This is a genomic window from Pectobacterium sp. S5, assembly GCF_051707265.1.
Taxonomy (GTDB): domain Bacteria; phylum Pseudomonadota; class Gammaproteobacteria; order Enterobacterales; family Enterobacteriaceae; genus Pectobacterium; species Pectobacterium polare.
In genome coordinates, this window is the sequence record NZ_JAULSZ010000001.1 from 230,686 (window position 1) to 288,356 (window position 57,671).

The 57,671-nt window shown below is 50.6% G+C and carries 54 protein-coding genes and 2 pseudogenes (2 of these 56 only partly in view); 33 read left to right on the forward strand and 23 right to left on the reverse strand.

All coding sequences use genetic code 11. The annotated features are described in order from the left end of the window. From QWJ20_RS01105 to QWJ20_RS01115, 3 genes are all read left to right on the forward strand, one after another. Positions 1-666, forward strand: the 3' portion of a protein-coding gene (locus QWJ20_RS01105; RefSeq protein ID WP_039531333.1) for an XRE family transcriptional regulator. The gene continues 69 nt to the left of window position 1, outside the view; only the last 666 of its 735 coding nucleotides appear in the window; the start codon falls outside the window, past its left edge; its stop codon occupies positions 664-666. A 501-nt stretch (positions 667-1,167) separates the two neighbouring features. Further along, positions 1,168-1,518 carry a Mor transcription activator family protein gene (locus QWJ20_RS01110; RefSeq protein ID WP_039531329.1) on the forward strand — a complete coding sequence of 117 codons (351 nt, stop codon included), beginning with the start codon at positions 1,168-1,170 and terminating at the stop codon, positions 1,516-1,518. A gap of 461 nt (positions 1,519-1,979) precedes the next feature. Next, positions 1,980-3,089: a 4Fe-4S binding protein gene (locus tag QWJ20_RS01115; protein ID WP_433991659.1), complete on the forward strand. Its 1,110-nt coding sequence runs from the start codon at positions 1,980-1,982 to the stop codon at positions 3,087-3,089. Positions 3,090-3,140: 51 nt separating this feature from the next. Here QWJ20_RS01115 and icd read toward each other — a convergent pair whose 3' ends face one another. Further along, on the reverse strand, positions 3,141-4,394 hold the full coding sequence (icd, locus tag QWJ20_RS01120) for an NADP-dependent isocitrate dehydrogenase (RefSeq protein ID WP_039286734.1): 1,254 nt from the start codon (positions 4,392-4,394) through the stop codon (positions 3,141-3,143). A 130-nt stretch (positions 4,395-4,524) separates the two neighbouring features. Between icd and rluE the strand changes: the two genes are divergently transcribed. From rluE to QWJ20_RS01160, 8 genes are all read left to right on the forward strand, one after another. Next, positions 4,525-5,151, forward strand: coding sequence for a 23S rRNA pseudouridine(2457) synthase RluE (gene rluE, locus QWJ20_RS01125; protein ID WP_240820191.1), 627 nt, complete (start codon positions 4,525-4,527; stop codon positions 5,149-5,151). Beyond that, positions 5,144-5,590 carry an NUDIX hydrolase gene (locus tag QWJ20_RS01130; protein WP_039505401.1) on the forward strand — a complete coding sequence of 149 codons (447 nt, stop codon included), beginning with the start codon at positions 5,144-5,146 and terminating at the stop codon, positions 5,588-5,590. The genes rluE and QWJ20_RS01130 overlap by 8 nt, the downstream gene beginning before the upstream one ends. 139 nt (positions 5,591-5,729) lie before the next feature. Continuing rightward, positions 5,730-6,836 (forward strand): tRNA 2-thiouridine(34) synthase MnmA, encoded by a 1,107-nt coding sequence (gene mnmA / locus QWJ20_RS01135; RefSeq protein WP_010275749.1) that lies wholly within the window; start codon positions 5,730-5,732, stop codon positions 6,834-6,836. Between the two features lie 2 nt (positions 6,837-6,838). Continuing rightward, the gene (gene hflD / locus QWJ20_RS01140; protein WP_039505398.1) at positions 6,839-7,477 is read left to right on the forward strand and encodes a high frequency lysogenization protein HflD; all 639 of its coding nucleotides are present in this window, start codon (positions 6,839-6,841) and stop codon (positions 7,475-7,477) included. Between the two features lie 129 nt (positions 7,478-7,606). Further along, the gene (purB, locus tag QWJ20_RS01145) at positions 7,607-8,977 is read left to right on the forward strand and encodes an adenylosuccinate lyase (protein WP_138255225.1); all 1,371 of its coding nucleotides are present in this window, start codon (positions 7,607-7,609) and stop codon (positions 8,975-8,977) included. Positions 8,978-9,219: 242 nt separating this feature from the next. Continuing rightward, entirely contained in the window at positions 9,220-9,909 is a 690-nt protein-coding gene (gene phoP / locus QWJ20_RS01150; protein WP_010297914.1) for a two-component system response regulator PhoP, read from the forward strand. Next, on the forward strand, positions 9,906-11,360 hold the full coding sequence (gene phoQ, locus QWJ20_RS01155) for a two-component system sensor histidine kinase PhoQ (RefSeq protein WP_138255226.1): 1,455 nt from the start codon (positions 9,906-9,908) through the stop codon (positions 11,358-11,360). Before phoP ends, phoQ begins: the two co-directional genes overlap by 4 nt. A gap of 137 nt (positions 11,361-11,497) precedes the next feature. Then, entirely contained in the window at positions 11,498-12,619 is a 1,122-nt protein-coding gene (locus QWJ20_RS01160; RefSeq protein ID WP_010297919.1) for a ribosomal protein uL16 3-hydroxylase, read from the forward strand. Between the two features lie 78 nt (positions 12,620-12,697). Here QWJ20_RS01160 and pepT read toward each other — a convergent pair whose 3' ends face one another. Further along, complete coding sequence (pepT, locus tag QWJ20_RS01165; protein ID WP_039535244.1) at positions 12,698-13,930, reverse strand: peptidase T; 1,233 nt, start codon at positions 13,928-13,930, stop codon at positions 12,698-12,700. Between the two features lie 359 nt (positions 13,931-14,289). Between pepT and potA the strand changes: the two genes are divergently transcribed. The 6 genes from potA (at position 14,290) to QWJ20_RS01195 (ending at position 20,201) form a co-directional block, all read left to right on the forward strand. Further along, positions 14,290-15,405 carry a spermidine/putrescine ABC transporter ATP-binding protein PotA gene (gene potA / locus QWJ20_RS01170; protein WP_010309752.1) on the forward strand — a complete coding sequence of 372 codons (1,116 nt, stop codon included), beginning with the start codon at positions 14,290-14,292 and terminating at the stop codon, positions 15,403-15,405. Further along, complete coding sequence (gene potB, locus QWJ20_RS01175) at positions 15,389-16,249, forward strand: spermidine/putrescine ABC transporter permease PotB (protein ID WP_138255227.1); 861 nt, start codon at positions 15,389-15,391, stop codon at positions 16,247-16,249. The genes potA and potB overlap by 17 nt, the downstream gene beginning before the upstream one ends. Continuing rightward, entirely contained in the window at positions 16,246-17,022 is a 777-nt protein-coding gene (gene potC / locus QWJ20_RS01180) for a spermidine/putrescine ABC transporter permease PotC (protein ID WP_039472861.1), read from the forward strand. Before potB ends, potC begins: the two co-directional genes overlap by 4 nt. Positions 17,023-17,256: 234 nt before the next feature. Then, positions 17,257-18,300, forward strand: a complete 1,044-nt coding sequence (potD, locus tag QWJ20_RS01185; RefSeq protein WP_433991660.1) for a spermidine/putrescine ABC transporter substrate-binding protein PotD — start codon at positions 17,257-17,259, stop codon at positions 18,298-18,300. Between the two features lie 379 nt (positions 18,301-18,679). Beyond that, positions 18,680-19,312: a YbhB/YbcL family Raf kinase inhibitor-like protein gene (locus QWJ20_RS01190; RefSeq protein WP_433991661.1), complete on the forward strand. Its 633-nt coding sequence runs from the start codon at positions 18,680-18,682 to the stop codon at positions 19,310-19,312. A gap of 22 nt (positions 19,313-19,334) precedes the next feature. Continuing rightward, on the forward strand, positions 19,335-20,201 hold the full coding sequence (locus QWJ20_RS01195; RefSeq protein WP_433991662.1) for a helix-turn-helix domain-containing protein: 867 nt from the start codon (positions 19,335-19,337) through the stop codon (positions 20,199-20,201). A gap of 145 nt (positions 20,202-20,346) precedes the next feature. Here QWJ20_RS01195 and prc read toward each other — a convergent pair whose 3' ends face one another. From prc to QWJ20_RS01210, 3 genes are all read right to left on the reverse strand, one after another. Further along, positions 20,347-22,362, reverse strand: a complete 2,016-nt coding sequence (gene prc, locus QWJ20_RS01200; protein ID WP_119888792.1) for a carboxy terminal-processing peptidase — start codon at positions 22,360-22,362, stop codon at positions 20,347-20,349. Positions 22,363-22,381: 19 nt separating this feature from the next. After that, positions 22,382-23,125, reverse strand: coding sequence for an RNA chaperone ProQ (gene proQ, locus QWJ20_RS01205; protein ID WP_095994425.1), 744 nt, complete (start codon positions 23,123-23,125; stop codon positions 22,382-22,384). An 84-nt stretch (positions 23,126-23,209) separates the two neighbouring features. Beyond that, complete coding sequence (locus tag QWJ20_RS01210) at positions 23,210-23,716, reverse strand: GAF domain-containing protein (protein ID WP_095994424.1); 507 nt, start codon at positions 23,714-23,716, stop codon at positions 23,210-23,212. Between the two features lie 297 nt (positions 23,717-24,013). Between QWJ20_RS01210 and yebS the strand changes: the two genes are divergently transcribed. The 4 genes from yebS (at position 24,014) to QWJ20_RS01230 (ending at position 29,853) form a co-directional block, all read left to right on the forward strand. Next, a complete protein-coding gene (gene yebS, locus QWJ20_RS01215) occupies positions 24,014-25,294 on the forward strand; it encodes a membrane integrity lipid transport subunit YebS (protein ID WP_433991663.1) in 1,281 nt (426 codons plus the stop codon). A 2-nt stretch (positions 25,295-25,296) separates the two neighbouring features. Then, a complete protein-coding gene (locus QWJ20_RS01220) occupies positions 25,297-27,936 on the forward strand; it encodes an MlaD family protein (protein ID WP_433991664.1) in 2,640 nt (879 codons plus the stop codon). 145 nt (positions 27,937-28,081) lie between these two features. Beyond that, a complete protein-coding gene (rsmF, locus tag QWJ20_RS01225) occupies positions 28,082-29,536 on the forward strand; it encodes a 16S rRNA (cytosine(1407)-C(5))-methyltransferase RsmF (protein ID WP_433991665.1) in 1,455 nt (484 codons plus the stop codon). 125 nt (positions 29,537-29,661) lie between these two features. Next, a complete protein-coding gene (locus tag QWJ20_RS01230) occupies positions 29,662-29,853 on the forward strand; it encodes a YebW family protein (RefSeq protein ID WP_433991666.1) in 192 nt (63 codons plus the stop codon). A gap of 19 nt (positions 29,854-29,872) precedes the next feature. Here the strand turns inward: QWJ20_RS01230 and QWJ20_RS01235 are convergent, their stop codons facing one another. Continuing rightward, positions 29,873-30,568, reverse strand: coding sequence for an extensin-like domain-containing protein (locus tag QWJ20_RS01235; RefSeq protein ID WP_433991667.1), 696 nt, complete (start codon positions 30,566-30,568; stop codon positions 29,873-29,875). A 39-nt stretch (positions 30,569-30,607) separates the two neighbouring features. Beyond that, on the reverse strand, positions 30,608-31,675 hold the full coding sequence (locus QWJ20_RS01240; RefSeq protein WP_275243258.1) for a malate/lactate/ureidoglycolate dehydrogenase: 1,068 nt from the start codon (positions 31,673-31,675) through the stop codon (positions 30,608-30,610). A 235-nt stretch (positions 31,676-31,910) separates the two neighbouring features. Here QWJ20_RS01240 and QWJ20_RS01245 point away from each other — a divergent pair, with 235 nt between their 5' ends. Beyond that, on the forward strand, positions 31,911-32,393 hold the full coding sequence (locus tag QWJ20_RS01245; protein ID WP_433991668.1) for a hypothetical protein: 483 nt from the start codon (positions 31,911-31,913) through the stop codon (positions 32,391-32,393). A gap of 42 nt (positions 32,394-32,435) precedes the next feature. Here the strand turns inward: QWJ20_RS01245 and QWJ20_RS01250 are convergent, their stop codons facing one another. From QWJ20_RS01250 to QWJ20_RS01260, 3 genes and pseudogenes are all read right to left on the reverse strand, one after another. After that, complete coding sequence (locus QWJ20_RS01250) at positions 32,436-32,582, reverse strand: hypothetical protein (protein ID WP_174868278.1); 147 nt, start codon at positions 32,580-32,582, stop codon at positions 32,436-32,438. 341 nt (positions 32,583-32,923) lie between these two features. Further along, positions 32,924-33,136 (reverse strand): transcription antiterminator/RNA stability regulator CspE, encoded by a 213-nt coding sequence (gene cspE, locus QWJ20_RS01255; RefSeq protein WP_005967874.1) that lies wholly within the window; start codon positions 33,134-33,136, stop codon positions 32,924-32,926. A gap of 630 nt (positions 33,137-33,766) precedes the next feature. After that, positions 33,767-34,153 (reverse strand): annotated as a pseudogene (locus QWJ20_RS01260) (terminase small subunit); the annotation flags it as partial. Positions 34,154-34,273: 120 nt separating this feature from the next. Here QWJ20_RS01260 and QWJ20_RS01265 point away from each other — a divergent pair. Continuing rightward, the gene (locus tag QWJ20_RS01265; RefSeq protein ID WP_433991669.1) at positions 34,274-34,591 is read left to right on the forward strand and encodes a hypothetical protein; all 318 of its coding nucleotides are present in this window, start codon (positions 34,274-34,276) and stop codon (positions 34,589-34,591) included. 84 nt (positions 34,592-34,675) lie between these two features. Here QWJ20_RS01265 and QWJ20_RS01270 read toward each other — a convergent pair whose 3' ends face one another. The 4 genes from QWJ20_RS01270 to QWJ20_RS01285 all read right to left on the reverse strand — a co-directional run bounded on the left by QWJ20_RS01270 (position 34,676) and on the right by QWJ20_RS01285 (position 36,781). Next, positions 34,676-34,864, reverse strand: coding sequence for a hypothetical protein (locus QWJ20_RS01270; protein WP_433991670.1), 189 nt, complete (start codon positions 34,862-34,864; stop codon positions 34,676-34,678). A 184-nt stretch (positions 34,865-35,048) separates the two neighbouring features. Beyond that, entirely contained in the window at positions 35,049-35,456 is a 408-nt protein-coding gene (locus QWJ20_RS01275) for a DUF2513 domain-containing protein (RefSeq protein WP_433991671.1), read from the reverse strand. 361 nt (positions 35,457-35,817) lie between these two features. Then, positions 35,818-36,135, reverse strand: a complete 318-nt coding sequence (locus tag QWJ20_RS01280) for a GrlR family regulatory protein (protein ID WP_433991672.1) — start codon at positions 36,133-36,135, stop codon at positions 35,818-35,820. Positions 36,136-36,358: 223 nt separating this feature from the next. Next, positions 36,359-36,781, reverse strand: a complete 423-nt coding sequence (locus QWJ20_RS01285) for a phage holin family protein (RefSeq protein ID WP_433991673.1) — start codon at positions 36,779-36,781, stop codon at positions 36,359-36,361. 313 nt (positions 36,782-37,094) lie between these two features. Here QWJ20_RS01285 and QWJ20_RS01290 point away from each other — a divergent pair. After that, a pseudogene (locus QWJ20_RS01290) lies at positions 37,095-37,208 on the forward strand (tyrosine-type recombinase/integrase); the annotation flags it as partial. A 305-nt stretch (positions 37,209-37,513) separates the two neighbouring features. On the opposite strand, the gene QWJ20_RS01295 reads toward QWJ20_RS01290, so the two are convergent. Together QWJ20_RS01295 and ftnA are read right to left on the reverse strand one after the other, a co-directional pair. Then, positions 37,514-37,870: a YebY family protein gene (locus QWJ20_RS01295; RefSeq protein WP_103860827.1), complete on the reverse strand. Its 357-nt coding sequence runs from the start codon at positions 37,868-37,870 to the stop codon at positions 37,514-37,516. A gap of 284 nt (positions 37,871-38,154) precedes the next feature. Then, positions 38,155-38,661, reverse strand: a complete 507-nt coding sequence (gene ftnA / locus QWJ20_RS01300; protein WP_039480733.1) for a non-heme ferritin — start codon at positions 38,659-38,661, stop codon at positions 38,155-38,157. Between the two features lie 372 nt (positions 38,662-39,033). Between ftnA and QWJ20_RS01305 the strand changes: the two genes are divergently transcribed. Then, positions 39,034-39,264, forward strand: a complete 231-nt coding sequence (locus QWJ20_RS01305) for a DNA polymerase III subunit theta (protein ID WP_109412437.1) — start codon at positions 39,034-39,036, stop codon at positions 39,262-39,264. A gap of 345 nt (positions 39,265-39,609) precedes the next feature. On the opposite strand, the gene QWJ20_RS01310 is transcribed toward QWJ20_RS01305, so the two are convergent. Continuing rightward, positions 39,610-41,661 (reverse strand): S9 family peptidase, encoded by a 2,052-nt coding sequence (locus QWJ20_RS01310; RefSeq protein ID WP_433991674.1) that lies wholly within the window; start codon positions 41,659-41,661, stop codon positions 39,610-39,612. 200 nt (positions 41,662-41,861) lie between these two features. On the opposite strand from QWJ20_RS01310, the gene purT reads away from it, so the two are divergent. Further along, on the forward strand, positions 41,862-43,040 hold the full coding sequence (purT, locus tag QWJ20_RS01315) for a formate-dependent phosphoribosylglycinamide formyltransferase (RefSeq protein ID WP_433991675.1): 1,179 nt from the start codon (positions 41,862-41,864) through the stop codon (positions 43,038-43,040). 95 nt (positions 43,041-43,135) lie between these two features. Here purT and QWJ20_RS01320 read toward each other — a convergent pair whose 3' ends face one another. Both QWJ20_RS01320 and zwf read right to left on the reverse strand, forming a co-directional pair. Then, a complete protein-coding gene (locus QWJ20_RS01320) occupies positions 43,136-43,777 on the reverse strand; it encodes a bifunctional 4-hydroxy-2-oxoglutarate aldolase/2-dehydro-3-deoxy-phosphogluconate aldolase (RefSeq protein WP_039480467.1) in 642 nt (213 codons plus the stop codon). A 172-nt stretch (positions 43,778-43,949) separates the two neighbouring features. Beyond that, on the reverse strand, positions 43,950-45,425 hold the full coding sequence (gene zwf, locus QWJ20_RS01325; RefSeq protein ID WP_039480464.1) for a glucose-6-phosphate dehydrogenase: 1,476 nt from the start codon (positions 45,423-45,425) through the stop codon (positions 43,950-43,952). Positions 45,426-45,808: 383 nt separating this feature from the next. Between zwf and QWJ20_RS01330 the strand changes: the two genes are divergently transcribed. Next, positions 45,809-46,678 carry a MurR/RpiR family transcriptional regulator gene (locus tag QWJ20_RS01330; protein WP_010275858.1) on the forward strand — a complete coding sequence of 290 codons (870 nt, stop codon included), beginning with the start codon at positions 45,809-45,811 and terminating at the stop codon, positions 46,676-46,678. Between the two features lie 383 nt (positions 46,679-47,061). Next, the gene (pyk, locus tag QWJ20_RS01335; protein ID WP_011094029.1) at positions 47,062-48,504 is read left to right on the forward strand and encodes a pyruvate kinase; all 1,443 of its coding nucleotides are present in this window, start codon (positions 47,062-47,064) and stop codon (positions 48,502-48,504) included. Between the two features lie 153 nt (positions 48,505-48,657). On the opposite strand, the gene lpxM is transcribed toward pyk, so the two are convergent. From lpxM to znuA, 3 genes are all read right to left on the reverse strand, one after another. After that, positions 48,658-49,629, reverse strand: coding sequence for a lauroyl-Kdo(2)-lipid IV(A) myristoyltransferase (lpxM, locus tag QWJ20_RS01340; RefSeq protein ID WP_174870478.1), 972 nt, complete (start codon positions 49,627-49,629; stop codon positions 48,658-48,660). Between the two features lie 187 nt (positions 49,630-49,816). After that, positions 49,817-51,139, reverse strand: a complete 1,323-nt coding sequence (mepM, locus tag QWJ20_RS01345) for a murein DD-endopeptidase MepM (protein WP_095699307.1) — start codon at positions 51,137-51,139, stop codon at positions 49,817-49,819. A 12-nt stretch (positions 51,140-51,151) separates the two neighbouring features. Beyond that, on the reverse strand, positions 51,152-52,153 hold the full coding sequence (gene znuA, locus QWJ20_RS01350; RefSeq protein ID WP_433991676.1) for a zinc ABC transporter substrate-binding protein ZnuA: 1,002 nt from the start codon (positions 52,151-52,153) through the stop codon (positions 51,152-51,154). Positions 52,154-52,229: 76 nt separating this feature from the next. Here znuA and znuC point away from each other — a divergent pair, with 76 nt between their 5' ends. Together znuC and znuB are read left to right on the forward strand one after the other, a co-directional pair. Next, positions 52,230-52,988 carry a zinc ABC transporter ATP-binding protein ZnuC gene (gene znuC / locus QWJ20_RS01355; protein WP_433991677.1) on the forward strand — a complete coding sequence of 253 codons (759 nt, stop codon included), beginning with the start codon at positions 52,230-52,232 and terminating at the stop codon, positions 52,986-52,988. Continuing rightward, positions 52,985-53,770 carry a zinc ABC transporter permease subunit ZnuB gene (znuB, locus tag QWJ20_RS01360; RefSeq protein ID WP_095994410.1) on the forward strand — a complete coding sequence of 262 codons (786 nt, stop codon included), beginning with the start codon at positions 52,985-52,987 and terminating at the stop codon, positions 53,768-53,770. The genes znuC and znuB overlap by 4 nt, the downstream gene beginning before the upstream one ends. 87 nt (positions 53,771-53,857) lie before the next feature. On the opposite strand, the gene QWJ20_RS01365 is transcribed toward znuB, so the two are convergent. After that, positions 53,858-54,817, reverse strand: a complete 960-nt coding sequence (locus tag QWJ20_RS01365; RefSeq protein WP_095699304.1) for a LacI family DNA-binding transcriptional regulator — start codon at positions 54,815-54,817, stop codon at positions 53,858-53,860. A gap of 459 nt (positions 54,818-55,276) precedes the next feature. On the opposite strand from QWJ20_RS01365, the gene QWJ20_RS01370 reads away from it, so the two are divergent. The 3 genes from QWJ20_RS01370 to QWJ20_RS01380 all read left to right on the forward strand — a co-directional run. Further along, on the forward strand, positions 55,277-56,605 hold the full coding sequence (locus QWJ20_RS01370) for a PTS sugar transporter subunit IIC (RefSeq protein ID WP_095699303.1): 1,329 nt from the start codon (positions 55,277-55,279) through the stop codon (positions 56,603-56,605). 167 nt (positions 56,606-56,772) lie between these two features. Then, positions 56,773-57,078 carry a PTS lactose/cellobiose transporter subunit IIA gene (locus QWJ20_RS01375; RefSeq protein WP_039481540.1) on the forward strand — a complete coding sequence of 102 codons (306 nt, stop codon included), beginning with the start codon at positions 56,773-56,775 and terminating at the stop codon, positions 57,076-57,078. A 166-nt stretch (positions 57,079-57,244) separates the two neighbouring features. Beyond that, positions 57,245-57,671, forward strand: the beginning of a protein-coding gene (locus QWJ20_RS01380) for a carbohydrate porin (RefSeq protein WP_433992365.1). Its footprint extends 953 nt past the window's final position; the window shows 427 of its 1,380 coding nt (coding positions 1-427); it begins with the start codon at positions 57,245-57,247; the stop codon falls past the right edge of the window.

Genomic DNA, 57,671 nt, shown 5'->3' on the forward strand with positions numbered 1-57,671 from the left:
GGCGACATAATTGGCGTATCTCAAGCCGCCATACAGAAGATCGAGGTGGGGAAAGCGTCGCAGACAACCAAAATTGTTGAGCTTTCCAATGCACTACATGTTCGTCCTGAATGGTTGGCAAACGGCGAAGACCCAATGCGTAGCAGCGAAGTCACTCGCTCGCTTCAGGAACCCAGCATTCCGCCAAAATCCGAATGGGGCACCGTATCAGCTTGGGACAGCACGACAGAACTATCAGAGGACGAGGTGGAAGTGCCCTTTTTAAAGGATATTGAGTTTGCCTGCGGCGACGGACGCATTCAAAGTGAGGATTACAACGGCTTTAAGCTCCGTTTCTCCAAAGCTACGCTGCGTAAGGTTGGTGCAAATACGGACGGTTCAGGCGTTCTTTGCTTCCCGGCTGCGGGTGACAGTATGGAACCCATCATTCCTGATGGAACGACCGTCGCGGTTGATACCAACAACAAACGCATCATTGATGGAAAGCTCTACGCCATCGCTCAGGAAGGCGGCGGCAACGACAAACTAAAACGAATCAAACAACTTTACCGCAAACCAGGCGGTCTTCTCGTCATCCATAGCTTCAATCGCGAGACTGACGAAGAAGCCTACGAATCCGACGTCGAGATCATTGGCCGCGTGTTCTGGTATTCGGTGCTGTTGTAGTCCGATATTGGCGGGTATCCCGCCATCATAGCTCTCTCTTTTTCTCTCATCAAAGCTGGTGGACCAATACGGACACCGGCTTGTTTTATCAATACATGTTTTGCCAATAAAAGGGCTGCCAGTAACCGCTTTACCAATAAACGTTTCAGCGCTAAAAAACGTTTACCCCCGCCCAAGTAACCTTACCTACTCGCAACAGTTTTATACAATCCCCGTGCTATTGTTTCATCAACCCTTGTTGATGTTGTGTTATTCATCCTGTCTATGTTGTTCCTTTCCCGCCCTGTGGCGGGATTTTTTTTGCCCCTCATCTGGCCTCTTTTGCGTGTAGCCTCGCGGGTTGTCATTTCTTTTTACAACCAAAAACAACTCAAATTAAAACTAAAGATGTTGACACAAAAACAACTATAGTTTTAAATAGACACATGGCAGCAGGGCATCCCTGCAAAGGCAACAACCCAGTTTTCACGTCAGTAACAACACATAACAATAGGGTGATTTATGACTGAACCACAATTTCGCAGTAAAGGTCCTGAGCTTCTGGTCGAACTTTCTCAACACGTTGCCGATACGGTCAAAAACGTCACGGAGTTAGATCCACAAACCGCTGAGCTGGTCGGCAATGCCGTTGCCAAACATATGATGACCGTATGGGGTGGGCAAAACGTTTATTTCCCGATGGGAATTTCCTGGCGCGCGTCTCAACGCGACCTTCAAATCTATGAAGAGTTTGACGGGCGCAATCACAGCGCTCTGGCTAAAAAATATAATGTCTCACTGCAATGGATTTATAAAATTGTCAGAACGATGCGAAAAGAGGAACTACAGGAAAAACAGCATACCCAGTCATAATGCAAAAAATCATGAATTAAAATCTCAGGCGCTAATTAAAAGAAAACAATAAAAAAAGATGATTTAATAATAACTATAATCTTTGTTTTTAATAAAAATGACCTAAATCATAAGAATTGTGCAAATGTCGCAAGATACTCCTATACGCTGACGTCGAGCAACATACGCAATTTGAAGCATAAAAGATATATTCAAAGATAATACCGTCTGGTAATTAATAGAATGGGTACGTTTGCGTATCCATTCTTTTTTATATCTCTCATTTTGCTCTTAGAAAAATCGTCCTTCTGCACGCTTTCCGCGGTTTTCATTCAAATCGATCAGCTAAAAAAATCACAAACATGCATTTACAATGCATAAATCAATTTTTAACCATTCCGAGCGTGATAACGTTGCCCCACAATCCCTTCGGTGTATTGAAAGCGCCGAGTGAAAAAAATAAATGGGGGCAATTGAGAGCAATGAGCGAGAAAGCAAGAAAGCGGTGGCAACGCCGCCCAGGAACCACTGGCGGTAAACTTCCCTGGAATGACTGGCGCAATGCATTGACCTGGCGCAGAGCGACGCAAATCCTGCTACTGGCGTTCAACGTTTATATCGGCATCACCTTCTATTTTTGGGTACGCTACTTTGAAACTGGCGGAACGAGCCTTTATATGTCGAGGCCCGGTGGTATTGAAGGCTGGCTGCCAATTGCCGGATTGATGAACGTTAAATTCACGTGGGAAACGGGTAACTTTCCCCCTATCCACCTTGCGTCAATGCTATTACTTATCGCATTTATTCTCACCAGCCTGTTGCTGAAGAAATCGTTCTGCTCCTGGCTGTGCCCTATCGGCACGATTTCCGAGTGGGTGGGCGCAGTGGGGAAGAAAATAGTTGGACGTCATTTCATTCTTCCGAAGTGGCTGGATATTCCGCTGCGTAGCCTGAAATATCTATTACTAGGTTTTTTCCTCTATATCGCCTTATCAATGCCAGCACAGGGAATTTATATGTTCCTGATGTCGCCCTACGGCTTGATCGCCGACGTCAAAATGCTCGGCTTCTTCCGCAATATCGGCACCATCACGTTAGCCTGCGTTTTTCTTTTTACGTTTGTCAGCCTGTTCGTCCGCCATTTTTGGTGCCGCTACCTTTGTCCCTACGGTGCACTCATGGGGGTATTTTCGCTGCTGTCGCCTTTCAAGATTCGTCGCAATACCACCAGTTGTATCGATTGTGGCAAGTGCGCCAAGGCCTGCCCATCTAACATTCCGGTAGATAAACTGATTCAGGTGAGAACGGCGGAATGCACGGCCTGTATGACCTGCGTCGAATCCTGCCCGGTGACCTCAACGCTCCATTTCTCGCTGATGAAGCCCTCAGGCTCGCAGGAAAAAGGCAGCGAAACAACTAAACCGCTATGGCGACAAACTGCACTGTCCGGTATTGCGATGACGGTGTTGGTACTCGGTATTCTTTTCGGCATGATCGGCTTTGCGATGTACATCGGCGGCTGGGACAGCCCGATTCCCGAACACATGTACTTCCAGCTCATCCCCGGTTCACAGAGCATTGGTCATCCATAAAGAAAAAGGGGCCAAATTGGCCCCTGATTTTCATCTGCGCTGAATCGCAGATTACATATTATCAATAATGTCTTGCGCGAACTCGCTACATTTACGCAGCTTAGCGCCTTCCATCAGACGTTCGAAATCGTAAGTCACGGTCTTGTTTTTGATCGCGCCTTCAACGCCCTTAACAATCAGGTCAGCCGCTTCGAACCATTGCAGGTGACGCAGCATCATTTCAGCAGACAGAATAACGGAACCTGGGTTCACTTTGTCCTGACCTGCATATTTCGGTGCCGTACCGTGCGTGGCTTCAAACAGTGCACATTCGTCACCGATGTTCGCGCCCGGAGCAATACCGATACCGCCAACCTGTGCCGCCAAGGCATCAGAAATGTAGTCACCGTTCAGGTTCATACAGGCGATCACATCGTATTCAGCAGGACGCAGCAGGATTTGTTGCAAGAACGCATCGGCGATCACGTCTTTTACCACGATCTCTTTGCCGGTGTTCGGGTTCTTGATTTTCACCCACGGGCCGCCATCGATCAGCTCACCGCCGAATTCTTCACGCGCCAACTGGTAGCCCCAGTCTTTGAACGCGCCTTCGGTGAATTTCATGATGTTGCCTTTGTGTACCAGCGTGACGGAATCACGGTCGTTGGTGATCGCGTATTCGATTGCGGCACGAACCAGACGTTTGGTACCTTCTTCGGAACACGGCTTCACGCCGATACCACACTGCTCAGGGAAACGGATTTTGTTAACGCCCATTTCTTCACGCAGGAATTTGATCACTTTGTCTGCTTCAGCAGAACCCGCTTTCCACTCGATACCTGCATAGATGTCTTCGGCGTTTTCGCGGAAGATCACCATGTCGGTCAGCTCAGGCTGTTTAACCGGGCTAGGTGTACCTTCGTAGTAGCGTACCGGACGCAGGCAAACGTACAGATCCAACTGTTGGCGCAGTGCAACGTTCAGAGAACGAATACCACCACCGACTGGCGTTGTCAGCGGGCCCTTAATCGCCACACGGTATTCACGGATCAAATCCAGTGTTTCTTCCGGCAGCCAGACATCTTTACCGTAGACCTGCGTGGATTTTTCACCCGTATAGATCTCCATCCAGGAAATCGCGCGCTTGCCCTGATAGGCTTTCTTCACGGCGGCGTCAACGACGTTGATCATGGCTGGCGTTACATCGATACCGATGCCGTCGCCTTCGATAAACGGAATGACCGGATTGTTTGGAACAACCAGTTTGCCTTGAGCGTCAACCGTGATTTTCTGACCTTCTGTCGGTACAACTACTTTGCTTTCCATTAACCTCTCCTTCGAGCGCAATTTTGTTAATGACTTGTAAGATGCGTGTCAATACTACTTGAATATTTAGCCCGCGCCAATCGCAAACCATTTGAGTATAATGCTTTTGTTATCCGCGACTATAAAGATGATGAATAAATTCTCTGTTAAAAATCACAAAGTTAAACGATTCAGCTCACAGCCGGCAAGAAAAAGGCAGCCTGACAACGCGCCGCGCCGCATCGTTTTGTTCAATAAACCCTTCGATGTGCTACCGCAATTCACTGATGAAGCCGGACGCCGGACGCTGAAAGATTACATTCCGGTTAGCGGTATTTATGCTGCCGGGCGTCTGGATCGCGATAGCGAAGGCCTGATGATTCTCACCAATGACGGCAAGCTTCAGGCACAGCTAACCCAGCCAACGAAGAAAACGGCCAAAATTTACTATGTGCAGGTCGAAGGTATTCCTGACGACGCCGCACTGACGCGCTTTCGTACGGGTCTGGACCTAAATGACGGCAAAACGCTGCCCGCCGGTGCGGAGATCGTACCCGAACCTGACTGGCTGTGGCCGCGTAATCCTCCCATACGCGAGCGTAAAAACATTCCCGACTGCTGGTTAAAAATCACGCTGTATGAAGGCCGTAATCGGCAAGTTCGTCGTATGACAGCAAATATCGGGTATCCTACATTACGTCTGATTCGATACGGCATGGCTAATCAGACCGTAGAAAACCTGTTACCCGGAGAATGGAAGGAGATAATGGATGTTTAAACCCCATGTGACAGTCGCCTGTGTGGTACAGGCCGAAAACCATTTTCTGGTCGTCGAAGAGCTAATTAACGATAAATTATTGTGGAACCAGCCCGCGGGCCATCTGGAAGCCGACGAAACACTGATTCAGGCTGCAAGCCGTGAGCTGTGGGAAGAAACGGGCATTCAGGCCACACCGCAGAGTTTCTTGCGTCTGCACCAATGGATTGCCCCCGACAGCACACCGTTTCTGCGCTTTTGCTTCGCGCTCGATCTGCCTGCGCGGGTCGATACCCAGCCGCACGACAGCGACATCGAATGCTGCCGCTGGCTGACCGCCGAGGACATTCTGCATTCGCATCAGCTTCGTTCGCCGCTGGTGGCCGAAAGTATTCGCTGCTACCAGCAGCCAGAGCGCTATCCGTTAACCGTATTGGGCGCGTTTAACTGGCCATTTTAGGCATCTTGCTATTCCTGCCGTGAACGTGATTAACCACCGCACGGCAGGAATAGCGATGCAGCCCTCGGTTCAACATGCTAAAATATGCCGCTTGTTTTTCGCATCAATGCGTCAGTAAATTTCAGTTCGTGAGACTTCCATGTCAGATAACAGCCAGAAAAAAGTGATTGTCGGTATGTCCGGCGGTGTTGATTCCTCCGTTTCCGCTTACCTGTTACAGCAACAGGGCTATCATGTTGAAGGCCTGTTCATGAAGAACTGGGAAGAGGACGACGACACGGAATATTGCTCAGCGGCCACAGACCTTGCCGATGCACAGGCTGTTTGCGACAAGCTGGGTATCGAATTACATACCGTCAACTTTGCCGCCGAATATTGGGACAACGTTTTTGAACTCTTCCTTGAAGAATACAAAGCGGGCCGCACCCCCAATCCCGATATCCTGTGCAATAAAGAAATCAAATTCAAAGCCTTCCTAGAATTCGCCGCTGAAGATCTCGGCGCAGACTATATCGCGACAGGCCACTATGTCCGTCGTCACGACGTTGACGGTAAAAGCCGTTTGCTACGCGGCATGGACGGCAACAAAGACCAGAGCTATTTTCTTTATACGCTGAGCCACGAACAGATCGCACAAAGCCTGTTCCCGGTCGGTGAGCTGGAAAAACCGCAGGTACGTAAAATTGCCGAAGAGTTGGAACTGGCAACCGCGAAGAAAAAAGACTCTACCGGTATTTGCTTCATCGGTGAGCGCAAATTCACCGATTTTCTGGCGCGCTACCTGCCCGCACAGCCGGGCCCGATTCTGTCCGTCGACGACAACAAACCGATGGGACAGCATCAAGGGCTGATGTACCACACGCTGGGGCAACGCAAAGGTCTGGGTATTGGCGGCGTCAAAGACGGCGGCGAAGACCCTTGGTACGTAGTGGATAAAGATGTCGCCAACAATATTCTGTACGTCGCGCAGGGTCACGAACACCCTCGCCTGATGTCGTACGGTTTAATCGCACAGCAACTACACTGGGTCGATCGTCAGCCGCTCACCGCTGAATTACGTTGTACGGTGAAAACCCGTTATCGTCAGGCGGATATCCCCTGCACCGTCACGCCACTTGGCGACGATCGCATTACCGTGCGTTTTGATGAGCCCGTCGCAGCCGTGACTCCGGGCCAATCTGCCGTGTTTTATCTGGACGACGTTTGCCTTGGCGGCGGCATCATCGAAGAGCGCTTACAGGAGTAACCGTGGCTAAGAACTATTATGAAATCACGCTAGCACTAGCGGGCGTTTGTCAGTCGGCACACTTAGTCCAACAGTTGGCCCACACGGGGAACTGTAATAACGATGTGCTGCATACCTCGCTGAACAGCGTTTTGAATCTCAATCCGGCGTCTACGCTGGCCGTTTACGGTAATGACGAGCAAAACCTGAAAGTTGGGCTGGAAACGCTGCTCGGCATTCTGAATAGCAGCAGCAGTAAAGGCGCAGGTGCAGAGCTATCACGCTACGCTTTCAGCCTGATTGCGTTAGAACGCAAGCTGAATGCGAAGTCTGCCGCGCTTGACGAATTGGGCAAACGCATCGGGCAGTTGGAGCGCCAACTGGAGCATTTCGAGCTGCTCTCCGAGACGATTGTGAGTGCGCTGGCCGCGATTTATGTGGATGTCATCAGTACGCTGGGGCCACGTATTCAGGTTACCGGTTCACCGGAAGTGCTGAAAAACAGTCAGGTGCAGGCTAAAGTGCGAGCTGCGCTGCTGGCCGGTATCCGCTCTACGGTGCTCTGGCAACAGATTGGCGGCGGACGCTTGCAGCTGATGTTCTCACGCAGCCAGTTGGTCAAAGAAGCGAAACAGATATTGGCGCGTTGCCCATCCGTTTGATGGTATTCTTGCCGCTATGATCGACGCTGGTGTGAGTAACGCCAGCGTCACAAAATTGATTATTGTTAATAATTCATTGTCCTTATCGAAATTAATCGTTATTGAAACCAATCTCAGGAGTTGCTTGCGATGGAATTATCCTCACTGACCGCCGTTTCCCCTATTGATGGACGCTACGGCGATAAAGTCAGCACGTTGCGCACCATTTTCAGCGAATTCGGTTTGCTGAAATTCCGTGTGCAGGTTGAAGTACGTTGGCTGCAAAAACTGGCAGCCTGTGCAGAGATCCAGGAAGTTCCTGCATTTGATGCTGACGCAAACGCTTTCCTTGATAAAATTGTCGCCGAATTCAGCGAAGAAGATGCAGCGCGCATTAAAACGATCGAGCGCACGACCAACCACGACGTGAAAGCCGTTGAGTACTTCCTGAAAGAAAAAGTTGCCACTGTTCCGGCGCTGCACGCCGTCAACGAATTCATCCACTTCGCCTGTACTTCAGAAGACATCAACAACCTGTCTCATGCACTGATGCTGGATACCGCTCGCCGCGACGTCATCCTGCCACAGTGGCGTCAAATCATTGATGCGCTGAAAACGCTGGCGCAGGAATATCGCGATATCCCGCTGCTTTCCCGTACACACGGCCAGCCCGCTACGCCGTCCACTATCGGTAAAGAGTTCGCTAACGTGGCTTACCGTATGGATCGCCAATATCGCCAGCTGCAACAGGTTGAGATTCTGGGCAAGATTAATGGTGCTGTCGGTAACTATAACGCCCATCTGGCGGCCTATCCGGAAGTCGACTGGCACCAGTTCAGCGAAAGCTTTGTTACCTCGCTGGGCATCAACTGGAACCCGTACACCACGCAGATCGAACCGCACGATTACATCGCCGAGCTGTTTGACTGCATCGCGCGTTTCAACACCATTTTGATCGACTTTGACCGTGATATTTGGGGCTACATTGCCCTGAATCACTTCAAGCAGAAAACCATTGCGGGCGAAATCGGTTCTTCCACCATGCCGCACAAGGTTAACCCGATCGACTTCGAGAACTCGGAAGGCAACCTGGGTCTGGCGAACGCCGTTCTGGGGCATCTGGCTAGCAAACTGCCGGTTTCCCGCTGGCAGCGTGACCTCACCGACTCTACCGTGCTGCGTAATCTGGGCGTAGGCGTGGGCTATGCGCTGATTGCGTATCAGGCCACGATGAAAGGCATCAGCAAACTGGAAGTGAACCGCGATCGTCTGGCTGACGAGCTGGATCACAACTGGGAAGTGTTGGCAGAGCCGATCCAAACCGTGATGCGTCGCTACGGGATTGAAAAGCCGTACGAAAAACTGAAAGAGCTGACGCGCGGCAAACGCGTTGATGCTGCCGGTATTCAGGAATTTATCGATGGTCTGGCGTTGCCAGAAGCGGAAAAAACGCGTCTGAAGGCGATGACACCAGCCAACTATATCGGCCGTGCTATCGCGATGGTCGATGACCTGAAATAACCGTTCTCAAACCCGATCGCAATCTCTCTCTGGCGGGCGCCCTGCCCGCCAGTTTTGCATAAGACCAAGCATTTCCAGCCTGTTTATACCCGGTTTACCCTCCCTGTGGATAATTTAACAAATAAAATAAATAACGTTCTCTGCGTATAATGTTGATACGCAGGGGCGACATACGTGAAAGATATGGCGCATAGCAGTATTTCGATAAACATGGCCATTTCTATTCGACAGAGGATATAGCGATGCGAATTCTGGTCGTTGAAGATAATGTATTATTGCGCCACCATTTAACCGTTCAGATGAATGAAATGGGGCATCAGGTTGACGCGGCGTCTGACGCCAAAGAAGCGGATTATTTTCTGCATGAAAATATGCCGGATATCGCCATTGTCGACCTCGGGCTACCCGATGAAGACGGCATGAGCATGATCCGCCGCTGGCGCGCCCATCAGGTCAAGCTCCCAATTCTGGTGCTGACCGCCCGTGAAGGCTGGCAGGACAAAGTTGCGGTGCTGGAAGCGGGAGCGGACGATTACGTAACCAAGCCGTTCCATATGGAAGAAGTCGTGGCGCGCCTGCAGGCACTGATGCGGCGTAACAGCGGGCTGGCATCGCAAGTCATCAGCCTGCCGCCCTTTGAGATCGATTTATCGCGCCGCGAACTGGTAATCCACGGCGGTCCAATCAAACTCACCGCGTTTGAATACACGATTATCGAGACGTTGATTCGCAATAAAGGCAAAGTCGTCAGCAAAGAGTCGCTGATGTTGCAGCTGTACCCCGATGCAGAACTGCGGGAAAGCCACACCATCGACGTGTTGATGGGGCGATTACGTAAGAAAATTCAGCAGGCAGAAGCACCGGATGTGATCACTACCGTGCGCGGACAAGGATATCGTTTTGATATTGATACCCCCTCAGGCTCAGCATGAGCGATAAGAAGCAGCCCTTCTCGCTTCGTATTCGTTTTTTACTCGCGACAGCGGCCATCGTACTGGCGCTGTCGCTCGCCTATGGCGTCGTCGCCATTATCGGTTACAGTGTCAACTTTGATAAAACCTCATTCCGCTTGCTGCGCGGCGAAAGTAACCTCTACTACAGCCTTGCGCAGTGGCGCGATAACCAACTGAATATCGTCACGCCACCCGACGTTGACATCAATTTCCCCACGTTGGTGTTGATATACGATGAGAATGGCAACGTGCTCTGGCGCGAAAAACACGTTCCCGAGTTGGAAGCGCTAATCAAGCCGGAATGGCTGAACAAGACGGCCTATCACGAGTTGGATACCGATACCGATACCAGCAGCGCGGTATTAACGGGCAATACCTTACTGCTTAGCAGCCTGCGGGCGCTGAACGGTGCGCATAGCAATGCGTTAACGCACTCCATCGCCGTGAACGTTTACCCCAAAACCGATCATCTCCCTTCCATCACGATTGTTGTAGTCGATCGCATCCCGCAGGAACTGCAACAGGAAGATGTGGTGTGGGAATGGTTCAGCTATGTGTTGATCGCCAACCTTCTGCTGGTGCTTCCCCTGCTGTGGCTGGGAGCACACTGGAGCCTGCGCCCTATTCAGCATCTGGTAAAACAGATCGCCGAGCTGGAAAAAGGGACGCGCGATCAACTGGATGAAAATCCGCCGCGCGAATTGTTCAGTCTGGTAAAAAACCTGAATATCCTGCTGAATAACGAACGCCAGCGCTACCATAAGTACCGCACAACGCTCACCGATCTCACCCACAGTTTAAAAACGCCACTGGCGGTTTTGCAGACCACGTTACGTGCGCTGCGAACCGGTAAAGAGATCACTATCGATCAGGCTGAGCCTATTATGCTGTCGCAGATCAGCCGCATCTCGCAGCAGATTGGCTATTACCTGCATCGCGCCAGCGTACGCTCCGAACATAATCTACTGATACGTGAAGTACACTCGGTTCCAGCACTGCTGGATGGCCTGTGTTCTGCATTAAATAAGGTGTATCAGCGCAAGGGCGTTGTATTGACGCTCGATATTCCGCCAGAACTGACCTTTGTGGGCGAGAAGAATGATTTTATGGAAGTCATGGGCAATATTCTTGATAACGCCTGTAAGTACTGCCTGGAATTTGTCGAAATTAGCGTGCAATACTCCGATCACAAACTGCATCTGATTATCGATGACGATGGCCCCGGCATCCACGAAAGCAAGCGTGAAATGATCTTCCTGCGTGGGCAACGCGCCGACCGAATGCGCCCCGGACAAGGTATCGGCCTTGCCGTTGCCGTCGAAATTATCGAACAATATCAGGGTGAGATACTCATCAGCGACAGCGCACTGGGCGGTGCCCGAGTCGAAGCTATTTTCTCCCGCCAGAACCTGAGCCAGAATGAGGGATGAAAGGCAGTACAGCGCGCGATGCTTCCGCTATACTTATCGCCAAAATACTGATTGTTTTAAAATACTGATTATTTCAAGAAAAATCATATCTTCAAGAACAGTCATTTCCTCAAAAAAACACGTTTCTGGAAAACAGTATGGACTATCAGCTCAATCTCGACTGGCAGGATTTTTTAGCGAACTACTGGCAAAAACGTCCGCTCCTGATTAAAGGCGGTTTCACGCATTTTATCGACCCGATTTCACCCGACGAACTCGCCGGGCTGGCGTTGGAAAATGAGGTTGATAGCCGTCTGGTCAGCCATCAGAACGGACGCTGGCAGGTAAGCCACGGTCCTTTCGAGAGCTACGATCATCTGGGGGAAAGCAATTGGTCGCTGTTGGTGCAGGCCGTCGATCACTGGCATGAGCCCTCTTCTGCCTTGATGCTGCCCTTTCGACAACTGCCGGACTGGCGTACCGATGATTTGATGATTTCATTTTCCGTTCCCGGCGGTGGCGTAGGGCCGCATCTGGATCAGTATGATGTGTTCATCATTCAGGGAACGGGGCGTCGCCGCTGGCGCATCGGTGAAAAAATACCGATGAAGCAGCACTGTCCGCATCCCGACCTGCTTCAGGTCGATCCGTTTGACGCCATTATTGATGAAGAGCTGGAGCCGGGCGATATCGTTTATATTCCACCGGGTTTCCCGCACGAAGGCTATTCGCTGGAGAACTCGCTGAACTACTCGGTGGGTTTCCGCGCGCCGAATGCTCGCGAGTTGGTGAGCGGCTTTGCGGATTATGTGCTTTCCCGTGAGCTCGGCAGCTATCGCTACAGCGATCCTGATGTACCATCCCGCGATCATATCGCCAGCGTACTGCCGCAAGAGCTGGATGCGCTGCAAAAAATGATGTTGGATTTGGTGCAGCAGCCGGAGCATTTCCAGAACTGGTTTGGCGAATTTATTTCCCAGTCCCGTCACGAGCTCGATCTCTCACCGCCGGAGCCGCCTTATCAGGCTGGCGAAGTGTATGAATATCTGCAACAGGGTGAACCACTGCGTCGTTTAGGTGGCTTGCGGGTCATCTGCGTTGGCGATAGCTGCTTCGTTAACGGGGAAAAAGTGAATAGCACGCACAAAGCGGCGCTGTTTGCGCTGGCTGAGCACCCTGCTATTGGTGCAGAACAGTTGGGCGACGCGCTGGAAGATCCCTCTTTCCTCGCGCAGCTTACTGTGCTGATTAATAGCGGTTACTGGTACTTTGCGGATTAAGACCAATCTTGAATACGGGTTAGTACAAAGATAAGGCGGGAATGTCCCGCCTTATTCATCTCTGCAAAATGGAAACACTTACGGCTTCGCGCGCAGCGCCGTCAGTTCAGCAATGCGCATAATCACAGACACCGCCTTTTCCATGCCTTCCAACGTGACAAATTCATGTTTGCCATGATAGTTGTAGCCGCCGGTAAACAGATTTGGGCACGGTAGCCCTTGAAATGACAGGTGTGCGCCGTCGGTGCCGCCGCGAATCGGCTTCATATTCGGCTCAATATCACAATCCCGCATCGCCTGCTGCGCCAACGCAATAATGTGCGGATGCTGCTCAACCTGCTCACGCATGTTGTAATAGGTATCGGTAATCGTGACTTCAATATAGCAATCTGGGTGCAGCCCCGCGCCGACTTTTTCCGCAATATCCAGCATCGTCTGTTTACGCTGTTCAAAGCCGTTGCGGTCAAAATCCCGGACGATGTAATGCAAATCTGCGCGTTCCACAGAGCCTTTCATGGTGTGAAGGTGGTAGAACCCCTGATAGCCGTCCGTCTGCTCCGGCGATTGACTCTCCGGCACATGCTGGTGATAGCGCGAGGCCAGCGTCAGCGCGTTCACCATCACGCCTTTGGCGCTACCGGGATGCACATTGTTGCCCACGATTTTCACCTGAACCGACGCAGCATTAAAATTCTCATACTCCAGCTCGCCGACACCACCGCCGTCCACGGTATAGGCCCACTGTGCGTTAAACGCTTTGACATCAAAAAACTGAGCGCCCTTGCCAATTTCTTCATCAGGCGTAAAGGCAACGCGAATATCGCCGTGCGGGAGCTGACTTTTCTTCAAACGCACCAGCGCGGTCATAATTTCCGCGATCCCCGCTTTATCATCCGCTCCCAGCAGCGTTTTGCCGTCTGTGGTAATCAGCGTGTGCCCCAGTAGCTGGTGTAACACCGGGAACATCACGGGTGACAGCACTTCATCCCCCACGCCCAAGGCAATATCGCCGCCGCGGTAGTTTTCCAGAATCTGCGGATTAACATTCTTGCCGCTAAAATCCGGTGATGTATCCATATGTGAAATAAAGCCGATGGCCGGAACGGGCCAGGCAACGTTTGCTGGAAGCGTCGCCATCAGACAACCCTGCTTGCTCAGCGCGACTTGCTCAAATCCCAGTTCGAGCAGTTCCTGCTGCAACGCACGCGCCAGTTTCAACTGACCGTCGGTGCTCGGCACCTGCCGAACGCCGGATTTAGACTGCGTATCAAACGAAACGTAATTCAAAAATCTGTCGAGTAATTTATCCATCTTATTTATACCCCCTGAACCCTGAAAGGCATTATGGATAGGGCTACCCCGGTAGATATTGCGTCAGGTCAGTTTTTTCCCGATTTAACAAATCGGCAGACCAGAATTCAGGCCAAAAAGCAGCGACCGTGTCACGAAGAACCTCTAAATCAGGTAACAATCAGGAAACATACACCCTAATTCATTGGCTTAATCGCTATCAATCGGCAGTAAGTAGGCCACACAAGTTGGCGTCAGGCAGCGTTTCCCGTAAAATGCCGCCCTTAACTGCGCACGCTGGCTGAAAGGTGATAACCCTTGGTACGATCGCAACGGAGATACCGTTGATCGGCCAAATCAGGACATAGAGCTATACCTTAATGAAAGAAAACTCCCTGACTGTGCCGGTCGTTGAATTGCTCAACGTCCATAAAGGCTTTGATGGCAAAGACATCATTTCACATTTTAATCTCACCATTAATAACGGTGAGTTTCTGACGATCCTCGGGCCATCCGGCTGCGGCAAAACCACTGTACTACGCTTGATTGCCGGTCTGGAAACGGTCGATAGCGGCAACGTCATGCTGGAAAAGCAGGACATTACCCACCAGCCCGCTGAACAGCGACACGTTAATACCGTATTTCAAAGTTACGCCCTGTTTCCTCATCTCAGCGTGTTTGAGAACGTGGCATTTGGCCTGCGCATGCAGAAAACGCCCGCCGCAGAGATTGCGCCACGCGTGATTGAAGCGCTGAAAATGGTGCAACTGGAAGAGCTGGCGCAGCGTCGCCCGCACCAGTTGTCTGGCGGCCAGCAACAGCGCGTTGCCATCGCCCGCGCCGTCGTCAATCAGCCGAAGGTTCTACTGCTGGATGAATCCTTGTCTGCGCTCGATTATAAGCTGCGTAAGCAGATGCAGAACGAACTGAAGGCGCTGCAACGTAAGCTGGGTATCACCTTTATTTTCGTCACGCACGATCAGGAAGAAGCGCTGACCATGTCCGACCGCATCGTGGTAATGCGCGATGGACGCATCGAGCAAGACGGCACGCCGCGTGAAATCTACGAAGAGCCAAAAAATCTGTTCGTCGCTAGCTTTATCGGTGAAATCAATATCTTTGATGCTGTGGTGCTGGAATTGTTGAACGAACAGCGGGTACGCGCTCAGGTCGAAGGCCACGACTGCGTTATCACCGTCAGCTTTCCGGTCAACGTCGGCCAACACCTCAACGTACTGCTACGACCGGAAGATTTACGCGTCGAAGAGCTTGGCGACGGCATGCAGGCGGAAGGTATGGTTGGCTATGTGCGCGAGCGTAACTATAAAGGCATGACGCTGGAATCCAACATTGAGCTGGAAAACGGCAAGATGGTCATGGTCAGCGAGTTCTTTAACGAAGACGATCCTGACTTCGACCATTCACTCAACCAGAAAGTAGACGTCACCTGGGTGGAAAGTTGGGAGGTAGTCCTGCACGATGAAGAAGTCGCGTAAACGCTTTCAAAACATCATTATCACACTCATCGTTGCCTGGCTGGTGCTGTTTGTTTTCCTGCCCAACCTGATGATCATCGGAACCAGTTTCCTGACGCGCGATGACACCCATTTCGTCAGCCTGGTCTTTACGCTGGAAAACTATACGCGACTGGCCGATCCGCTTTATGCCTCTGTGCTGCTGCATTCGCTGAACATGGCCGTTATCGCCACGCTCTGCTGTCTGCTGCTGGGCTATCCGTTTGCCTTTATTCTGGCGCGTTTACCGAAAAAAATTCAGCCGCTGATGCTGTTTCTGCTGATTGTGCCCTTTTGGACCAACTCGCTGATCCGTATTTACGGCCTGAAAATCTTTCTGAGTACACGCGGACATCTGAATGAGTTTCTGCTCTGGACGGGTCTTATCGATACGCCGCTGCGGATTATGTATACCTCTGAAGCGGTGATTCTCGGTCTGATTTACATCCTACTGCCGTTCATGGTGCTACCGCTCTACTCCAGCATTGAAAAACTCGATAAATCCTACCTTGAAGCCGCCCGCGATCTGGGTGCCAATAAGTGGCAAACCTTCATTCGCGTCGTCATCCCGCTGACCATGCCGGGGATTATCGCCGGCTGCCTGCTGGTGCTGCTGCCTGCCATGGGCTTGTTCTTTGTTGCCGATCTGATGGGCGGTGCCAAGAATTTGCTGATCGGTAACGTTATTAAAAGCCAGTTCCTCAATATCCGCGACTGGCCGTTTGGTGCCGCCACCAGCATCTGCCTGACGCTGGCCATGGGCGTGCTGCTCTTTATCTACTACCGCACAGCCCGCCTGCTGAATAAAAAAGGAGAGCTGGAATGACCGGACGCTTAATCCGCGGTGGATTTATGTCCATCATTTACGCTTACCTGTACATCCCGATCGTTATTCTGATCGTGAACTCGTTTAACCAAGCGCGTTTCGGCATCAACTGGCAGGGATTTACACTAGACTGGTATCGGCTGCTGATAAACAACGACAGCCTGCTCCAGGCCGCGCAACACTCACTGACGATGGCCGTTTTTTCCGCGACGTTCGCCACGATGATTGGCTCCCTGACGGCCGTCGCGCTGTATCGCTACCGCTTTCGCGGCAAACCTTTTGTCGGCGGCATGCTGTTCGTGGTGATGATGTCGCCGGATATCGTGATGGCGATTTCACTGCTGGTGCTCTTCATGCTGCTGGGCATATCGCTTGGATTCTGGTCGCTGCTGTTTTCCCACATCACGTTCTGCCTGCCGTTTGTGGTGGTGACCGTCTATTCGCGCCTGAAAGGCTTTGACGTGCGGATGCTGGAAGCCGCGCGCGATTTGGGTGCTAGCGAAGTGATTATTCTGCGCAAAATCATTCTACCGCTAGCTATGCCGGCAGTAGCCGCCAGTTGGCTGCTCAGCTTTACGCTGTCGATGGATGACGTGGTGGTGTCCTCGTTTGTCACCGGGCCCGCGTATGAGATTCTACCGTTGAAGATTTACTCGATGGTGAAGGTCGGCGTCTCCCCTGAAGTCAACGCGCTGGCAACGATTTTGCTGATTCTATCGCTCGTGCTGGTGCTCAGTAGCCAGCTGATTTTACGCGACCGCACCGGAAAATAAGGTTGCGGTAAGCACGATGAATACTGTTATTTTCATATCTGCTTGTAAGGACCTATTCCAGTAGGCGTTATTGGTGCAGCCAGTTTGGACACGGACAGCGCACAGAAACCGGAGCGTACACGTAGTACGTGAGGATTTCGAGCACTGCCCTGGTTCAAAATGGCAAACAAAATAGCCTAATGGGATAGGTTCCAGGCGGGTATTTCCTTTGGGACTCGTAAGGAGGTAAACATAATGAAAAAGTGGCCACACCTACTGGCAGCCTGCGCAATGGCGTTTGGCATCAGCACCGCCAACGCCGACGATGGCAAAACGATCTATTTCTATAACTGGACCGAATACGTGCCGCCGGGCCTGTTAGAACAGTTCACTAAAGAAACGGGCATCAAGGTGATTTACTCCACCTATGAATCCAACGAAAGTATGTATGCCAAGCTGAAGACCTATAAGGACGGTGCTTACGATCTGGTTGTGCCTTCAACTTATTTCATCTCTAAGATGAGCAAAGAAGGCATGCTGCAAAAGATCGATACCAGCAAGCTCAGCAACTTCCATAATCTCGACCCAAATCTGCTGCACAAATCTTTCGATCCGAATAACGACTACTCCATTCCCTATATCTGGGGCGCAACGGCGATTGGCATTAATCATGAAATGATTGACCCTGCCAGCATCACCAGTTGGGCCGATCTGTGGGATACAAAGTACAAAAACAGCCTGCTGCTGACCGATGACGCGCGTGAGGTGTTCCAAATCGCGCTGCGTAAACTGGGTTACTCCGCGAATACCACCGACCCTAAAGAGATTGAGGAGGCCTATAAAGAACTGCAGGCTCTGATGCCGAACGTGCTGACATTCAACTCAGACAACCCCGGCAACCCGTTCATCGAAGGTGAAGTCAATCTGGGTATGGTGTGGAATGGTTCTGCCTACGTGGCGCGTCAGGCCGGTACTCCGCTGGATGTTATTTGGCCCAAAGAAGGCGGCATCTTCTGGATGGACAGTCTGGCGATTCCGGCCAATGCCAAAAACGTTGACGGTGCGATGAAGCTGATCGACTTCCTGCTGCGCCCGGAAGTCGCGGCACAGGTCGCGGAAACTATCGGTTATCCAACGCCAAATCTGGCGGCGAAAAAATTACTGCCGCCAGAAGTTTCAGGGGACAAAACGCTGTACCCAGATGATGAAACTATCGCGAAAGGCGAATGGCAGAACGACGTTGGCAGCGCCAGCACGCTGTATGAAACCTACTTCCAGCAGCTAAAAGCCGGTCGTTAATCGCGCACGCTATCGCGATGCAGATCGGATTTCTCTATCGGCATCGGCAGATCGTTGGCAAACCTATTTGCCGAACAAGAACGGTGGTAACGGAATAGAAGAGTAAAGCGTTTGCGCCAGGGATGGCGCAATCCGAGCTTACAGGGACGTACTTGCAGCGTCTTTACGATCTATCCGTTACTACCGCTCGACGCGCTTTATCTACAACCTCTAGCTTTCGTTACCATAAACTATGTTTCTACTCTGATTACAAATATCATCTCAAACCCATCAAATTGACAGCTAAAAGCATTATCCTGACGGCATTAGGAAAATAATTACGCGCAGCTTCTTCTATAATGATTCAACACTCATCAGAATCACGATAAGGAACTCCACTATGTTGCAACTCTCCAGCCACAGTTTTCAGGACGGCGATACTATCCCAGGCGAATTTGCCTTTGCCGTACCAGACGCAACTAGCCACATTGCACTGTCTTCTAACCACAATCCCCATCTTGCCTGGCACGGCGCGCCCGAAGGGACACAGTCTTTCGTATTGATCTGCCACGATCCAGATGTACCCAGCCGCGGTGACGATGTGAATCAGGAAGGTCGCGAAGTTAGCGCCTCTCTGCCGCGTGTCGATTTCTACCATTGGCTATTGCTGGATATTCCAGCCAGCATCAATGAAATTCCTGCCACCTCACATTCCAGCGGTATCACACCGCGTGGGAAAGCGGGTCCGGATGCACCGACAGGGCTCCGACACGGCATCAATGATTACACGGGTTGGTTCGCCACGGACGAACAGATGAAAGGCACCTACTATGGCTATGATGGCCCTTGTCCGCCGTGGAACGATGCGATCGTCCATCATTACATCTTCACACTTTATGCTCTCGCGACGCCGGCTTTAACGATAGAAGGTGAACTTAACGGAGCGAATGTTCGCATCGCACTAGCTAACGCACCGGTATTGGCAGAAGCGACACTCACTGGGCTATATACGCTGAATCCCGCATTATCATGATTTGTTATAAGAATGACTGGCTATGAGCGTGACCGCTTTACGCCCTGCTTCTCCGTCTCTCATTGTAGAGGCGGACTGGCGATTGCCATCAGGCCAGCCGCTACAGCGGTATGGCCTGTGCGCGCTAGCTCAGCCTCACTTGCGTACGCCACAGCAGACAACGCGTTTCCATTTCTATGAGGCCACGCTTCTGCTGGTTCTCTCTGGTCGATTAACCATTTTTGAACAGCACGAAACGACAGTTGTCGACAACCCAACTCAACTTTGTCTGATTACGCCTGACGCAAATGCCGATCTGGCGAAAACACCCGGCGGCCATGACTCCGCTTTCCGGTCGATCTTTCTGACGTTTTCATCCACGCTTCTGGCGCGGTTTTATCATCGCTATCCTAATGAATTTCCCGCTACGCATCATCCGCGCCCCTTCACTACCCTCACGCTGGATAACGATCTCACCCACACATTGCAGTATCTGGTTGAGGGGATTACGGGCAACGCACTTAATGAATCACGTCTCGAACTGCGGCTGATGGATATGCTGCTGGCGCTGTCGGAACGGGGATATCGTTTTGGCGCACCGCCACAGCCTGGTGTTACCACTCAGCTACGCACGCTTATCAGTAAAGAGCCGGAACACCACTGGACCGCACAGTCTGCGGGTCGCCTGCTGGCGATGAGCGAGGCCACACTGCGCCGGAAGCTATCCGCCGAGCAGACACGCTTTGAAGTGCTGTTGCTGGAGACGCGAATGCAACACGCGATGATGCTGGTACAAACGACGTCATGGAGTATGCAGCGTCTGGCAGAAGCCTGCGGGTATAAATCCTCAGCGCGTTTTTCCGAACGGTTTAAAACTCGTTTTGGCTGTTCGCCAACCAAGATTCGTTAGTCCGTCATTGACGGTACAGCGCTGTCATCCTGTAACACTCATCATCAAAAACAACGATTAGGTTCAAAAAAAAGCGCCCTGTCGGATAAACCCACAAGGCGCTTGATGATCTCAGACGATCAGAACGATTTTAGCGTATGACTCTTTACTCTTTCTCTTCCTGTGCCAAATCGTTAGCAATTTTCACCGTTTCATCCAGATAAGGATCGGGTGCCTGATAGTCCTTCGGCAGATCTTCCAGTGACTTGAGCGGTTTTTTACCTTCTCTCGTCAGTCGATCGTTAATCCGCTTCAGACGCATCGCTTCATCATCGTCATTCTCTTTCTCGCGCTGGGCAAGATTGAGCGACACGATGTTACGCTTATCCTTCAGCGCGTTGTAGCGGGCAATATCTTGCGCGACATACTGGAACTCAGGATCTTTGGCGATACGCTCCTGATGATGTTCATTCAGTTTGCTAATCAGTGCCTTCAGATCGCTGCTCTTCGTGTAGTTAGCCGCTTTGATGCTGTCCCACGGTAGCGCGTTATCTTCAAATTTCTCACCGGTATCTACCGTTTCCGTGCCGGTTGGCATCATCACGTCAGGCGTCACGCCTTTCATCTGAGTACTGCCGCCGTCAATACGATAGAACTTCTGAATCGTATATTGCACGGAGCCCAGCGCTGGCCAGTCAGGACGCAGCATCTGATCGTAAATCCGATTCAGCGAGCGATACTGCTGCACGGTGCCTTTACCAAACGTCGGTTCACCCACGATCAAGGCGCGGCCATAATCCTGCATTGCCGCCGCGAAGATCTCGGAAGCGGAAGCACTGAAGCGATCGACCAGCACCACCAGCGGGCCTTTGTAATACACAATACCGTCGGTGTCGCTGTCTTCACGCACTTTGCCATTATTATCGCGCACCTGAACCACAGGGCCGCCAGGAATAAACAGACCGGAAAGCCCTACCGCTTCCGTCAGCGCACCGCCGCCGTTAGTACGTAAGTCAATCACAATGCTGCTGACGTTCTGTTTTTCCAGCTTCTGGAGTTGAACCTTAACGTCATCCGTCAGGCCGACATAGAAACCGGGGATGTCCAGCACGCCGACTTTATCCTTGCCGACCGTCTTGACGGACATCTTAACCGCGCGGTCTTCAAGGCGAATACGTTCACGCGTCAGCGTAACAATGCGGGTTTTCGTCCCTTTGCCAGCAGGCAGGATTTCCAGACGGACCTTGCTGCCTTTCGGGCCTTTAATCAGCGCAACGACATCATCCAGACGCCAGCCGATAACATCCACCATTGGCTTGCCGCTTTGGCCTACGCCAACTACGCGGTCACCGACGGTAATGTTTTTGCTTTTCGCTGCCGGACCGCCTGGCACCATGGAATTAATCATGGTGTAGTCGTCATCCATCTGCAACACCGCGCCAATCCCTTCGAGCGACAGGCTCATTTCGGTATTGAATTGCTCGGTGTTACGCGGTGACAGGTAGCTGGTATGCGGGTCAATTTCACGCGCAAAGGCGTTCATGACGAGTTGGAAAACATCTTCGCTGTTGCTCTGCGCCAAACGGCGAATGGCAAACTGGTAACGCTTGGTCAGCGTCTCTTTGATGTCTTTATCATCTTTACCGGTCAGCTTCAGGCTGAGCCAGTCATATTTTACCTTGGCATCCCACAGGCGGTTAAGTTCACCCGCGTTCTGCGGCCAAGGGGCTTTGCTGCGATCGAGTTCAAACGTATCATTGCCCGTCAGATCGACCGGTTTATCCAGCAGCGACAATGCATATTGAAAACGCTCAAACCGACGCTTCTGCGCCAGATTGTACAACGCGTACGGAATATCCAGTTGACCGGATTTCAGCGCGTCGCCCAACTGGGCTTTTTGCCCGGAAAATTGTGCCACATCAGAGGCCAACAGCACGTTGTGGCTGTAGTCCAGCATATTGAGGTAGCGGTTAAAAATTTTCTCAGAGAACTGCGCATCCAGCATAAACTGGCGATAGTGCGAACGCAGGAAACGTGAGGCCACCCTGTCGCTAACGGTAGCATGTTGAGGCTCCTGATGTAGCTGAGGAATCTGTTCAACACGCGTAATGTTTTCATTTGCAAAACTAGAGCCCGCCAGCAGTAAGCCTGCGATGGCGGTTATTTTGACTAAGTTGTTCATGCCCAGGTTGGCCTCCGTATCAGAACTGCAAGTGTTCTGCGCGTACAATCATTGCCAATCCAGAAGCCAATTGTACTCTGACTTCGCCTTTGGCAATTTCAAGCACGGTGGCATCCATGGCGTCTTTGCCGGCTCTGACTTTGATTTCCTGACCGATTTGCAGTTTGGAAACATCCGTAACCGCTACCCGTTGACGCTCATTACTGGCAGGCTTTGCCTGACGAGATTGAGCATTCGCGGATTGCTGAGAAGAAGGCTGCGATTGGCCGGAAGAAGGCTGACGTGGATTACGCGGTGCGTTGTTTCGAGATGCATTGTTTGAAGCGTCACGGCGCGGCGCACGTTTCTGAGCGGGACGAGGCGTACGCGCTGCTTCTGCCGATTCTCCGGCTGCTTCACGTTTTTTAGCCTGTTGCTCAGCACGCTGAGCCTGAACTCGCGCTTTCGCTTCTTCCAACTGCTTACGAGCATGATCGACATGCTGCTGTTCCAACTCACCGCATGGGTTACCATCCAAATCCACACGTTGGGCACCCAATTTTACACCGTACAGATACCGCCAGCTTGAGGTATAAAGACGCAGCGCAGAGCGTAATTGCGTCTTACTGACGTTATCGGACTCCGGCACACGCTCAACAAGATCCTGAAAAATACCGATCTTTAACGGACGAGTTTCACCTTCAGTGGTGAAACAAAGCGGGAACCGCTCTGCCAAAAAGGCAATGACTTCTTTACTACTGTTCAACTTAGGTTGATTTTCCATGAAATTTCCTGATTACAACGGGTTTGCCAACCGGCGCAGGCATGAACAGGCGTCATTATAATGACGCCATCGGCAATTGCCACGTTAACCTTGCTTCAACGTGAGAGAATTGATGAATGTCATCACATCGCTCGCTTCCAGTTGAGCACAAAGTACGCTCACCACGGCCTTCAGCCCTTCTTCATCATCTGCGTCAAAACGCTGATAAAGGGTACTGTCAATATCCAGAACGCCAATCGGTTGCCCGTTAACGACAAGCGGTAGCACAATTTCAGCATTACTCGCGGCATCACAGGCGATATGACCAGGGAACGCATGGACATCATCCACGCGCTGAATGCGATTTTCAGCTATCGCCGCACCGCATACACCTTTGCCAACCGGAATACGCACACAGGCAACCTTGCCCTGAAATGGTCCTAGGAAAAGCGTGTCGTTATCCAACAGGTAAAACCCTGCCCAATTAACCCCATCCAAACGCTCAAACAGCAGCGCACTACTGTTTGATAAAATCGTAATAAAACGGTTTTCATCCGCGATAAGCGATGACATATCGCGAATGAGATCCTGATAAAATTCTTGTTTATTCATGCTTGTTTATTCATAAAGTATATTGTTGTCTTTTCAAAACAGTGCGAACAGTTTCCACACAGACTGCATTAGCATCGGTTACAGAATGCCATAAGATTCGCGCCTTCGCGCGAAGAATCATCCGCTTTACTGTACCGCTGTCGTGCATATCATGCTATTTCCACCTGTAAAATAATATCGGGCAGAGATCAGAGCCTTATTATGAATTTATCATTCAGTGAGCCTTCAGTTACACTGAATAGCTGTGAATATGTTATCCATCGTGGACTTAACACCTTTTACCGGATCGCAGGAAAGATGAAAATACATAATATAGTCAGTCCTGCGCCGTTTTCCTCCCCCCGACCGCCGCTAACGGGTGGTGCGAAAAACACCGCGTCTACCATAGATCGCTATCATCGCTGCCCGGAGTGCGATGCCTTTTTTGCGCTGCCGCAGTTGAAGCGAACCCAGACAGCCAACTGCCCACGTTGCGATGCCAAAGTCAGTTCAGGCAGAGACTGGACTATTTCCCGACTTGCGGCGATGGCGGTTGCCATGTTGGTCCTGATGCCGTTTGCCTTCACCGAGCCGTTGATCAGTATTCGCTTGCTGGGTGTGACCATCAATGCCAGCCTGTTCGAAGGCATTTGGCAAATCACCCGGCAGGGGCATCCGCTCACGGCAAGTATGGTTGCCTTCTGTACGGTTGGTGCCCCGCTCACGCTGGTTTTTTCTCTGTTATACCTGTTTTTTGCCCCTCGAATTGGAATGAACCTGCGGCCCATCCTGCTCATGTTGCAGCGGTTAAAAGAGTGGATGATGCTGGATATCTATCTGGTCGGCATGGCCGTTGCCGCAATCAAAGTCCGTGAATTTGCGGATGTTCAGGCGGGAATCGGACTGGTTGCCTTTCTGGCACTGATGACCTTAAGCCTGTTGACGCTGATTCACTTAAATACCGACCAGCTTTGGCAGCGGTTTTATCCGCGCATGAGGCCGTTGATTGCGCCGGATCGCTATCGAATCTGCCTTTCCTGCCACTTCACCAGTTCACCCGACAACCGGGGGCGTTGCCCCCGTTGCCATATTCCGCTTCGCTTGCGCCAGCGGCAAAGCCTGCAAAAATCCTGGGCAGCGCTCATTGCTTCTATAATTTTACTGTTCCCCGCCAACCTGTTGCCCATATCGATTATTTATGTCAACGGTGCACGTACGGAGGACACGATTTTTTCCGGTATTCTTTCGCTTGCGTCAGGCAATGTTCCGATCGCGCTGGTGGTCTTTATCGCCAGTATTCTGGTGCCGTTTACTAAGGTTATTGTGCTGTTCGGGCTGCTGGTGAGTATCCATCTCCGATCAGAAGGCAACATAATGATGCGCATGAAGATGCTGCGCGTGATCCGTTGGATCGGTCGCTGGTCCATGCTCGATTTATTTGTGATTGCGCTGACGATGTCGCTCGTCAACCGCGATCAATTACTCGCTTTCACCATGGGGCCTGCTGCCTTTTACTTTGGCGCAGCGGTGATTCTCACTATCCTTGCCGTTGAATGGCTGGATAGCCGACTGATGTGGGATAACACTGATGTGGAATAACAATGCAAGATAATACGCCTGGGACACCAACTGAAGCTACCGTGAAGAACAAGCGTCGCCTGTCGCCGTTTTGGCTACTGCCGCTGATTGCGTTGATGATTGCCGGCTGGCTGATTTACACCAATCAGCAAGAACGTGGCACGACGGTCACTATCGATTTCGTCTCCGCTGACGGTATTGTCGCCGGGCGTACCCCCGTGCGCTACCAAGGGGTGGAAGTCGGCACCGTGCAAAATATCAAGCTGAGTGAAGACCTGCGCACCATACAGGTCGAAGCCAGTATCAAAAGCGACATGAAGGAAGCGTTGCGCAGCGGCACGCAGTTCTGGCTGGTTACCCCGAAAGCGTCTCTCGCTGGGGTTTCAGGGCTGGATGCGCTGGTGGGCGGTAACTACATCGGCATGATGCCCGGTTCCGGCGAGCCGCAAGAGCGCTTTTCAGCGCTGGATACGCAGCCCAAATACCGCGTGAATACCGGGGAACTGCTGATTCATCTCCATGCAGACGATCTCGGTTCACTGAATACCGGTTCGCTGGTTTACTACCGTAAAATCCCGGTGGGAAAAGTCTACGATTACACCGTTTCCCAAGATAGCCACGGTGTGATGATTGACGTGCTGGTTGAACGTCGCTTTACCCATCTGGTGAAGAAAAATAGCCGCTTCTGGAATGTATCTGGCTTTAATGCGGACATCAGCGTCAGCGGCGCAAAAATTGAAATGGAGAATCTGGCGGCGCTGGTTAACGGTGCGATCGCGTTCGATTCACCGGAAGAGAGCGAGAATGCGGGTGCCGAACAATCCTACCGCCTCTATCCCGACCTGGCACAAAGCCAGCGCGGTGTGAAAATCACGCTGGATTTACCTTCCGGCGACAGCCTATCTGAAGGCCGCACCCCGCTGATGTATCAGGGGCTTGAAGTCGGCACGCTAAATAAAATCACGTTGAACCCCGATGACGGCAAGGTCAGTGGAGAACTCATCATTGATCCTTCCGTCATTTCGCTGATGCGAGAAGGTACGCGAATCGAACTCAGTAAACCCCAGCTTTCGCTCAGTGACCTGAATGTTTCACGTTTGCTGAGCGGCCCAACGCTGACGCTTATCCCCGGTGAAGGCGAACCGCGCCAGCATTTTGACGTGCTGGATAGCGGGCAACAGCAGCTCACCCAGCCCGGCGCGCTTTCTATTCAGCTCACGGCAGCACAAAGCTATGGCATTGATAGCGGTCAACCTGTACTGCTGCATGGTGTCCAAGTTGGGCAGGTCGTGAAACGCACGCTGGACGAACAAGGTGTCAGCTTCCTTTTGGTGATCGAGCCGCGATATCGCCAGTTATTACACCGTGACAGCAAATTCATCGTGAACAGCCGTGTGAATGTGAAGATGGGGCTGGATGGGATTCAAGTGTTGGGTGCCAGCGCGCAAGAATGGGTCAGCGGCGGTATTCAGGTTTTACCGGGCAGCAAAGGTGAGGTTCAGACACGTTACCCGCTGTTCAGCGATCTCGAAAAAGCCGAAGAAGGCATTCGCGGTGCCACGCCTTCTCCGACGCTCACCTTAGTAACCGACAGCCTGCCGGATATTCAGGATGGTTCCATCGTGCTGTACCGTAAGTTCCAGGTAGGCGAAATCATGCGGGTGCGGCCGAAGGCGGATACCTTTGAGGTTGACGTTTATATTCGTCCTGAACACCGTAAGCTGCTGACGGAAAACAGCGTGTTCTGGGCAGAAGGCGGGGCCCGTGTGCAGTTGAATACGTCGGGCCTGACCGTGCAAGCCTCCCCGCTGAACCGAGCGCTTAAAGGAGCGATCAGTTTTGATAATCTGGAAGGCGCCCCAGAAATTAAAGGCGGAAAACGCGTCCTGTATAACAACGAAACGGCGGCACGCGCCGTGGGGAGTCGCATCATTCTGCGCACCTACGATGCCAGCAAACTCGCGCCGGGCATGCCGATCCGCTATCTGGGAATCGATATAGGTCAGTTGGATTCGCTGAAACTGTCCGAGCAGCGTAATGAAGTGCTGGTGCAGGCCGTCCTCTACCCTGAATACGTGCGTAATTTCGCCCGTTCCGGGACGCGCTTTTCCGTCGTCACGCCGGAGATTTCCGCCGCCGGTGTGAATCATCTGGAGACGCTATTCCAGCCTTATATCAACGTCGAACCGGGTAACGGCAACGTAACGCGGAGTTTTGAGCTGCAACAGGCCACCATCTCCGACTCTCGCTATCAGGACGGCTTGAATATCAGCGTTGATGCGCCGGAAGCAGGCGCGTTGCAGGTTGGTACGCCAGTGCTGTTCCGCGGTATTGAAGTCGGTACGGTAACCGGGTTGTCGCTGGGCACGCTTTCCGACCGTATCGCCGTGTCATTGCGTATCAGCAAACGCTATCAGCATCTGGTGCGCGACAATTCCGTCTTCTGGCAGGCTTCGGGTTACAACCTGGAATTCGGATTGGTTGGCGGCGTCATCAAGAGCGGAACCTTCCAGCAGTTCATTCGCGGCGGTATCGCGTTTGCCACGCCCCCCAGCACGCCTCTCGCCCCCAAAGCACAGGAAGGAAAGCATTTCCTGCTGAGGAACGAAGAACCCAAAGAGTGGCGCCAATGGGGTACAGCGATTCCAACACCGAATAATTAATGCTTATCACCTGACGGGGCGGCGATGGTCGCCCTGTCGTTTTCACGCACCGTCTCGCCGTTTTCACATAATGTATGAAGGATCCGTGCTACACTTCGCCGCTTCTTCCCCTCGTTTTACAGAATAACCTGTACGGAACCTCGCCGTGGCAAAATTTATCCCAGCCAACCTACCTGCTGAATTTCTCGACACTATGCGGGACATCATGCCTTCATCTCTTTCGATGGAGGATTTTATTGCTGCCTGCCAGCGTCCGCTGCGCCGTAGCATCCGCGTGAATACGTTAAAAATCAGCGTCGATGCCTTTTTTCAGCTTGTGCAGCCTTATGGCTGGCAGCTTGAGCCGATTCCCTGGTGTCAGGAAGGTTTCTGGCTGCTGAATGCGGAAGAAGAAAACACGCGGTTAGGCAATACACTGGAGCACCTGAGCGGGCTGTTTTATATTCAGGAAGCCAGTTCCATGCTGCCCGTCAGCGCCCTGTTCCACCATAATGATGCGTTGGAAATAGTTTTGGACGTTGCGGCCGCACCGGGATCCAAAACGACGCAAATCGCAGCACGACTGAATGATGAAGGGGCTATCGTCGCCAATGAGTATTCAGCCAGCCGGGTAAAAGTGTTGCATGCCAACATCAGCCGCTGCGGCGTCAGCAATACGGCGATTACACACTTTGACGGGCGGGTTTTCGGTGCAGCGCTGCCGGAATATTTTGATGCGATTCTGCTGGATGCCCCGTGCTCAGGTGAAGGCGTGGTGCGTAAGGATCCCGCGGCAATGAGTCACTGGTCGCAAGAGAGCATTACCGATATTGCTGCCACACAGCGCGACCTGATTCTGAGCGCGTTCCATGCTCTGAAGCCCGGCGGCGTGATGATTTACTCCACCTGTACGCTGAATAGACAGGAAAACCAACAGGTCTGCCGTTGGTTACAGGCACAGTTTCCTGATGCGTGCGAATTTGAATCTTTACACGATCTCTTCACCGACGCCGAACGCGCCATAACCGAAGAAGGTTTCCTGCACGTCTTCCCACAGATTTATGACAGCGAAGGCTTCTTTGTTGCCCGTTTGCGGAAAACCGCCAGCGTGCCACCGCTACCGCGGCCTGGCTATAAAGTGGGTAAATTCCCGTTCTCTCCGATGCCGCCCAAAGATTCTGCATTACTCACACAGGCGGCAGGCAAACAGGGCATTCACTGGGATGAGACGTTACTTCAGCTGTGGCAGCGTGATAGCGAGATCTGGCTCTTCCCTGCGGCGCTGACCTCCGCTTTTGGCAATATCAGATTCTCACGTATTGGCCTTAAGCTCGCTGAGCGTTTCCCCAAAGGTTTCCGCTGGCAGCATGAAGCCATTGTCGCGCTGGCCGATCCGAACGCGAAGAATGCCTACGCGCTAACCGATCGCATCGCCTGCGAGTGGTTCCAGGGTAAAGACAGCTATCCAGAACCGCTGCCTGCTGCGGATGAGCTGATTTTAACCTACCAGAACACGCCTGTCGGTCTGGCAAAACGCATCAGCAGCCGGATAAAAAACAGCCTGCCACGCGATTTAGTGCGAGATGGCGCATCCCCTGCCCAGCCTCTTTCTAAAGAATAAATGCGGTTTCTGCATCAGGTGGCGATAAAACCACCTGATGAACCGCCCGTTCTCCCTTTCCTCACTGATTTTCATCTACAATTATCCTGACAGATAGAGAAAATCGGTAATGTCTGGAGAACGACATGTTTGCGTTAGTGATATTTGTTTGTTATCTCGGGCATGGCTGTGACGATTTGGTCGTCGGTGCCCACAACACCGAAGCACAGTGCCTGCAAGCGATGGATGAACAGCGCCTGCGCCGCGCCGGCTGCTTCCCCATCGAAGAGTATATTGACGGCTTCTGGATCCCCGCTCAGGAGTACGCTGACTTTTAGTTTTCCCGCCTGAGTATCTTCATCGACACACGCCAAAACCGCGCATGCCAAAGTGAAAGTGATTAGCATGTGCGGCGTTATATTCCGGCCCCAGCGCGTTACCGAAAAAACGACAGCTTTCCCTGAATGTGGTACGCAAATAGCTACCGCGATCGTCCGTTGTCGACCACTGATTCAGGACGCTAACCTGCCGACCGTCAGAGAGACGAAAAGCGGCAATATCCCACGCGTCTGCCGTCGCATGCTCGCTCAATCGCCCTTCCGGTCGATGGTAGATATTCCGACAGGCGTAGCTACCCATATGGTCGATACGCGTCAGCGACGTGCCAAGAGATTGTGCCTGCGGCACTGCGACCTGTGCCACAAACATGGTGCTACTCAGCGCCAGTGGGCAACTGGCAAGAAAACTGGAACTGAGCGTGACCGAGCCAAAGCCTTGTACCCGCACGGGCGATGCTACCGGACATTGCCCACTGATATCATTGGCCTCGGAGAATCGCAGTCGCCCGTTTTCCTGCGCCTGCTTTAATATTGCCAGACAGGCCTCAGGATCGTTGGCGACAGACTTCATTTTCAGCCGAGTAATAAACGTGGGTGGATCGTCAACGGACAGTGGAGAGAAAGGATCGTAACCGGGCGGGAGTTGACGCTGGATCCAGGGTGCCAGAGCCACTAAGGCTCCTAATATCGCCACAACTATTACCCATCCCCGCATCCGTTTAGTCTCCCGATTATTGTCTTCTCCTGAATAATATTATGCTATTAACGTGAACTCGGCCGGATTCATCCCCAAAGAAACTCCCGCCTCCACGATTTTCTGCCACTCCTGATCGGACAAATAAATACCGTCTGCGCTACGTTGCGCCTGCGAAATACGTTCTGGTTCACCAGCGATTAAAATAGGCTGTGTCGGATCGGGAGCCGTTGAAGTGCGAACGTAATCCAGCATCGCATCATATTCTTTCTGCAACCACGCCATAGAAACCATACTGGCGGGATCGATAACAATCGTCGTCATGTTATTCACTATCGCCCCCTGACGTGTGTTCTCCGGTTGAATCGTTCCGCCGCCCGACAACAACCCCGCCAGCATTTCAGCCGCTAAAATCAACCCACCGCCTTTATGTTTCGCAATGGGTTTCAAGGCACCGTGATTTTCACCTTCCCACATGACTTTCGGATCGTTAGTGGAAGCACCGTGACAATCCAACATGACCTCTTCATCAAACGTTTTGCCTGCCAGATACGCGACGCGGGTTTTCCCCAGCGCAACCACGCTGGTGGCGAAATCCAGAACAAAGGCCGCGTTATGCTCCGTTGGCGGGAACGCAATGCAGATAGGGTTCGTCCCGAAACGGGCTTCGCTGCCACACCACGGGGCTACAATCGGGTCGAGATCGTTAACGTTGACGAAGTGTATCGATACGAGTCCGGCGTCCGCCGCCATTTCCCCATAGGTGCCGATGCGTCCCAAGTGGCAGGTAGACGACAGCGTCATTAAACACACGCCCGTCGTTTTCACCCGCTCAATAGCCGCCTGCATTGCTTCTTTACCCGTACGCTGACCAAAACCGCGATCGCCGGTAAATTGCAGCACCGCCCCGCTGTCACGTACTAAACGCGCGGGCGTATTCGGGTGCATGATGCCTTTCTCGATAAACGCCACATAGTGTGGCAACATCCCTACACCGTGGCTGTCATGCCCTTTCAGGTTTGCAGCCACGAGATGTTCAGTGACAATTCGGGCTTCGTTTTCTTCACATCCTGCTTTTTGCAATACGCCTTGCGTCGTCGCCATCAGACGGCTGACTGAAATCTGCATCTCTCTTCCCTTCATCTACTGATTTACGCTTCACCGATTTCATCCTACTGCGGAACTGGAGCGAATAAAATATAAACAAATCAAGCAAGATACCAATCAGTGCGATTGCTTTAACCATCTGGTGAAGGATCTCCCCCAGCAGTACCATCCCCGACGTTGTAAGGCGTACACAGAGACGGCTGACATATATAGGGTTGCCTGCTTATCGGGCATAGATAATATGGATTTTATTTAAATGAAAAAGACATCGCGTTTTCTTCTGGCGCTTGCCGGATTATGGTTTTCCGTTACGGCTTATTCCGCAACGTCCTCTTCGACTCAGATAGAGGAAACCCGGATACCGGCCATCAAACTGATCAATACGCCAGATAATCACTCGGCCTTCGTAACAGGCAGCGTACCCGCTCTGGAAAAAATCACTGCACAAAAATTTTGGCTCAGTAATTCCACGGAAGCGTGGGAGATGAACGTTCACCCGGCACCGCGCAAACAATATGTCATCACGCTGAAAGGCACGTTGAAATTTCGGGTTAGCGATGGTTCCACTTTTCTGCTTTCTCCAGGGACAGTCTTGATTGCCGCCGATACGCAGGGAGAAGGACATAGTTGGGAGATGGTTGAAGGGACTGAATGGGTCAGGATTTATATTCCGATTGTGGATGATAGTGATTACTTCACCCCCGATTCATCGGTTACCGTCGCGCCTAAAGCGCACTAATTTTTCGCTACATATTGGCGACAGAAGCCTGTCGCCAACCTATTAATCCTTATTCGCATCAAACGGATCATCGACATCATCCTTGCTGTCATCACGTTTACGCGGAATCTCCCCCTGATCTTTAGGTGCATCTTTTGCTGGATGGTCATTTTCATCCTTGTGTTTAGTGCCCGTATTTTTCTCAGTCATCGTTTCCTCCCGTTACGTCGTGTTCTATCAATTTAGTCGATAACGGCTATAAACGGGATATGAACCTGTCGATGAGATTGTGATAAAAGGCATTTTATAACAAAGGTAGAGGAATTCTGTTCGTTCGCTATGCAGCAGTTAATAAAGCTGAACGCTTACGGATGATTAGGAATAAAGCAATATAAGCGGCTGGGTTCTGAACATAAAATGCAGCAAACTGCTATGAGATATAAATAAACAAAAACCCCTAGCTTTACGCTAGGGGTTCTGAGTGCTTTTCTTGACTGCTCCGGATTAAACCATCATCGCTACCGCAAGAGAAACATTAATTCATTTGGCTATTACAGCGCGACAACGTTGCCAGCTGATGGGCCTTTCTGGCCATTTTCAATAGTGAACTCAACCTTTTGGCCTTCGTCCAGAGTTTTGAAATCGTTGCTCTGAATAGCAGAGAAATGTACGAATACATCTTTGCTGCCGTTGTCAGGAGTAATGAAACCAAAACCTTTACCAGCGTCAAACCATTTTACTAAACCAGTCATTTTATTAGACATAGAAATTACCTTAATTTGTATAGCGCCTTCCGGCAAATAGGGCCTGTGCACAGAATTTAATTAGCAACGATAAGGAGGCTCAAAAGAAGGGATATCTATGGATAACACTTTGAAATGAGAACTGCTTTACTAAACTGCTTTTTACGTCTGCGAATCAAACCGACGAGTCATTAACTCATGTATCAATATCTTTAGCAAGCATTTATTTTAAAAAACCTTTAAAAGGCCCACAGAGACGAAATTCGTCTCATCTCAACACCTTAATTGGCAAGAATCGCCAACCGGTACACCAGAAAAACAGCGGTCATATGAGATTCCACCTGTACTATTTTATGCGCACATACAAAGTGCAGGGTAAGCCAAAGACATGGAAGGCTAGATGCATTATTTCTCGTATTGATTTTTTGAAGCAAAAAAAAGACTGAACACGATTCCTTTAGTCGCCAAAAAAACAATCAACGCATTGAAATATAACAATTTAAATAATATACTTGATTAAAAACCCATCTAAAATACTATCCTTTGAAATCAAACACATGCTATATTTTTCGGACATGGACGGGAAAATTTCGGGTGTAAAAATGGAAATCATTAACTATCACGGAACGACAATCTGCGTTTTAGATGACAACGATACCCTGCCCGCTTGTATGCGGCGACTCGGTTTAGGTCTTTAAGGTACTCGTTAACGAATCGAGCCTGCATATCGTTAAGCCCGTATTCATCAGGGTTTAGCGTCCAGTTATCGTCCGCGCTTTCAATTAACGGGCAATTCGAATCAATTTGATTTTCAATTTGAAGAATTGATTTTTTCGCACGCTCTTTGAGTTGCGCAGTGCGCAGTTTTTTCTGCGCAGTTTTTTGCGCACTTCGTGCAGCAGTTGGCTTCTTGATGTAACGACGGGCAGATGCGTAATTCAGTTCCTGCGCTTCACACCAGTCTTTGGGGGAAATGCCGATTTTAGCATGATCGGACAGGAACCGTTGCTGAAGCTCGCTCCAGTCGGGTTTTGCCATGATAATCCCTCAGAATTAAAAAATTGAGTTCTTTGCGAGGTAGCCCCCTTGATTTTGTGCCAAGGAACCCTCATCAACTTAAGGCCTTCACATTCGTTGGCTCTAATAAAAGGGATTACTATGTCTTTTTCCATAAAACCTGACGGTGATTTCGAATACACCTTTGAAGGTGAAAGCTACCAAGCTGAAATTGAACAAGTTGGCGATCCTGTTAAAATCGCTGGCCGAAGTTTCAAGGAAGATACCGATACATGGGCATACAAATTTGGGGCAACTTTGGTTGATGACTCTATTGTAACTTGGGATGTGAGCGTTGAAGTAGGTGACTCCCCGTTCCACGATACAAGTAGCAGTGGAGTTTCAGGGCTGCCTGAAGGTGTTGAGGTAGAATACGACCCAGAGTTCGAGTGCGAACCTGATGAGGACGACGATTACTAACTAGTCATCTTCCTGCGGGTGACATTCTGTGCCCGCATTTTCGCGAAAATCATTAAAGTGGGCTTTGTGATGTGCAATATAAATTTACACTAGGGCGGATAAGGATTCTTTCAGTGTTTTTTCCTGCCCATCTGTGAGCTTCAAAAATTCAACTTCATGCTCTTCGAGCCACCTGAATCCAATCTCCACTGCGGACCTGTGAGCGATATCGTCAGGACCTGCCTTTAACGCTTGCACTATCTTTTCAAACTCCGAATCTTCGACTGTATGCATGATGCCCTCCTGTTTTTTGGCATTCAGAATCCCATCACGACATTCTTCTTTTCAAGCATTACCACAGGCACTCAGTGAATGCCTGCTGTAATGCCTGCTGTAATGCCTACTTGACCGCTCCTACAAAACATAAAAGCCTAAAATTACGAGGCTAGGTGAGAAAAATCAATGCTCAAAGTAAAAATTAAGATCCGAGAATTCCGTCTATCTTTTTCTGGAGGTATCCATCAAATAAGCGTTTTGATACATCGACGATGGTTCCTATACTGGCATCTTTGAATCCTGTTTTGACAGTATTCCAAACTTCTTTATTACGAATCGCCTCAAGAAAATCATGACCATTGGCTGTAAGACGCAAAGGTAAAGCGGCCCACGAACCGCCACCATCAACGGACTCAAAAAAACCGAATCCATATTCTCCATCAGTTCTAGCAATCAAATTACGATCGTCTAACAGGCGCATATGAAATAAAAATGTATTTGTGTTGCAGTCATACCCTGCTTGCTGTAATTCATTTACATCCGTTTGCGGTTGGCCGGATGCCTCAAAAGCCTCAAGAAGTCCTTTTAAATACTCATGATCTATTTTCATACTCACACCTCTTTTTGTTTGTGAGTATAATCTAGCACCTTCTAAGCTCTATTACTGTATAACAACTGTGATGCCTGCCACACTCCGCAGTGGCCACGTCCATGCCCATGAGTCTCTATCGCTCAGTAGCCGCTAATAACCGGTGCACGTCTGGCATTCGCGCTGCTTTACCGGTACACATCTTCTTTATTAACCCTCACCAGCGTGTGTTGCAGTTCGGACCTGCATCTGGCTATCAGAGAGACTTGGGGTCGCATCATGACTGCGACTTATACGGGCGGTCTATCCACGCTGCTACTTCATGTTCTTTTCTCCAGTCAAATAAAAAACCGCCCGCAGGCGGTTTAATCATTACTCAGGCTTATATCAAATCGCCGATAAATTTCGCCCGAACTTGCAAACGTGCATGAGGTGCACCTTTAACTGCACCATCCAGCACAAAACCACCTGGGTTATCCAAGATGGCTAGCTCCATGGTGTAATTGTTAACACCCAGCACGTTAACAGCTTGAGGGTTGTGCTGAAACACGTTCAAATCCAGTCGATTTCCATGCACGCGACCTTGATATGTAAAGCCAAAGTCGCCACCATTAACCGTATCACCATTTACTACAACCGTCCCTTGACCTACTGCGTTGTTGTTGCTGATAAATTCTACAAAATAAATTCCATCTTTCATTCGTGTAGCCTCAATTGAGTCGCCCCCAAGTTAGGTGCAAATTTAATATCGAGGTAAAACATTTCAAAACAACTCCATTCATTAGAGATTTTGGATAATCCTTTTCATTTTTGTGACGACTGTACCCTTACTGTCTCTATCTCTCTCACCCCAGCTAGTTGATTTAGCGCCTTGTCGAGTGTTGTTAGTAACGGGTCAATCCAGTAAACGGCCTGTCCGTATGTTAATCGGCAGGGGGAGGTAGAGGCACCAGCAGTGGCTGTGTTAGTTCCGCTGGCAACGGTGTGCATTGCGCTGGCACGTAAACGGTACGTGTGAATTCCAGAGCCATGCGGCAGAACGCATCGCATAAATATCCTGTTCTAATAGCTCTGGTTTGGCAGTCAAGTCCAAACCTAATACCGCACCACAATGCATGTAGTTCGTCGCACCTGTGACTTGAATCAACCTGCGAGTTATTGCTGCCAGTCTTGCTACCAACAACGCGGCGAAGAATAGAGCTGGTGTAGTCAATACCGAGGAAACCGATGAACACACTTCCCATCGACGCAAAATTCGAGTCCCAGCCGAGCGTAGACAACCCATCATTGATGTAATAAGCCACAGGGGCTAATGCTGGTGGCGATAAACCGACAGATCGCAGCACTGACTATAAACACACTCTCGATACTCTGGATATTGAAATTGCGCTGGCGCTGCTATCAAAAGGGTTCGATATATACAATATACAGGGGCCAGAACACAGGAAGGCTAAAGGGATTATGGAACACAGTGAACCGCTATGGAGAGACTGTGGCCAGCGGTTACGGAAAATCCCAGGCATTCTGGATTACTCACGCGCCGCCATTTTTCACTGATCCGCAACGCACCAGCCAGCATTGGTGATATGCCGCTCTACATCAATACCGCTCTAAGTGAGGTAGACCACGCTCACCCATCAGCAGAACTACTACGTCTGGCTGTATGAGAAAGAACGCGGAAAGGAATTTGCTCAGAAGTTACTGGGTCACAAATCAGCAAAAATGACAGAGAAATATCTGGATACGCGAGGGAAGGAGTACGTTTATTTATAAAAGACCGTATATATAACTTCGTGGATTTTCGTAAAAATAAAAAATAAACACTTAAAAATCAAATGCATAAAAAAAGACTGAACACGATTCCTGTATTCAGTCTAGGGAAATGGCTCTTGGGAGAGCCGTGCGCTAAAAGTTGGCATTTATACAAGCTGTACTAGCCCTGTAGAGTTAAGCTTAGCCAACTCCCCCGCGTTTTCCAGCCTTAACCTATTCGCAATCATCACAAATGGAACATGTTTCACACTTTATCTTAACCACAAAGAAATAATTATTTAACATTGATAATTAAATCAATCACTTCATGGTTTAGCATCTGGCTGACACAGCTGCTCTGCACGTTCGATAAAGGGCTGAAGGCTTTTTTTCTGTCCGGGATGCTTAGGGTCATCCAGCCGGATCGCGTCTATCGGCTGCGCGCTCACCTGCCCAGATTTCATTTGCGCAATCGCAACATCGTTTAGCGGATATTGCATCAGCGTCCCGGTATGTAAGGCATACAGCGCATTGCCAGGGCGGCAAATCAGTTGAACTTCTTCACGCGTGAAAGCCCAGCGATCGCCGTATTCAAACCGGCTGACATTTGCCAGTTTAGCGGCAGCAAAAGCATTCACAGAAAGTGAGGTAAGCACGATAGATAGCAAAAATTTCTTCATCATGGTATTCCCGACATCGCGTATTCAGACAGTGATGTGTGTGAGTTTTGCGGTCTTATCCGAATCAGAGAAAGACAGCCTCAAACCTTATAAAACAGAATGTTGTATATCGCTACTGAGACGATCATAGCGACAGAGGGAGGTGAAGTCGAGTGCGGAATTCAGGAATAACATCGCTAGCTTGGGTCAGGCAGAAGGGTCGTTCGGCGGGGAAAAATGGCGGGATAAGGAGAATGTTATCCCGCGTCATTCAAATAATCATTGGCCAACAGAAGCGTCGTTTGCCGTTAGGCTGACGGTGCCGCCATAGACATTTTTTTCAGATCCTGATCGATGAAGAACAGGCCGCCTTCGCTGGCTTTGACTAACGCCAGTTTGTCCAGAATAGAGCGGAACAGTTTCTCTTCTTCGTGCTGCTCAGCAACGTACCATTGCAGGAAGTTAAATGTGGAGTAATCCTGCAGCGCCATCGCCTCATGTGCCAGCTCATTAATTTTTGCTGTAATTAGCTGTTCGTGTTCATAGGTCAGTTTGAAGACATCAGCCAGTGAATCAAAATCAATCGGCGGTGCAGCAATCGCGCCTAATACAGGCAGGCTTCCGGTGTCGTCCAAATAGTCAAACAGACGCTGCATGTGCTGCATTTCTTCCTGAGAATGTGTCTTCAGAAAACTGGATGCGCCTTCAAAACCTTTGTCACCGCACCATGCGCTCATTTGCAGATACAAATTCGCGGAATAAAACTCCAGATTAAGTTGCTCATTCAGCTTCTGAATCATTTCTTTTTTTAACATGCTAACTCCCTATTTTCCCGGCAGGTGAAATTATTCAGGGCATTATGCCTGAAAAAACAAAATAAAAAACACTTTATTAACATTGATGGACGATCAAAATAAAACACATAACAATCAATAATTTAAATATTAATTGATTGATATTTATTATCATTTAACCCTTGATTTAAATATATTATTGCGAATCGTTTTTATTATCAAAAATAACAACCACGAGCGATATCATTTATGGCACACCTGTATTAAAAATGATTCCCATTTCATAATGAGAATAATAAACATCCACATGCTAAGGGGAACACTTGCCATTTTCCTGTCGCTACTTTACCGTGGCACACATCAATTTGTGGTCAGTAGGCAGGAGAAAACAGTATGGGATACAATCTGGCAGAACTGTCCAAAGAGGATATGGATAAAGTTAACGTAGATTTGGCGGCCTCAGGCGTTGCCTTCAAAGAGCGTTACAATATGCCGGTCATTCCAGAGGTCGTTGAGAGAGAACAACCTGAGCACTTGCGTAACTACTTTCGCGAACGCGTGATGTTTTACCGCCAGCGTTCACTGCAGTTCTCTCGTTTACCCTACGAGCCCAAGTCTAAATAGCGATTCCCCTCTAAGGTTACCTTGCCGTGGAAAACATCCCTTTCCACGGGTTACATTCTTACACAGCAAAAACGATTTTCTGCTTGCATATCGGTCCGCACAAGAGGTTAATGGAGTGGCAACCTACCCTTTTATCACGCGAGGCAAGATATGAGTAAAGGTCTGGATAGCAAAAAGAACAGTAAGAAGAAGCCCCTGAAAACGGCCGCCGAAAAACGGGCTGATAAAAGGGCAAAGAAACCGCAGGCAGATATTACCTGAGTTGTGATGTGATCTAAGTAATGAGCCATGCCGATCGGGTAAACCCGAAAACGGGTTTACCCTCATAACCGCAGTTGTTAGCTCTTATTCGTGTGCTTCCTCAGCCATTTCAAGCACCATCAACAGAAAAGCATATTCCAACGCAATATCATCATAGCGTTTAAAACGACCGGATTTTCCACCGTGCCCCGCATCCATATCGGTGTATAGCAGCACCAGACGATCGTCCGTTTTAACTTCCCGTAATTTCGCCACCCACTTCGCAGGTTCCCAATACTGAACCTGAGAGTCGTGTAACCCAGTAGTCACCAGCAAATGCGGATAGCGTTGCGCGGTAATACCGTCATAGGGACTATATTGCTTGATGTAGTCATAATAGATTTGTTCATTAGGATCGCCCCACTCGTCATATTCTCCGGTCGTCAACGGGATAGACTCATCCAGCATTGTCGTCAACACATCAACGAAGGGAACCTGAGCAACAACGCCCTTAAATAGATCGGGAGCCATGTTCACTACCGCGCCCATCAATAGTCCGCCCGCACTGCCCCCCATCGCGAACATGTTATCCCTGTCGCCATAACCTTTTTCTATCAATGCCTGAGACACATCGATGAAATCAGTGAAGGAATGCATTTTATTGAGCAGGCGACCATCGTCATACCACTGTTGGCCTAGCTCACCGCCACCACGAATGTGCGTTAAGGCAAAAATGAACCCTCTGTCCAGTAAGCTCAAACGGCTAACGCTAAAATCGGGATCCATACTATGGCTATAAGCGCCATAGCCATAGACCAGTATCGGGTTCTTACCAGGGCTGAAATGGTCGCGATGATAAACGAGGGAAACGGGCACATCGACGCCATCCCGAACCGTGATCCACAAACGTTCGCTCCGGTAATTATCTGGGGAGAAATCCTTCACTTCGGCTTGTTTAAGTAACTGCTGTTCACCCGTATCCAGATTCAATTCATACAGCGTGCTGGGCGTTGTCATTGATGAATAGCCATACCGCATCAATGCTGTTTCTGGCGTAGGGTTGTACGACAGCCACGTCACATAGCTCGCATCATTAAAGGTGATCGCTTTTTCTTCCTGCGTATGCCAGTGAATCTGGCGTAAGCTAGTCAAACCGCGTTCCCTTTCTTCAACCACCAGCCAATCACGGAAAAGCTCAAAGCTCTCCAGCACACGGTTTTCACATGGTGCAATCAGCGTTTCCAGCGTTTGCTCATCGGGTTTAGCTGAACGGTAGAGGCCAAAATTTTTACCCTCTCGATTGGAACGCAGATAAAACGAGTCCTGATAGTGATCGATACCATATTCATGATCTTTTCGACGTGGAATGCATACCTGCGGCACCGCATCCGGGCGCGTCGCGTCGAGTAATAACACCTCGCTCGTCGTGGTACTACTGAGATAAATGGTGATGTAGTGCTCTGATGTTGTCTTACTCAGGCTAACGTAATAGGTATCGTCTTTCTCTTCATAAACCAGCTCATCCTGTGCCGGATCGCTACCCAAGCGATGTCTGTAGACCTGATACGGCAACAGCGTTTTCTCATGTTTGCGCACGTAATACAGAACCGTCGAATCCGCCGACCATTCCGCCCCTGCGGTCACATTTTCGATCACATCCGGTAGCCACTCACCGCTGTTCAGATCGCGAAAACGAAGCGTGTACTGCCGACGGGATAAAAAGTCCTCCGAGAGCGCCAGTAGCGTGTTGTCAGGGCTAACCTCAAGCGTGCCGAGACTATAAAACTCATGCCCTTCCGCACGTTGATTCCCATCCAGCAGCGTTTCCCATGCGTCTGTTGCCTGCTCAGGTTGACGCAGATAGATGGCGTACTCTTTACCCTGCTCATAGCGACTTTGGTAGCGATAGCCTTTTCTGACATACGGCACAGACATATCCGTCGACGGAATCCGTTTGACCATTTCGTCATACAGTGACCGTTTGCGTGCGTCATGAGGTGCCATGACGGCTTCGCTATAGGCGTTTTCCTGCTTCAGATAGTCCAACACCTGCGGATCGGTACGCTGGTCATCACGCAGCCAGTAATAATTGTCGATACGCGTATCGCCATGCGTACTTAGTGCGTGGGGTCTTTTTTCAGCTTGCGGTGTCTTCATGGCGTCGGATCTCGTTGTCTTGACATAAAATTTTCGCTTTGCAAGAAGAGTGGCACGATTGCCCGGCAATGCCAAGCCACGTCCTTGTCTCTTGGTGCGCTTTTGCGCACCGCATTCCACTGCACGCCCTCTTTAATGCGCACGCAAACGTTTTCGTTTATACTGCGGCCATTTTTCACAACCCGATCAGGTATAAGGTTATGTTAACAATTGGAACCGCCCTGCGTGCGGATGCCACACGAGTGATGCTGCTTGGCTCCGGTGAATTAGGCAAAGAAGTGGCGATTGAGTGTCAGCGCCTGGGAATCGAAGTGATTGCGGTCGATCGCTATGCCGACGCCCCCGCCATGCAGGTTGCGCATCGCAGCCACGTCATCAATATGTTGGATGGCGACGCATTAAAAGCGTTGGTTGAAGCCGAGCGCCCTGATTACATCGTGCCGGAAATTGAAGCCATCGCTACCGACATGCTGGTGACGCTGGAAAAGCAGGGTCACCATGTTGTTCCTTGTGCTGAAGCAACACGCCTGACAATGAACCGTGAAGGTATCCGTCGTCTGGCTGCCGAAACACTCGGCGTTCCTACCTCAACCTACCGTTTTGCCGACAGTGAAGAGAGTTTTCGTCAGGCGGTAGACGCGATTGGCTATCCCTGTATTGTTAAACCGGTTATGAGTTCTTCTGGCAAAGGGCAAAGCCTGATTCGTTCTGCTGAGCAGTTAGATCAGGCGTGGCACTATGCCCAGCAGGGTGGACGAGCAGGCGGCGGCCGCGTCATCGTGGAAGGGCTGGTTAATTTTGATTTCGAAATCACTCTGCTAACCATCCATGCGGTTGACGGCATTCATTTCTGTGCGCCAATCGGTCATCGACAGGAAGACGGCGACTATCGTGAATCCTGGCAGCCACAGCAGATGAGTGCGCTAGCGCAGGAACGCGCACAGAAGATGGCTAGCGACGTCGTGAAAGCGCTCGGCGGCTATGGCCTGTTCGGCGTTGAGCTGTTCGTCTGCGGCGATGAGGTTATTTTCAGTGAAGTCTCCCCTCGCCCGCACGATACCGGCATGGTGACGATGATTTCTCAGGATCTGTCCGAGTTTGCTCTGCACGTTCGAGCTTTCCTGGGGCTGCCAATTGGCGCGGTTCGTCAGTATGGCGCATCGGCTTCCGCCGTGATTTTACCGGAACTGGATAGCAACAACGTGCGCTATCAGGGGCTGGAAAATGCTCTGATCCCTCATACGCAAATTCGCCTGTTTGGTAAACCGGATATCAGCGGCAAACGCCGTATGGGTGTCGCATTAGCCAGTGCAGAAACGACAGATGCTGCTGTGGCAATCGCTAAGCGCGTTGCAGCGGGCGTAAAAGTCAGCGGCTGATACCGTTCTATTGCTGGTGGGGTGAAGTAAGACGTCACTGCCATAAAAAAGGCCACTCGCAGTGAGTGGCCTTCGTCATTCAGTCACGAGCAAACTTACGCTTTTGCACCCGCAACAGCTTCACGAGCCAGTTCCGTAATACGTGCATAATCACCGCTTTCCAGCGCGTCGTTCGGCACCAGCCATGAACCACCCACGCACAGCACGCTTTTCAGCGCCAGATAGTCGCGGTAGTTATTCGGTGTAATGCCACCGGTTGGACAGAAACGGATCTGAGCAAACGGACCGCCGATCGCCTGAAGCGCTTTCACGCCGCCGTTAGCTTCAGCTGGGAAGAATTTGAACTCACGCAAGCCATAATCCATACCCAGCATCAGTTCAGATACGGTGCTGATACCCGGGATCAACGGGATGTTGCCTTCCGTCGCCGCTTTCAGCAGCGGCTCGGTCAGGCCAGGGCTGATGGCAAACTGCGCACCCGCCTCAACTACCGCAGCCAGTTGCTCAGGGTTTGTTACCGTACCCGCGCCCACGATGGCTTCCGGTACTTCTTTCGCAATCGCGCGAATCGCTTCGATGGCACAGTCGGTACGCAATGTCAGTTCCAGAACGCGAACGCCGCCCGCGACTAACGCTTTTGCCATCGGCACTGCGTGTTCCAGTTTGTTGACCACAATCACAGGAACAACGGGACCCGTTGTCAAAATCTGTTCCGCGCTCGTTTTCCAGTTTTTCATCAAAAGTTATCTCCAGTCATGCCCGAAGGCACCATTAATTATATAGCGCGCCCCTGCCACAGGGATCTGCGTCGCCGCAGATGTCCGACCGCACCGTGAGCCATACATTAAAAACTGTGGGAGGCCGACCGTCCTCGGTCAGCCTCCCCATTACTGACGTATTATCAAAAAATTACTCAAACTCATTCCAGGAACGGCCATCGCGGGTAATCATCGCCACGGATGCCACTGGCCCCCAGCTTCCGGCCTGATACGGCTTCGGTGCATCGTTGTCCATCGCCCACGCATCCATGATGGAATCCACCCACTTCCAGGCTTCTTCAACTTCATCACGGCGGACGAACAGCGCCTGAATCCCACGCATGGTTTCCAGCAGCAGACGCTCATAAGCATCCGCTAAATGCTGCTGATTAAAGGTTTCCGAGAAACTCAGATCTAGTTTCACCGTTTGCAGGCGGTGTTTGTGCTCTAGCCCCGGAATTTTGTTCAGAATCTGGATTTCTACACCTTCATCCGGCTGCAAGCGAATGATCAGCTTGTTCTGCGGCAGTTGTTGGTAAGAATCATGGAACAGGTTCAGCGCCGGGTTTTTAAAGTACACGACGACTTCTGAACATTTGGTCGGCAGACGTTTACCAGTACGCAGGTAGAACGGCACGCCAGACCAGCGCCAGTCATCGATATCAACGCGAATCGAGACGAAAGTTTCCGTGCTGCTGCTTTTGTTCGCGCCCTCTTCTTCCAGATAGCCCGGCACTTTATGTCCCTGAACAAAACCAGCCGTGTATTGGCCACGAACGGTCGTTTCATGCACGTTGGAGCGATCGATACGACGCAGTGAACGCAGCACTTTCACTTTTTCATCACGGATGCGGTCGGTCGTCAAATCAGACGGCGGCGACATCGCAATCATCGTCAGAATCTGTAACAGGTGGTTCTGGATCATATCGCGCATCTGGCCGGCTTTATCAAAATAGCCCCAGCGCCCTTCAATCCCAACTTCCTCGGCTACCGTGATCTGCACATGGTCGATCGTCCGGTTGTCCCAGTTTGAGGAGAACAGCGAGTTGGCAAAACGCAGCGCCAGCAGGTTTAGAACGGTTTCTTTACCCAGATAGTGGTCGATGCGGTAAACCTGACACTCGTTAAAGAATTCCGCGACCTGATCGTTAATGACGCGAGAAGACGCCAAATCGGTACCTAGCGGTTTTTCCATGACCACACGCGCTGGCTCTTTATTCAGCCCTGCGGTTCCCAACCCTTTGCAGATCGCACCGAATGTACTCGGCGGCATGGCAAAATAGTTGATTGTGGTACGATTTTTCTGGTCAAGCATCTTGCCCAGCTTGTTGAAGGCTTTGGTGTCTTCCACATCAAGATTGCAGAAATCCAGCCGACTGCTTAGCGTTTCCCACAACTTATCGTCGATGGCTTCTTTCATAAAGGTGTCAAGCGCTTCGCGCACGACGCGGGTATACTCCGCTTTATCCCAATCCGCACGGCCCACACCGATAATTCTGGTGTCCGCATGGATGTGACCTGCTTTTTCCAGTTGATAAAGGGAAGGCAGCAATTTACGGCGTGCCAGATCGCCCTTAGCACCGAAAATAACCAGATCGCACGCTTGGGCTGTTGAAGTTACCGCCATGTTCATCTCCTCGTTGCAGGATGCTGTAATTTTATTACAGCGATAATGTACTCTTTTTGACTACAGCCAGTAAACCCATCATAAAAATGCCAAATAATGGTCGGTATTGACTGAAAACCATGCATAAATCGGTCTGTACAGTGGCTGAAGTCACTTATGCATTCGCCCTAAAGCGAAATTTTTCGTCGTTTCTGACAGCCGATTACTTTTCTGAAAGTTAGACACATGTCATGTTCTGGCAAAAAAAGGACCCAACTTAGCATGTTGCCCTCTGCCAACCACTACAGGGTCGTAGTATATTTTCACGACGTGTATTTTTTCACGTAATGCATGCCAGTGTACCTTTAGTTGAAATTGGAAAAAACTTACATGGCCTTTGTCGTATGAATATGCTGGAAAAAATCCAGAGTCACCTGGAGCTCTTGAGCAAATCAGAAAGAAAAGTTGCTGAAGTGATCCTGAGCACGCCACAGACAGCCATTCACTCCAGCATCGCGACCTTAGCCAAAATGGCCGATGTCAGCGAGCCAACGGTTAATCGTTTCTGTCGCCGCCTTGAAACTAAAGGTTTTCCCGATTTTAAACTACATCTGGCGCAAAGTCTGGCAAACGGTACACCGTATGTGAACCGTAACGTTGAAGAAGATGACAGCGTTGACGCCTATACCAGTAAAATTTTTGAATCCGCCATGGCTGGTCTGGAGCAGGTGAAATCCAGTCTGGATGTCACTGCCGTCAACCGCGCCGTGGATTTGCTGACGCAGGCGAAGAAAATCTCGTTCTTTGGCCTGGGCGCTTCCGCCGCTGTCGCACATGATGCGATGAACAAATTTTTCCGCTTCAATATCCCCGTCGTTTATTTCGACGATATCGTCATGCAGCGCATGAGTTGCATGAACTCCAGCGACGGCGACGTCGTGGTATTGATCTCCCACACAGGCAGAACCAAAAGTCTGGTCGAAATGGCGCAGTTGGCACGCGAGAACGACGCGACCGTCATCGCCATCACTTCGGATGGCACGCCGCTGGCGCGTGAAGCGTCGCTGGCCTTGCGACTTGATGTGCCTGAAGATACCGATGTCTACATGCCGATGGTGTCCCGTATTGCTCAGTTGACGTTGATCGACGTTCTGGCGACTGGGTTCACGCTGCGCCGCGGGGAAAAATTTCGTGATAACCTGAAACGGGTCAAAGAGGCCCTACGTGAATCACGCTTTGATAAAGACGAGCGGCTGATTAACCCCTTCAGGTGATAGATAAGTTTTACATTGTGCTTTGTTTTTTAGTTATATTTTATACCCTAAATAATTCGAGTTTCAGGCAGGCGGCAAGCGAGTGAGTCCCGATGAGTTTACTCAAGTAAGTGATTCGGGTGACTGAACGCAGCCAACACACATGCAACTTGAAGTATGATGGGTAATGAAAATGAGCGGTATCATCAACCTGCTTCATCTTGATATGGCCACAGACTACAGGCATGGAAAGATGGCGGGGATTACCTGTACAGTATGATAATCAGACTCAACACGATGTTCGGATAACGCAGGTGAAATAGTTTTGTTGTAAAGTGACATTTTGCACCGTTATTCGACGCTTAATCGCAACACTACAGCTTCACAAGTGAACGGAGTTATACATGTCCAGACGGCTCAGAAGAACCAAGATTGTCACCACCCTGGGGCCCGCTACCGATCGCGATAATAATCTTGAAAAGATTATCAATGCGGGCGCTAACGTAGTACGCATGAATTTTTCTCACGGCACAGCAGAAGATCATCAATTACGTGCCAACAAAGTTCGTGAAATTGCGGCTAAATTAGGCCGCCACGTTGCCATTCTTGGCGATCTACAGGGTCCAAAGATTCGCGTTTCTACCTTCAAAGAAGGTAAAATTTTCCTGAATATCGGCGACAAATTCTTGCTGGATGCCAATTTAGCGAAAGGCGAAGGCGATAAAGAAAAAGTCGGGATCGATTACAAAGGCTTGCCAAGCGATGTGGTGCCTGGCGACATCCTGTTACTGGATGACGGCCGCGTACAGCTGAAAGTCCTTCAGGTTGAAGGCCTCAAGGTTTACACCGAAGTCACCGTTGGTGGACCACTGTCTAACAACAAAGGCATCAACAAACTCGGTGGTGGTCTGTCTGCCGAAGCCCTGACGGAAAAAGATAAAGCCGACATTATTACTGCCGCAAAAATTGGCGTCGACTATCTGGCTGTCTCTTTCCCACGTACCGGGGAAGACCTCAACTACGCACGCCGCCTCGCACGCGATGCAGGCTGTAACGCCAAGATCGTATCAAAAGTTGAACGTGCCGAAGCCGTCTGCTCAGATGCAGCCATGGATGACATTATTCTGGCTTCCGACGTGGTGATGGTAGCGAGGGGAGATCTGGGCGTTGAAATCGGCGACCCAGAGCTGGTAGGGATTCAGAAGAAGTTGATCCGTCGCGCTCGTCAGCTGAACCGTGCGGTCATTACCGCCACGCAGATGATGGAGTCGATGATCACCAACCCGATGCCAACGCGTGCAGAGGTGATGGACGTCGCCAACGCCGTGCTGGATGGCACCGATGCCGTGATGCTGTCAGCAGAAACCGCCGCGGGCCAATATCCGGCTGAAACCGTCGCGGCCATGGCGAAAGTGTGTTTAGGTGCGGAGAAGATCCCAAGCATCAACGTCTCCAAACACCGTCTTGACGTACAGTTTGATAACACGGAAGAATCCATCGCGATGTCTTCCATGTACGCCGCCAACCACCTGAAAGGGGTTACGGCGCTGATCGCCATGACGGAATCTGGTCGTACCGCCCTGATGATGTCCCGTATCAGTTCCGGTCTGCCAATTTTCGCAATGTCTCGTCATGAGCACACGCTGAATCTGACCGCACTGTATCGTGGCGTCACTCCCGTGCATTTCGACAGCTACACGGACGGCGTTGCTGCCGCCAATGATGCGGTGATCCTGCTACGCGATAAAGGGTTCCTGATGTCTGGGGATCTGGTCATCGTCACACAGGGTGACATCATGGGTACCGTGGGCACCACCAACACGATCCGCATCCTGCGCGTGGAATAATCGTTGCTATAACCGTCCGCGACTGAGTTGGCGGGCGGTGTTGTGCTAGCGCGAAGCGCGAGACTAAAAAGTGTGATAGCAAAAAGCCGGACGGTTTCTCGTCCGGCTTTTTATCTATGCGGCCTATCAGCCCACTGCTAGCTACCGTATAAACTAGTCGCGGTATAAATCATCCCGACAGTACGGTTCAATTTCACCCGGCTTACGGGTTTTCAGCAATTTCAGAATCCAGGTGTACTGCTCAGGATTCGGTTTGACCAGAATTTCCACTTCTTCATTCATGCGCCGCGCAATGTATGCATCATCCGCGTCCGCCAAATCGTCCATCGGCGGGCGAATATACACATCCAGACAACCGTCTTTAGCGTTATATACTGGGAACAACGGCACAATGTCAGCGCGACACACTTTCATCAGACGTCCGACGGCAGGCAGCGTCGCCTTATAGGTTCCAAAGAAATCAACGAATTCGCTGTGCTCCGCGCCGTGATCCTGATCGGGAAGATAATAGCCCCAACACCCAGAGCGCACAGAGCTGATAAACGGCTTAATGCCGTCGTTGCGAGCATGGATGCGGCCACCAAAACGACGGCGTAACCGATTCCACCAGTAGTCCACCAGCGCATTCTTCTGGTTGTGGAACATGGCCGCCATACGCTGGCCGCGTGAGGTCAGCAGCATCGCGGGGATATCAACCCCCCAACCGTGCGGAACCAGAAAAATCACGTTCTTCTCTTGTTCCTTAATGCGATCCAGAATGTCTTCGCCATGCCAGCGAACGTATTTCTCGATTTTCTTCGGGTTACGAATTCCCACTTCCACCATCATGATCATCGACTGAGGAGCCGTCGCAAACATGTCATCGATGATAGCTTCGCGCTGTGCTTCCGTTAATTCCGGCATGCAATACAGCAGATTAATGCGGGCACGGCGGCGTGCGCCTTTTGATATTTTCCCGACAAAACGCCCTAACCCACCCAGAACCGGATTTCTTAATCGCGCGGGAACATAGGCAGCGAGCGCCATCACACCAACGCCTAACCAAACGCCCCAATAGCGCGGATGAAAAAAGGCGCGTTGAAACTGGGGAACAAATTCAGCGTTCGATTTTTTTTCTTTTTCCATGCCTAAACTCTTCAGATCAATCAATAAACATAATCATAATTGCCGCTCGGCGTTTAGCAACACCGACGACAGTTACGCAAAAACACGCCGGCTCGATAATAAAGAATCAGGAACCCGTGTTCTATCAAATGTTCTATAAATGAAAATGCCGGCAGCAAGCCACCGGCATAACATGCAGTCAGTAGAATTAATCAAACTTAAGCTGCGGTACGACTTCCTTCACCTGCGCCAGATAATCACGACGCTCTTTACCCGCCAGCCCTTCAGAACGCGGCAGTTTAGCCGTTAACGGGTTTACCGCCTGCTGGTTGATCCAGAATTCGTAGTGCAGATGCGGGCCGGTAGAACGACCAGTGTTGCCGGACAACCCGATGCGATCACCACGTTTCACTTTCTGTCCCGGTTTAACCAGGATACGATGCATATGCATGTAGCGCGTGGTGTACTGACGACCATGACGGATGGCAACATAGTTTCCTGCTGCACCGCTGCGTTTCGCAATCACGACTTCCCCATCCCCGACGGCCAGAACCGGCGAACCGACCGGCATGGCAAAATCGACACCTTTATGCGGTGCGACGCGCCCTGTTACCGGGTTCAGACGACGTGGATTAAAGTTGGAGGAAATACGGAATTGTTTCATGGTTGGGAAACGCATAAAGCCACGCGTCAAACCGGAACCTTCACGATCGTAGAATTTACCGTCTTCTGCACGAATCGCGTAATAGTCTTTGCCACCAGTATTCAGACGCACGCCGACCAGTTCGCTCTGCTCACTTTTACCATCGAGCATTTCGCGGGACATCAAGACAGAGAAGGTATCGTCTTTGCGTAATTTACGGAAATCTAGCTGCCATTGCAGCGCTTTGATCACGTCCCGCACTTCTGTGCTGGTCAAACCGGCGTTTTTTGCACTGCTAACGAAGCTACCACTGACTCGGCCATTCAGGACGCTATTGCGCCACTCGCCTTTCAGCGTCTCAATGCGCTCTTTAAAATCGTTACCCACGCGCTCATAAATGCGTGTTTCACGGCGGGACATCTGCCAGGTCAAACTTTGCAGGTCGCCGTTCTCTGCCAGAGCCCATGAAATTTGCTGACCGATCTTCAGGTTCCGCAAATCTTTATTCTGCTCTGCGAGCTGGGTGACGTCTGCAATATCAATACCGTACTGCGTCAAAATGCTGCTTAAGGTATCGCCCGTAGAGACCACGTACTCGTGTACGCCGCCTTCATCGGCAACCTTATCATCCAGCTCATCTTGTGGAATGTCGTCATCCGGCGAGGGTTGGTCTATCGGTTCACTGGCCTCAGGTGTCAGCGTACGCAGCTGGCTGGTTTCCAGATCGATATCTTTCACGATGACGGGGGCATCATCGACGTGGGGATAAACAAAAGGCCGCCAAACAGCAACGGCCAATGTCACAACGGTAAGCGACCCCAGCATGACGCGATGGGGCCGAGGTAAGCTGTTATACGCCAGAGCGATAGTTCGGACTATCTGCTGCACTTATTCGTATCCTCATAATTTTTCCTCCAGACAGCTCACATACTGGTTCGATAGCTGCAACAAGAAATCGGCATAGCTATCTCTACCCAGTGCAATATTGCTTCCCAATGGATCGAGTACACCCGAGCGCACGTCGGTTCCCTTGGCAACAGCATTAATAACGGCTGGCCTGAATTGTGGTTCAGCAAAAACGCATACGGCTTTGTGCTCAACCAACTGTGTTCGTATTTGATGTAAACGCTGTGCTCCGGGTTGGATTTCGGGGTTAACCGTGAAGTAACCCAAGGGATTTAACCCATAGTGTTTCTCAAAATACCCATAGGCATCATGGAACACGAAATACCCTTTACCCTGCACAGGCGCTAGCATCTTAACAATTTTTTCATCTGCTTGCCCGATTTTATCCGTGAAATAAAGCAGATTCGCGTCTAGTTTGTCCTTATTCTGAGGCATAAGTTCCAATAATTTTGCATGAATGGCAATTGCCGCCTGTTTTGTCATCTCCGGCGACAGCCAAATGTGCATATTGTACTCACCATGGTGGTGGCCATCGTCGCCGTCATCATGGGCGGCATGGCTATGATCGTGCCCCTTTCCATGGTCATCATGCGCCTGTTCATGTTCCCCCTCATGATCGTGTCCGGCCTCTTTTTCCAGCTCAGATTTAATCGCTGGCAGTGCGGAAAGCGCAATCTGCTTTTCAGGTGAGACTTTCGCTAACGGCTTTCCGAGAAAGGCTTCCATTTCCGGCCCGACCCAAATCACCAGTTCTGCGGACTGTAAACGCTGGACATCAGACGGGCGCAAGGCATAATCGTGGGGCGACGCGCCATCAGGTAACAAAACCTCAGTGGGCGTCACGCCATCGGCAATAGCCGACGCAATGAATCCCAAAGGACGAATTGACGTAATGACCGCAGCGGATGCCGCGCTGATTGACATCCCGCTTGCGAGTAGCGCGCTGGCAACAAACACACTTTTTAACCATTTTTTTTGCTGAATAGATTGCTGCATGAAAGTCGATCCCATCGATTTTTATGGTGTTGTTTGTTATATTATAACGTTACATGGGTTATGCAAACCAAATTCTATGTCCACATTGGTATCACTTAATAATATTTCAGTTACATTTGGCAGCCGGAAGGTTCTGTCAGATATCTCTCTTACCTTGCAGGCAGGTCGAATTCTGACGCTGCTCGGGCCGAATGGCGCAGGGAAATCGACGCTGGTGCGCGTGGTATTGGGTCTACTGTCCCCCACCTCCGGTTCGCTAGCACGGGATCCCGCGCTGCGTATCGGCTACGTTCCGCAGAAGCTGCATCTGGATACCACCCTGCCCTTGACCGTCAGCCGTTTTATGCAACTGCGCCCCGGCGTGAAAAAGCAGGATATTTTACCGGCACTTAAGCGGGTTCAGGCTGCGCATCTGCTGGAACAGCCGATGCAGAAACTTTCCGGTGGCGAAACCCAACGCGTGCTGTTGGCGCGTGCGCTGCTCAACCAGCCCCAACTGCTGGTATTGGATGAACCGACACAGGGTGTCGACGTCAATGGGCAACTGGCGCTGTACGATCTCATTAACCAATTGCGGCAGGAATTTCACTGCGGCGTGCTGATGGTGTCACACGATCTCCATTTGGTGATGGCGAAAACTGATGAAGTTCTTTGTCTCAATCAACATGTTTGCTGCTCCGGCACACCCGAGGTCGTTTCGCTTCATCCCGAGTTTTTAGCGATGTTTGGCCACCGCGGCGCAGAGCAACTGGCGGTTTACCGCCACCATCATAATCATCGTCACGATCTACAAGGACGTATCATTTTGAAGAGACAAGGTGGAAACGACGCATGATAGAACTGCTGTTTCCTGGTTGGCTGGCGGGGATTTTGCTGGCGATTGCGGCCGGTCCGCTCGGTTCGTTCGTCGTCTGGCGACGGATGTCTTATTTCGGTGACACGCTGGCGCACGCATCTTTACTCGGTGTCGCCTTCGGCCTGCTGCTGAACATCAACCTGTTTGCTGCCGTTATTGCCGTGACGCTCATTCTGGCGTTGGGGCTTGTCTGGCTGGAGCGACGCCCCTATCTGGCTATCGATACGTTACTCGGCATCATGGCACACAGCGCGCTGTCGCTTGGGTTGGTGGTCGTCAGCCTGATGAATAACGTGCGCGTGGACTTGATGGCTTATCTGTTTGGCGATTTGCTCTCTGTCACGACAGAGGATCTGTGGGTTATCGGTGCTGGTGTCATCGTTGTTGTGGCCATTATGTGCTGGCAATGGCGCGCACTGCTTTCTATGACGATCAGCCCAGAGCTGGCGCACGTCGATGGCGTGAAGCTACAGCGCACCAAGCTGCTCTTGATGCTGACCACCGCGTTAACGATTGGTATCGCCATGAAATTTGTTGGTGCGCTGATCATTACGTCACTGCTGATTATTCCCGCCGCCAGCGCCAGACGCTTCGCACGGACGCCGGAACAAATGGCGAGTATCGCGATTATTGTGGGAATGATTGCCGTAACGGGCGGTTTGGCCTTTTCAGCTGGCTACAATACGCCCGCTGGGCCGTCGGTGGTGCTGTGCGCATCGCTGCTGTTTATTATCAGCCTGATTAAGCGACAACCTGCCTAGCCCGCGAGTAAAAAATCAAAAGGAAAAAGCCCTTCTGAATATACATCTCAGAAGGGCTTTATATTTTGGAAATTGCACGAGCCGCGTTTATTGCCGGTTAGCCATATCTGGAATGATTAAATCACCCCGCAAGACATACGATCCCAGCACATCCTGTGTTTTCTCATTGAGCCAAGACACGATTCTGGCCGCTATCGCATCCATCGAATATTCAATGGCCGGTATCGCCGGAATGCCAGGAATATCGAGAGACCCCGCCAGGCTGAATACCATGATGTCTTTTGGCACGGATTTGTTAAACGCCTGAAGCTGAGTAATAACCCGTTTGGCTTCCAGCTCATCCGCCACCAGAAGCGCATTGAAATTCAGCGTCGTGCTGTTATTGAGCAACACTTGCAGTGCCACCGACGACGATGAAGATGCATCCATAAAGATCAGGTTGCGGTTGAACGGTAAGAAGTTATTTTCCAGCGCCCGCTTATATCCTAAGAGCACCTGCTCCGCTGAACTGCTGGCGGCGGGATTGATCAGCGCAATTTGCCGTCTTCCTTGCCGAATCAGGTAATTACACGCGGTTTCTGTGGCGAAAGCGTGATCAAATTGCAGACTGTTCGTGGTATCCGTTTCCATGCAATCGATCAGAATGATGTTCTTATCAGCCAGATTCAGCGGAAAACGCGCGCCGATGATTAAAATGTCATCACACAGGCCGCTGGTCAGCTCATCAAGCACGTTCATTACTTCAGCCCTGCTGCTGGCAAAGCGCAACAAGAGATGCTTTTGATGTCGGCTAAAGTGTTTTTCCAGCGCATAAAGGTAACCGGTCGTCTGGTTGATGTTGTCCTGAGCGCAAATGACGCCAATACATCCAGTTGATTGACTTAACAGCGATTGGGCGATGACGTTTGGCCGATATTTAAGCTCATCAACCGCTTTTAACACTGCAAGACGGCTAGCTTCCTTTACGCCGCGTGAACCACTCAACACCCGGGAGACTGTGGCTTTGGACACCCCAGCTAAACGCGATACATCGTTGATTGTAGACATCATTTGCCCCTGAAAAACGCTAAATCTGACTCAAAACCCTGAACACCAACCGCGCATTGCGTTGCTTCGCAGTATAACTGTTTCTATCCAGCATGGAAACCGATTATCCGTTTAACATCCAATGCGTAATTCTGCCAATAAGATGTGATGTAAATCTAATTAATACCGCCAGAAATCATCACATCTTGACGGTCATCACACTTCTCTTTTCTTTGCATGGAAAACGGTTTCCATATGATATCCAATCATATTAGCAATAACTTTTTACATTGTGCGTGGCGGAAAATGCGGTCCGCAGCGGAAAAAATAGACTGGTCTAGGTGCACGTTTATAAAAGACTGCCACACTTAAAACTTTCGTTAAGCCTGTCGATACAGCAGGTTACGGTACAAAACGTGGCGATAACGTACGTGGTGACGATCTGTCGTCATCACGGCGACACATGAAAAAGGTGTTCACATGAGTTCCTTATATCAATCAATGATTGCCGCTATCGAACAATCGATTACCCCGCTTGCAGGGCGTTTGGGGCAGCAAAAATATGTGATCGCTATCCGCGATGGCTTTACCGCCGCGCTACCTTTTATGATCATCGGCTCGTTCATGCTGGTGTTTATTTTTCCTCCGTTTTCTGCCGATACGACCGTCGGATTTGCCCGTACCTGGCTCGATTTTTCTATCACCTATCGCGCACAGCTGATGCTGCCTTTTGAGCTGAGTATGGGGCTAATGACCTTTTTCATCTCCGTCGGTGTGGGTGCCAGTTTGGGACGACAGCTTAATCTCGATTCCGTCATGTCCGGCCTGCTGGCGTTTATGGCCTTCCTGCTCGTCGCTGCACCTTACGCCGATAACAAAATTTCCACCGAGTATCTGTCAGGGCAAGGGATCTTCACCGCCTTACTGACGTCTATCTATGCCACCCAAGTTTATGCGGCGCTGAAACAGCACAACATTACCATTCGCTTACCGAAAGAAGTACCAACGGGGGTCGCCCGCTCGTTTGAAATTCTCATTCCCGTGTTGGTGATTGTCGCAACGCTGCATCCGCTCAATCTCTTCATTGAAGCGCAAACGGGCATGATCATTCCTGAAGCGATTATGCACCTGCTGGCACCGCTGGTTTCTGCCTCAGACTCGCTGCCTGCCATTCTTCTGTCTGTGCTGCTGTGTCAGCTTTTCTGGTTCTCGGGGATCCACGGTTCGCTGATTGTCACGGGTATCATGAATCCATTCTGGATGACCAATCTGGCCGTGAATCAGGCCGCACTGGCGGCAGGTGAAGTCTTACCGCATATCTATTTACAAGGCTTCTGGGATCACTATCTGTTGATTGGCGGTGTCGGTTCGACGCTACCGCTGGCATTTCTGCTGTTACGCAGCAAGGTCACGCACTTGCGCACCATCGGTAGAATGGGCGTCGTACCTAGCTTCTTTAACATCAACGAGCCGATCATGTTCGGTGCCCCCATCATCATGAACCCGATGTTGTTCCTCCCCTTTGTCTTCGTACCGATGGTTAACGCCGTGTTGGCTTACACCGCAACCAAGATGGGATGGCTGGCGCAGGTGGTGTCGTTAACGCCGTGGACAACCCCCGCCCCCATTGGCGCATCGTGGGCCGCAAACTGGAGTTTCAGCCCGCTAATCATGTGTCTACTGTGTATGGTGTTTTCCGCGCTGATGTATTTGCCGTTCCTACGGGCCTACGAACGTACATTAATGAAAACCGAGGAACAAAAAATACAGGGCGATCTGTCACTGACAAAAACGGTGAGCAGTAATTAATGGGATTAATAAAAAACAGCAATAGATATTAAATAGAAGAAAGGAAATAAAGCGTTCAGGGTCGGGGTATTTTTATTATTCCTATTCACCGACCTAGACGACATTCAAGAACGTGGCATAGAAAATACGTGCTGCGAATATTCGTTCACATAAAAATAGGTCATATGATGATTACATTAGAAGATGCAGTAATGGAAATTATCGTCAATGCTGGACAATCGCGCAGCCTGTGTTTTGAGGCGCTACACGCCGCGCGTAAAGGCCACATCGATGAAGCCAAAAACCTGTTGAAGGAAGCCGATGGCTACGCGCGTAAAGCCCACCACATGCAGACCCAACTGATTGAACAGGATGCGGGAGAAGCCAGACAGCCGATGACATTAATTATGGTGCACGCCCAAGACCATTTAATGACATCACTACTCGCTCGCGAATTATCAGAAGAAATTATTCATCTTTACCAGAGGCAATAGTTCATTTTAATACCCTTATAGGGAGGGTCGATTACGTCAGTTATTTAATTAACTTGTACCCGTAAAAAAAATAACAATCACCTTGTTCTGAGCGCCGTGCCATTATTCACGTCAATCAGAGCGGGATGGTTATTGTCTGAAAATAACTTACCGAATTGAGATGATGATGAAAAATTCCAAAAAACTTCCAGTTACTCTGGCGGTGCTGGCTGCCCTTTGCTCCGGTTCCGCATTCGCACAAGAAACGATTACTCCAGAGCAATTAGATCGTATCGTTGCTCAAGCAGTGGAAAAAGCGCTGGCGGAGCGTCAGGCAAAATTAGACGCGATTGCCAGTAAACAGGTCGACCCGCTGACCACGCCGGACGCTCCCAAGACACCTGACATGGCGATACCTTATGGCATCAACTTCACAGGCTATGCGCGTTATGGGGCGCAATTCCAGAGCGGTGACCAGAAATATGTTGCGGTTGACGGCTCCTATAACGGCGCCTCCGCGCTGGGTCGTCTGGGCAACGAAGGCAATGGCGGTGAATTCCAGCTTTCCAAGGCATTCAAAAGTGACAATGGCGCAATCTGGGATGTCGTCGTGA

What these genes read in the sequence shown, in the direction of transcription:
- purT (WP_433991675.1), top strand. Translation starts at nt 41,862, where the DNA reads ATGTTAACAATTGGAACCGCCCTGCGTGCGGATGCCACACGAGTGATG.
- lpxM (WP_174870478.1), bottom strand. Translation starts at nt 49,629, where the DNA reads ATGGAAAAAGAAAAAAAATCGAACGCTGAATTTGTTCCCCAGTTTCAA.
- znuC (WP_433991677.1), top strand. Translation starts at nt 52,230, where the DNA reads ATGTCCACATTGGTATCACTTAATAATATTTCAGTTACATTTGGCAGC.
- QWJ20_RS01320 (WP_039480467.1), bottom strand. Translation starts at nt 43,777, where the DNA reads ATGAAAAACTGGAAAACGAGCGCGGAACAGATTTTGACAACGGGTCCC.
- QWJ20_RS01210 (WP_095994424.1), bottom strand. Translation starts at nt 23,716, where the DNA reads ATGAATAAACAAGAATTTTATCAGGATCTCATTCGCGATATGTCATCG.
- QWJ20_RS01110 (WP_039531329.1), top strand. Translation starts at nt 1,168, where the DNA reads ATGACTGAACCACAATTTCGCAGTAAAGGTCCTGAGCTTCTGGTCGAA.
- QWJ20_RS01240 (WP_275243258.1), bottom strand. Translation starts at nt 31,675, where the DNA reads ATGCAGATTTCAGTCAGCCGTCTGATGGCGACGACGCAAGGCGTATTG.
- znuA (WP_433991676.1), bottom strand. Translation starts at nt 52,153, where the DNA reads ATGCAGCAATCTATTCAGCAAAAAAAATGGTTAAAAAGTGTGTTTGTT.
- QWJ20_RS01280 (WP_433991672.1), bottom strand. Translation starts at nt 36,135, where the DNA reads ATGAAAGATGGAATTTATTTTGTAGAATTTATCAGCAACAACAACGCA.
- prc (WP_119888792.1), bottom strand. Translation starts at nt 22,362, where the DNA reads ATGAACAACTTAGTCAAAATAACCGCCATCGCAGGCTTACTGCTGGCG.
- yebS (WP_433991663.1), top strand. Translation starts at nt 24,014, where the DNA reads ATGAAAATACATAATATAGTCAGTCCTGCGCCGTTTTCCTCCCCCCGA.
- potD (WP_433991660.1), top strand. Translation starts at nt 17,257, where the DNA reads ATGAAAAAGTGGCCACACCTACTGGCAGCCTGCGCAATGGCGTTTGGC.
- QWJ20_RS01270 (WP_433991670.1), bottom strand. Translation starts at nt 34,864, where the DNA reads ATGCATACAGTCGAAGATTCGGAGTTTGAAAAGATAGTGCAAGCGTTA.
- QWJ20_RS01220 (WP_433991664.1), top strand. Translation starts at nt 25,297, where the DNA reads ATGCAAGATAATACGCCTGGGACACCAACTGAAGCTACCGTGAAGAAC.
- potC (WP_039472861.1), top strand. Translation starts at nt 16,246, where the DNA reads ATGACCGGACGCTTAATCCGCGGTGGATTTATGTCCATCATTTACGCT.
- QWJ20_RS01310 (WP_433991674.1), bottom strand. Translation starts at nt 41,661, where the DNA reads ATGAAGACACCGCAAGCTGAAAAAAGACCCCACGCACTAAGTACGCAT.
- icd (WP_039286734.1), bottom strand. Translation starts at nt 4,394, where the DNA reads ATGGAAAGCAAAGTAGTTGTACCGACAGAAGGTCAGAAAATCACGGTT.
- potA (WP_010309752.1), top strand. Translation starts at nt 14,290, where the DNA reads ATGAAAGAAAACTCCCTGACTGTGCCGGTCGTTGAATTGCTCAACGTC.
- QWJ20_RS01160 (WP_010297919.1), top strand. Translation starts at nt 11,498, where the DNA reads ATGGACTATCAGCTCAATCTCGACTGGCAGGATTTTTTAGCGAACTAC.
- QWJ20_RS01295 (WP_103860827.1), bottom strand. Translation starts at nt 37,870, where the DNA reads ATGATGAAGAAATTTTTGCTATCTATCGTGCTTACCTCACTTTCTGTG.
- QWJ20_RS01190 (WP_433991661.1), top strand. Translation starts at nt 18,680, where the DNA reads ATGTTGCAACTCTCCAGCCACAGTTTTCAGGACGGCGATACTATCCCA.
- QWJ20_RS01275 (WP_433991671.1), bottom strand. Translation starts at nt 35,456, where the DNA reads ATGAAAATAGATCATGAGTATTTAAAAGGACTTCTTGAGGCTTTTGAG.
- znuB (WP_095994410.1), top strand. Translation starts at nt 52,985, where the DNA reads ATGATAGAACTGCTGTTTCCTGGTTGGCTGGCGGGGATTTTGCTGGCG.
- QWJ20_RS01365 (WP_095699304.1), bottom strand. Translation starts at nt 54,817, where the DNA reads ATGTCTACAATCAACGATGTATCGCGTTTAGCTGGGGTGTCCAAAGCC.
- pepT (WP_039535244.1), bottom strand. Translation starts at nt 13,930, where the DNA reads ATGGATAAATTACTCGACAGATTTTTGAATTACGTTTCGTTTGATACG.
- phoQ (WP_138255226.1), top strand. Translation starts at nt 9,906, where the DNA reads ATGAGCGATAAGAAGCAGCCCTTCTCGCTTCGTATTCGTTTTTTACTC.
- QWJ20_RS01230 (WP_433991666.1), top strand. Translation starts at nt 29,662, where the DNA reads ATGTTTGCGTTAGTGATATTTGTTTGTTATCTCGGGCATGGCTGTGAC.
- potB (WP_138255227.1), top strand. Translation starts at nt 15,389, where the DNA reads ATGAAGAAGTCGCGTAAACGCTTTCAAAACATCATTATCACACTCATC.
- ftnA (WP_039480733.1), bottom strand. Translation starts at nt 38,661, where the DNA reads ATGTTAAAAAAAGAAATGATTCAGAAGCTGAATGAGCAACTTAATCTG.
- QWJ20_RS01115 (WP_433991659.1), top strand. Translation starts at nt 1,980, where the DNA reads ATGAGCGAGAAAGCAAGAAAGCGGTGGCAACGCCGCCCAGGAACCACT.
- QWJ20_RS01265 (WP_433991669.1), top strand. Translation starts at nt 34,274, where the DNA reads ATGTCTTTTTCCATAAAACCTGACGGTGATTTCGAATACACCTTTGAA.
- zwf (WP_039480464.1), bottom strand. Translation starts at nt 45,425, where the DNA reads ATGGCGGTAACTTCAACAGCCCAAGCGTGCGATCTGGTTATTTTCGGT.
- mnmA (WP_010275749.1), top strand. Translation starts at nt 5,730, where the DNA reads ATGTCAGATAACAGCCAGAAAAAAGTGATTGTCGGTATGTCCGGCGGT.
- QWJ20_RS01370 (WP_095699303.1), top strand. Translation starts at nt 55,277, where the DNA reads ATGAGTTCCTTATATCAATCAATGATTGCCGCTATCGAACAATCGATT.
- QWJ20_RS01330 (WP_010275858.1), top strand. Translation starts at nt 45,809, where the DNA reads ATGAATATGCTGGAAAAAATCCAGAGTCACCTGGAGCTCTTGAGCAAA.
- QWJ20_RS01235 (WP_433991667.1), bottom strand. Translation starts at nt 30,568, where the DNA reads ATGCGGGGATGGGTAATAGTTGTGGCGATATTAGGAGCCTTAGTGGCT.
- QWJ20_RS01130 (WP_039505401.1), top strand. Translation starts at nt 5,144, where the DNA reads ATGTTTAAACCCCATGTGACAGTCGCCTGTGTGGTACAGGCCGAAAAC.
- pyk (WP_011094029.1), top strand. Translation starts at nt 47,062, where the DNA reads ATGTCCAGACGGCTCAGAAGAACCAAGATTGTCACCACCCTGGGGCCC.
- QWJ20_RS01250 (WP_174868278.1), bottom strand. Translation starts at nt 32,582, where the DNA reads ATGACTGAGAAAAATACGGGCACTAAACACAAGGATGAAAATGACCAT.
- QWJ20_RS01195 (WP_433991662.1), top strand. Translation starts at nt 19,335, where the DNA reads ATGAGCGTGACCGCTTTACGCCCTGCTTCTCCGTCTCTCATTGTAGAG.
- QWJ20_RS01375 (WP_039481540.1), top strand. Translation starts at nt 56,773, where the DNA reads ATGATTACATTAGAAGATGCAGTAATGGAAATTATCGTCAATGCTGGA.
- QWJ20_RS01245 (WP_433991668.1), top strand. Translation starts at nt 31,911, where the DNA reads ATGAAAAAGACATCGCGTTTTCTTCTGGCGCTTGCCGGATTATGGTTT.
- rluE (WP_240820191.1), top strand. Translation starts at nt 4,525, where the DNA reads ATGAATAAATTCTCTGTTAAAAATCACAAAGTTAAACGATTCAGCTCA.
- purB (WP_138255225.1), top strand. Translation starts at nt 7,607, where the DNA reads ATGGAATTATCCTCACTGACCGCCGTTTCCCCTATTGATGGACGCTAC.
- QWJ20_RS01305 (WP_109412437.1), top strand. Translation starts at nt 39,034, where the DNA reads ATGGGATACAATCTGGCAGAACTGTCCAAAGAGGATATGGATAAAGTT.
- cspE (WP_005967874.1), bottom strand. Translation starts at nt 33,136, where the DNA reads ATGTCTAATAAAATGACTGGTTTAGTAAAATGGTTTGACGCTGGTAAA.
- proQ (WP_095994425.1), bottom strand. Translation starts at nt 23,125, where the DNA reads ATGGAAAATCAACCTAAGTTGAACAGTAGTAAAGAAGTCATTGCCTTT.
- phoP (WP_010297914.1), top strand. Translation starts at nt 9,220, where the DNA reads ATGCGAATTCTGGTCGTTGAAGATAATGTATTATTGCGCCACCATTTA.